38 protein-coding genes, 1 tRNA gene and 2 pseudogenes are annotated in these 44,499 nt (G+C 70.8%); 25 read left to right on the forward strand and 16 right to left on the reverse strand.

What is annotated here, in order from left to right:
* Window positions 1-338 precede the first annotated feature (338 nt).
* The 3 genes from B1L11_RS14890 (at window position 339) to B1L11_RS14900 (ending at window position 4,174) form a co-directional block, all read left to right on the forward strand.
* Window positions 339-1,166, forward strand: a complete 828-nt coding sequence (locus B1L11_RS14890) for a cyanophycinase (RefSeq protein WP_079315022.1) — start codon at window positions 339-341, stop codon at window positions 1,164-1,166.
* 44 nt (window positions 1,167-1,210) lie between these two features.
* A complete protein-coding gene (cphA, locus tag B1L11_RS14895) occupies window positions 1,211-3,943 on the forward strand; it encodes a cyanophycin synthetase (RefSeq protein WP_079315023.1) in 2,733 nt (910 codons plus the stop codon).
* 157 nt (window positions 3,944-4,100) lie between these two features.
* Window positions 4,101-4,174 (forward strand) — tRNA-Phe (locus tag B1L11_RS14900).
* A gap of 181 nt (window positions 4,175-4,355) precedes the next feature.
* On the opposite strand, the gene B1L11_RS14905 is transcribed toward B1L11_RS14900, so the two are convergent.
* Entirely contained in the window at window positions 4,356-4,943 is a 588-nt protein-coding gene (locus tag B1L11_RS14905) for a TetR/AcrR family transcriptional regulator (protein ID WP_079315024.1), read from the reverse strand.
* Between the two features lie 89 nt (window positions 4,944-5,032).
* Between B1L11_RS14905 and B1L11_RS14910 the strand changes: the two genes are divergently transcribed.
* Complete coding sequence (locus B1L11_RS14910; RefSeq protein WP_079315025.1) at window positions 5,033-5,938, forward strand: alpha/beta fold hydrolase; 906 nt, start codon at window positions 5,033-5,035, stop codon at window positions 5,936-5,938.
* 296 nt (window positions 5,939-6,234) lie between these two features.
* A complete protein-coding gene (locus B1L11_RS14915) occupies window positions 6,235-7,656 on the forward strand; it encodes an MFS transporter (RefSeq protein ID WP_079315026.1) in 1,422 nt (473 codons plus the stop codon).
* 105 nt (window positions 7,657-7,761) lie between these two features.
* On the opposite strand, the gene B1L11_RS14920 is transcribed toward B1L11_RS14915, so the two are convergent.
* On the reverse strand, window positions 7,762-9,297 hold the full coding sequence (locus tag B1L11_RS14920; protein ID WP_079315027.1) for a S8 family serine peptidase: 1,536 nt from the start codon (window positions 9,295-9,297) through the stop codon (window positions 7,762-7,764).
* 284 nt (window positions 9,298-9,581) lie between these two features.
* Between B1L11_RS14920 and B1L11_RS14925 the strand changes: the two genes are divergently transcribed.
* Window positions 9,582-10,370, forward strand: a complete 789-nt coding sequence (locus B1L11_RS14925; RefSeq protein ID WP_143737277.1) for a hypothetical protein — start codon at window positions 9,582-9,584, stop codon at window positions 10,368-10,370.
* Window positions 10,371-10,962: 592 nt separating this feature from the next.
* Here the strand turns inward: B1L11_RS14925 and B1L11_RS50830 are convergent.
* The 3 genes and pseudogenes from B1L11_RS50830 to B1L11_RS14940 form a co-directional block, all read right to left on the reverse strand.
* Window positions 10,963-11,292 (reverse strand): cell wall metabolism sensor histidine kinase WalK, encoded by a 330-nt coding sequence (locus tag B1L11_RS50830; RefSeq protein ID WP_256862553.1) that lies wholly within the window; start codon window positions 11,290-11,292, stop codon window positions 10,963-10,965.
* 235 nt (window positions 11,293-11,527) lie between these two features.
* A pseudogene (locus B1L11_RS53995) lies at window positions 11,528-12,451 on the reverse strand (HAMP domain-containing protein); the annotation flags it as partial.
* Window positions 12,448-13,139, reverse strand: a pseudogene (locus tag B1L11_RS14940) (response regulator). The pseudogenes B1L11_RS14940 and B1L11_RS53995, both read right to left, overlap by 4 nt.
* A 183-nt stretch (window positions 13,140-13,322) precedes the next feature.
* Here B1L11_RS14940 and B1L11_RS14945 point away from each other — a divergent pair.
* From B1L11_RS14945 to B1L11_RS14955, 3 genes are all read left to right on the forward strand, one after another.
* Window positions 13,323-13,676, forward strand: coding sequence for a hypothetical protein (locus tag B1L11_RS14945; protein WP_143737278.1), 354 nt, complete (start codon window positions 13,323-13,325; stop codon window positions 13,674-13,676).
* Window positions 13,677-13,832: 156 nt separating this feature from the next.
* Entirely contained in the window at window positions 13,833-14,321 is a 489-nt protein-coding gene (locus tag B1L11_RS14950) for a class F sortase (RefSeq protein WP_079315031.1), read from the forward strand.
* A 38-nt stretch (window positions 14,322-14,359) separates the two neighbouring features.
* Window positions 14,360-14,893 (forward strand): GNAT family N-acetyltransferase, encoded by a 534-nt coding sequence (locus B1L11_RS14955; protein ID WP_079315032.1) that lies wholly within the window; start codon window positions 14,360-14,362, stop codon window positions 14,891-14,893.
* A gap of 45 nt (window positions 14,894-14,938) precedes the next feature.
* Here the strand turns inward: B1L11_RS14955 and B1L11_RS14960 are convergent, their stop codons facing one another.
* Window positions 14,939-15,142: a cold-shock protein gene (locus tag B1L11_RS14960; RefSeq protein WP_079315033.1), complete on the reverse strand. Its 204-nt coding sequence runs from the start codon at window positions 15,140-15,142 to the stop codon at window positions 14,939-14,941.
* A gap of 596 nt (window positions 15,143-15,738) precedes the next feature.
* On the opposite strand from B1L11_RS14960, the gene B1L11_RS14965 reads away from it, so the two are divergent.
* The gene (locus B1L11_RS14965; RefSeq protein ID WP_079315034.1) at window positions 15,739-16,065 is read left to right on the forward strand and encodes a hypothetical protein; all 327 of its coding nucleotides are present in this window, start codon (window positions 15,739-15,741) and stop codon (window positions 16,063-16,065) included.
* A gap of 55 nt (window positions 16,066-16,120) precedes the next feature.
* Here B1L11_RS14965 and B1L11_RS14970 read toward each other — a convergent pair whose 3' ends face one another.
* The 3 genes from B1L11_RS14970 to B1L11_RS14980 are packed head-to-tail and all read right to left on the reverse strand — an operon-like array spanning window position 16,121 to window position 19,496.
* Complete coding sequence (locus B1L11_RS14970) at window positions 16,121-17,491, reverse strand: glutathionylspermidine synthase family protein (protein ID WP_079315035.1); 1,371 nt, start codon at window positions 17,489-17,491, stop codon at window positions 16,121-16,123.
* Window positions 17,488-18,774, reverse strand: coding sequence for an ATP-grasp domain-containing protein (locus B1L11_RS14975; RefSeq protein ID WP_079315036.1), 1,287 nt, complete (start codon window positions 18,772-18,774; stop codon window positions 17,488-17,490). Before B1L11_RS14975 ends, B1L11_RS14970 begins: the two co-directional genes overlap by 4 nt.
* Window positions 18,771-19,496, reverse strand: coding sequence for a bifunctional 2-polyprenyl-6-hydroxyphenol methylase/3-demethylubiquinol 3-O-methyltransferase UbiG (locus B1L11_RS14980; protein WP_239109110.1), 726 nt, complete (start codon window positions 19,494-19,496; stop codon window positions 18,771-18,773). Before B1L11_RS14980 ends, B1L11_RS14975 begins: the two co-directional genes overlap by 4 nt.
* Window positions 19,497-19,624: 128 nt before the next feature.
* Between B1L11_RS14980 and B1L11_RS14985 the strand changes: the two genes are divergently transcribed.
* On the forward strand, window positions 19,625-21,013 hold the full coding sequence (locus B1L11_RS14985; RefSeq protein WP_256862550.1) for an MFS transporter: 1,389 nt from the start codon (window positions 19,625-19,627) through the stop codon (window positions 21,011-21,013).
* A gap of 20 nt (window positions 21,014-21,033) precedes the next feature.
* Here B1L11_RS14985 and B1L11_RS14990 read toward each other — a convergent pair whose 3' ends face one another.
* Window positions 21,034-21,993, reverse strand: coding sequence for a helix-turn-helix transcriptional regulator (locus tag B1L11_RS14990; protein WP_143737279.1), 960 nt, complete (start codon window positions 21,991-21,993; stop codon window positions 21,034-21,036).
* 481 nt (window positions 21,994-22,474) lie between these two features.
* On the opposite strand from B1L11_RS14990, the gene B1L11_RS14995 reads away from it, so the two are divergent.
* The 12 genes from B1L11_RS14995 (at window position 22,475) to B1L11_RS15050 (ending at window position 36,516) form a co-directional block, all read left to right on the forward strand.
* Complete coding sequence (locus B1L11_RS14995; RefSeq protein WP_079315038.1) at window positions 22,475-23,587, forward strand: N-acetylneuraminate synthase family protein; 1,113 nt, start codon at window positions 22,475-22,477, stop codon at window positions 23,585-23,587.
* Entirely contained in the window at window positions 23,574-24,374 is an 801-nt protein-coding gene (locus tag B1L11_RS15000) for an SDR family oxidoreductase (protein ID WP_079315039.1), read from the forward strand. Before B1L11_RS14995 ends, B1L11_RS15000 begins: the two co-directional genes overlap by 14 nt.
* 90 nt (window positions 24,375-24,464) lie before the next feature.
* A complete protein-coding gene (locus B1L11_RS15005; protein WP_079315040.1) occupies window positions 24,465-26,426 on the forward strand; it encodes a transketolase C-terminal domain-containing protein in 1,962 nt (653 codons plus the stop codon).
* A 13-nt stretch (window positions 26,427-26,439) separates the two neighbouring features.
* Window positions 26,440-27,114, forward strand: a complete 675-nt coding sequence (locus B1L11_RS15010) for an RraA family protein (RefSeq protein ID WP_079315041.1) — start codon at window positions 26,440-26,442, stop codon at window positions 27,112-27,114.
* Window positions 27,114-28,046 carry a dTDP-4-dehydrorhamnose reductase gene (gene rfbD, locus B1L11_RS15015; protein ID WP_218671131.1) on the forward strand — a complete coding sequence of 311 codons (933 nt, stop codon included), beginning with the start codon at window positions 27,114-27,116 and terminating at the stop codon, window positions 28,044-28,046. Before B1L11_RS15010 ends, rfbD begins: the two co-directional genes overlap by 1 nt.
* Window positions 28,043-29,443, forward strand: coding sequence for a D-arabinono-1,4-lactone oxidase (locus B1L11_RS15020; protein ID WP_079315042.1), 1,401 nt, complete (start codon window positions 28,043-28,045; stop codon window positions 29,441-29,443). The genes rfbD and B1L11_RS15020 overlap by 4 nt, the downstream gene beginning before the upstream one ends.
* Complete coding sequence (locus B1L11_RS15025) at window positions 29,440-30,126, forward strand: HAD family phosphatase (RefSeq protein ID WP_218671132.1); 687 nt, start codon at window positions 29,440-29,442, stop codon at window positions 30,124-30,126. Before B1L11_RS15020 ends, B1L11_RS15025 begins: the two co-directional genes overlap by 4 nt.
* Window positions 30,123-31,124, forward strand: coding sequence for a branched-chain amino acid transaminase (locus tag B1L11_RS15030; RefSeq protein ID WP_079315044.1), 1,002 nt, complete (start codon window positions 30,123-30,125; stop codon window positions 31,122-31,124). Before B1L11_RS15025 ends, B1L11_RS15030 begins: the two co-directional genes overlap by 4 nt.
* 18 nt (window positions 31,125-31,142) lie before the next feature.
* On the forward strand, window positions 31,143-32,126 hold the full coding sequence (locus tag B1L11_RS15035) for a quinone oxidoreductase (protein ID WP_079315045.1): 984 nt from the start codon (window positions 31,143-31,145) through the stop codon (window positions 32,124-32,126).
* A gap of 2 nt (window positions 32,127-32,128) precedes the next feature.
* Window positions 32,129-32,965, forward strand: coding sequence for an aldo/keto reductase (locus tag B1L11_RS15040; protein WP_256862551.1), 837 nt, complete (start codon window positions 32,129-32,131; stop codon window positions 32,963-32,965).
* Between the two features lie 495 nt (window positions 32,966-33,460).
* Window positions 33,461-35,590, forward strand: a complete 2,130-nt coding sequence (locus tag B1L11_RS15045) for a prolyl oligopeptidase family serine peptidase (protein ID WP_079315046.1) — start codon at window positions 33,461-33,463, stop codon at window positions 35,588-35,590.
* Window positions 35,591-35,631: 41 nt separating this feature from the next.
* Window positions 35,632-36,516 carry a hypothetical protein gene (locus B1L11_RS15050; RefSeq protein ID WP_143737280.1) on the forward strand — a complete coding sequence of 295 codons (885 nt, stop codon included), beginning with the start codon at window positions 35,632-35,634 and terminating at the stop codon, window positions 36,514-36,516.
* Window positions 36,517-36,537: 21 nt separating this feature from the next.
* Here the strand turns inward: B1L11_RS15050 and B1L11_RS15055 are convergent, their stop codons facing one another.
* The 3 genes from B1L11_RS15055 to B1L11_RS15065 all read right to left on the reverse strand — a co-directional run bounded on the left by B1L11_RS15055 (window position 36,538) and on the right by B1L11_RS15065 (window position 40,608).
* The gene (locus B1L11_RS15055) at window positions 36,538-37,641 is read right to left on the reverse strand and encodes a WxL protein peptidoglycan domain-containing protein (RefSeq protein WP_218671133.1); all 1,104 of its coding nucleotides are present in this window, start codon (window positions 37,639-37,641) and stop codon (window positions 36,538-36,540) included.
* Between the two features lie 73 nt (window positions 37,642-37,714).
* Window positions 37,715-39,244 carry a metallophosphoesterase family protein gene (locus B1L11_RS15060; protein WP_079315048.1) on the reverse strand — a complete coding sequence of 510 codons (1,530 nt, stop codon included), beginning with the start codon at window positions 39,242-39,244 and terminating at the stop codon, window positions 37,715-37,717.
* Window positions 39,245-39,375: 131 nt separating this feature from the next.
* A complete protein-coding gene (locus B1L11_RS15065; protein ID WP_079315049.1) occupies window positions 39,376-40,608 on the reverse strand; it encodes a HupE/UreJ family protein in 1,233 nt (410 codons plus the stop codon).
* A gap of 175 nt (window positions 40,609-40,783) precedes the next feature.
* Between B1L11_RS15065 and B1L11_RS15070 the strand changes: the two genes are divergently transcribed.
* Window positions 40,784-41,455 (forward strand): hypothetical protein, encoded by a 672-nt coding sequence (locus B1L11_RS15070; RefSeq protein WP_079315050.1) that lies wholly within the window; start codon window positions 40,784-40,786, stop codon window positions 41,453-41,455.
* Between the two features lie 44 nt (window positions 41,456-41,499).
* Here the strand turns inward: B1L11_RS15070 and B1L11_RS15075 are convergent, their stop codons facing one another.
* The 3 genes from B1L11_RS15075 to B1L11_RS15085 all read right to left on the reverse strand — a co-directional run bounded on the left by B1L11_RS15075 (window position 41,500) and on the right by B1L11_RS15085 (window position 43,518).
* Window positions 41,500-42,126, reverse strand: coding sequence for a class I SAM-dependent methyltransferase (locus B1L11_RS15075; protein WP_079315051.1), 627 nt, complete (start codon window positions 42,124-42,126; stop codon window positions 41,500-41,502).
* Window positions 42,127-42,192: 66 nt separating this feature from the next.
* Window positions 42,193-43,053 (reverse strand): hypothetical protein, encoded by an 861-nt coding sequence (locus B1L11_RS15080; protein ID WP_143737282.1) that lies wholly within the window; start codon window positions 43,051-43,053, stop codon window positions 42,193-42,195.
* A gap of 195 nt (window positions 43,054-43,248) precedes the next feature.
* Window positions 43,249-43,518 carry a transposase gene (locus tag B1L11_RS15085; RefSeq protein WP_079315053.1) on the reverse strand — a complete coding sequence of 90 codons (270 nt, stop codon included), beginning with the start codon at window positions 43,516-43,518 and terminating at the stop codon, window positions 43,249-43,251.
* Window positions 43,519-43,691: 173 nt separating this feature from the next.
* On the opposite strand from B1L11_RS15085, the gene B1L11_RS15090 reads away from it, so the two are divergent.
* Window positions 43,692-44,087, forward strand: a complete 396-nt coding sequence (locus B1L11_RS15090; protein ID WP_143737283.1) for a DUF6294 family protein — start codon at window positions 43,692-43,694, stop codon at window positions 44,085-44,087.
* The last annotated feature ends 412 nt before the right edge of the window (window positions 44,088-44,499 follow it).

Genomic DNA, 44,499 nt, shown 5'->3' on the forward strand with positions numbered 1-44,499 from the left:
CGACCACGCCATGGCAAGACCAATTCCGATCTTCGGGAGTGGCCTTTGGGATGCCTGCTGTACAGCCGCAGTGTCGGGTCTGAGGGCGCCCGAGAGCAACTGACCAGGTTCCGCCGCGGATCCTTAGCCCGCCGAGAAGAGCGTGATGGGCTGCATCGACTCGTCGACGAGCCACGGGTGCCGCACAAGCCAACCGGGGCGCGGCCGGCACGTCCGCGGCGCCCTGCGCTCCGAGTAACGCGAGCACCCGCGCTCCCAAACCGGCCCATACATGGCCGAACTAGTTGCTCTCGGATGATATTCGACGCCTAAGGGTAACAACTGGTCGAGGAGGGAGCATGGACGCGGACGAAGGGCGTAAGCCTGGTGATCCGGGCCGCCTGCTTGTCATCGGGGGCGCCGAGTGCCGCGGTTCCGGCCTGCTCGAGCGGTTCGTGGAGCTGTCCGGCGGCGAGGCGGCCCGGATCGTGCTGGTCACTACGGCCACCGGGGCGCCCGAGGAGGTGCACGCCGACTACGAGCGGGTGTTCCGCAAGCTCGGCGTGGACCACACCAGGGAACTGCGGCTGCGCGGGCGCTCCGACGCCGACGGCGACAACGCGGCCAAGCTCCTCGACGACGCCACAGGCGTGTTCTTCTCCGGCGGCGACCAGTCGCGGCTGCGGGCCCTGGTCGGCTCGCGGGCCAACGAGATCCTGCGCGAGCGGCTGCGCGCAGGCGGCGCGGTCATCGCCGGGACCAGCGCCGGCGCCACCGCCATGGGCCGCACGATGATCCTCGGCGGCGAGGGCCCCGGCGTGTCCGCCGCCACGGTCCGCACCGGCCCGGGGCTCGGCCTGCTCCCGAGGGCGCTCATCATCGACATGCACTTCAGCGAGCGCGGCCGGCTCCCCCGGCTGCTCAGCGCCATGGCGCTCGACCTGGAGTACCTGGGCGTCGGCATCGGCGAGAACACCGGGATCCTGGTCGACGGCACCCGCTTCGAGGTGCTCGGCGCCGGCGTGGCCACGGTGGCCGACGGGCGGAACGCCACGGTCATCCACGCCGCCGGGGACGAAGACCCGATCACCCTGTTCGGCGTCCGGCTGCACCTGCTGCCCGCCGGGTGCGTCTTCGACATCGCGACCGGCGAGGCCACCATCGGGCCCGCGCACGACCGGTACTGATCACCGCCAGCCCGATCATCCGCCCAACCCTTGGGGAGTGTCACGTGCGTCTCGACGACCTGCGTCACCTGAGCGGACCCAACTCATTCAGCACCCGGCCGGTCACCGTCGCGCGGCTCGAGCTCGAGGAGCTGACCGGCCGGAACACCACCGAGTACCCGGGCTTCGCCGGGCGGCTGACCGCGGCCCTGCCCGGGTTGGCCGAACACCACTGCGCGGCCGGGCGTCCGGGCGGGTTCCTGGAGGCGATGGCCCGGGGCACCTACTTCGGCCACGTAACCGAGCACGTGACGCTGGAGCTGTCCAGCCTGGTGGGCCGCGACGTGTATCTGGGCCGGACCATGTGGGCCGGCGCCGACGGCCGCTACGACGTGATGACCGAGTGCCCGCAGGACGAGCCCGCGCAGTCCTCGGTGCCGGCCGAGCTGCTGGAACTGGCCATCACCACGGTCAAGCACATTCTCCTTGAGCGCATCCCCGACCTGCCGCTCGAACTGGCCAGGATCGCTCGGGTCGTGGAGCGGGAGCGCCTCGGCGTGAGCACGGCCGCGCTCGCGGGCGCGGCCCGCCGCCGGGGGATACCGGTCCGCCGGGTCGGCCAGCTGAGCATGCTGCGGCTCGGATACGGGCGCTATCGCCGGCTGGTGTGCGCCGCGCTGACCGAGCAGACGTCGGTGATCGGTGTGGACATCGCGGCCGACAAGATGCTGGCCAAGCAGCTGCTGACCGACGCGGGCATCCCGGTGCCCGATGGGGTGGTGGCCTGGAGCGCGGCCGACGCCGCCGGGGCGCTGGGCCGGCTCGGCGGGCCGGTCGTGATCAAACCGCTCCACGGCAACCACGGTGCCAACGTGACCGTCGGCGTGACCACCGCCGCGGCCGCGGCCGCCGCATACGCTCAGGCGGCGGCCGACGGCGAGGGCGCGATCGTGGAGAGGTTCGTGCCCGGCACCGACTACCGGGTGCTGGTGGTCGACGGCCAGGTGGTGGCCGCGGCCGAGCTGCGGCCGGCCTCGGTGACCGGCGATGGTGTCTCTGACATCACCCAACTCGTCGACATGGTGAATGCCGACCCGCGCCGGGGCGAGGGCCACTCCCGAGAGCTGACCAAGATCAAACTGGACGAGCACGCGCTCGCGCACCTGGAGGCCCAGGACCTGGGCCCGGCGTCGGTCCCGGCCCGCGGCCAGTTCGTGACCCTGCGCCGGAACGCGAACCTGTCCACCGGCGGAACCAGCCGCGACGTGACCGACCTGGTGCACGAGGACGTGGCCGACATGTGCCGCCGGGCCGCGGCCGTGGTCGGCCTGGACGTCTGCGGCATCGACGTGCGGCTGGCCGACATCGCGGCACCGATACGGTGCGGCGGGGCCGGTCACGGCGGGGCCGAGCCTGGCGCGGTGATCGAGGTCAACGCGTGCCCGGGGCTGCGGATGCACCTGTCCCCGGCCGAGGGGGCGCCGCGGGACGTGGCCGGCGCGGTGATCGACAGCCTGTACCCGCCCGGCGCCCCATCTCGGGTCCCGGTCGTCGCGGTCACCGGGACCAACGGGAAGACCACGACGGTCCGCATGATCGGCCACATCCTGAGCAAGGCCGGGATGCGGGTGGGGATGTCCACCACGGACGGGGTCTACTCCGGCGGCCGGCTGGTCTACGACACCGACGCCTCGGGCCCGCGGTCCGCGGACATGGTGCTCGACGACACCAGCATCGAGGCCGCGGTGCTGGAGACGGCGCGCGGCGGGATCATCCGCGGTGGGCTCGGCTACGACCAGGCCGACGTGGCCGTGGTCACCAACATCACCGCCGACCACCTGGGCGCGGACGGCGTGGAGGATCTCGACGAGCTGGTCGAGGTGAAGGCGCTGGTCGCCGAGGAGGTTCGCGAGGGCGGGACCGTGGTGCTGAACGCCGACGACCCATTGGTCGCCGCGCTCGCCGACCGGCCGCGGGTGCGCAGGAACGCGTCCGTGATCAGGTATTTCAGCCTGGTGAACGGCAACCCGCTCATCGAACGGCACCGGCAGGCGGGCGGCCTGGCGTACGAGCTTCGCAACGGCGAGCTGGTCGAGTTCGATGCGGACCGGGATCGGGCGCTGCTCAGCGTGGCCGAGCTGCCCGGCGCGTTCGGCGGGCTCGCCCCGCACGTGATCGCGAACGCGCTGGCCGCGGTGGCGGCCTGCCGCGGGCTCGGGGTCAGCGCCAAGGACATCCGGCGCGCGCTGGGCACGTTCACGCCGGGCGAGTCGAACCCGGGGCGCGGCAACGTCTACCTGGCCGGCGGCGGCCCGGTGATATTGGACTACGGCCACAACGCCGCCGCGCTCGACGCGACCGGCCGCATGATCAGCGACGTCTGGGGCGGCGAGCCCGTGGCCGCGATCACGCTGCCCGGCGACCGCCGCGACGATCTGGTGGCCCGCTCGGCCGAGGCCGTCGCCGCGTGGTTCGGCCGGGTCGTCGTCTACGAGGACGCCGACAAGCGCGGTCGCCGCCCCGGTGAGATGACCGGCCTGATCATGGCGACCATGCGCCGGGCCCGGCCCGGCATCGGCCTCGCCACCGCCGAAGGACCGCAGGCCGCCCTGCGTATCGCGGTCACGATGGCCGCCGGCCACCCGGTCCTGTTCGTCTACGAGAAGCTGGCCATGGCCCGCCAGGCCCTCGATGCCCTGAACGCCCGCCCCTGGCCCGCCGGCGCAGTCCCGCCCGCACCCGCCGACGCCGGTCCCGCCTGCTCCTTCCGTCGAGACGCCGCAATCACGGATGACTAAAAGCCCCCTCCGGGGGATGAAGGCGAAGGGGTGAGCTGCCGAGGATTCTCGGAACGCTTCGAGCCTGTGCCGCCGACTACAGGACGTGGGGCTGACGACAACGTTGGCCACCACGAGCACACCGCGGCAGCCGTCCACAGCCTTCTGGCCTCGTGTCGGTCGAGCGGAGCAGGGCGGCCGGTCTGCCTGAAAAGCGGAAGGTCGGCAGTTCGACCCTGCCCCTGACCACCATCATTGAACAGCCCAAACGCCCCGAGCCGATCACGGCCGGGGCGTTTTGGTGTTCTCTGACGGCAACGGCGGCGGACGCTCAGGTCCTGCCGTCAGGCTCAATGCATCAGCGCATGCTTGAGGCCGGGCTGGATTTCGCGGAACGATGCGAAGAGATCTTGCGCTTGGCGCCACGGCGTTATCAGCCACAGAAAATGCGGTCCAGGTGGCGGTCCACGGCGTCGAGGACTGTCTCTTCGGTGTAGTGGCCAATCAGGGTCGGGTTGACCAGCCCCTGAGTGATGGCGAACAGGATCACGGCTTCTCGCTCGGGAACCAAATCCGCCGGAGCCTCGCCGTTCTGCTGAGCGCGCCGGATCTGCTCCGCGAAGAAGACGGCATGGTAGGGGTAGCCCTCGCGCAGGGTCGCGGCGTACACCGGTTCGACCGCCGACCGGGCGAGGAACGCCAGAGCGATCCGGGCCTCAGTGCGCCGCTCGTCGTCCAGGGGCAGCATCTCGATGATCGCGCTACGGATGAGATCACGTGGTGAGCGGGGATCAAGGCACGCGTTGACCCGCTGGTAGATGCGCTCGTGCACGTGGATCAGTGCGAAGATCATCATCTGATCCTTGGTGGCGAAGTAGTGCTGGATCCTGCCCATGGACACCCCGGCCTCCGCCGCCACGTGTCGCAGGCTGACGCCTTCCAGTCCCTCGCGATCAACGATTCGTAGCAGCGCGTCGGCTATCTGCCTGCGCCGAGCCTGATGATCCACCTGTTTGGGCATGCCAGTCCAATTTTCCAATGCAGTCGCATTGAAAACTTCCCGTCCCGCTTTTACGATGCAACTGCATTGTATCCCCTTGAAGGAGGAGCATGCCTATCCAGACGACGCGCCATAACGCGGTGGAGATCGCCTACGAGACGTTCGGGTCGCCGGATGGCGAACCGCTACTACTGATCATGGGTACGGCCATGCAGATGGTGATGTGGCCCGACGACCTGTGCGCCATGCTGGCCGAACGCGGGTTCGCCGTGGCCAGGTTCGACAACCGCGACGCCGGCCTGTCGACTCACTTTTCTGAGGCTGGGCGGCCGGGCCTGGCCAAGGACTGGTTCAGGGGCGGCAGAGCGGCGGCGTACCGGCTGGAGGACATGTCCGACGACGCCCTCGCGGTGATGGACGCGCTCGGGTGGAGCAACGCGCATGTCTTCGGGGCGTCGCTGGGCGGCGTCATCGCCCAGCTCACCGTGATCCGGAGCCCTGAGAGGGTGCGCACCCTCACCGTCTCCTCCAGCTACGCCGGCTGGAAGCGCGGCAGGGTGAACATGTGGACCGTGCTCAGGCTGATGCTCAGCCAGAGCCTCAAGAGGTACCCTCCCGAGCGGGAGGGAGCGGTCCAGCGCGTCGTCGACGCGATGCGCATCCTCGGGTCCCCCGGCTACCCGCTCGACGAGGCATGGTGGCGTCACGCTGCACGGGTGTCCTACGAGCGCGACGCCAGCCCCTCGGGCGGAGAGATGCGCCAGTCTGCCGCGGCTGCGGCAACCGGTGACTTGCTGCCTCGGCTGGCCACGATAGACGTGCCCACCCTGGTCATCCACGGCGAGGACGATCCGATGATCCGGCCGCGCTCCGCGAAGGAGATCGCCGCCGCCATCCCCGGAGCCCGCCTCGTCCTCTATCCGGGCATGGGGCACAACCTCCCACGCGAACTCTGGCCCGCCATCATCGACGAGCTCTGCACTCTGACTGGCCGTACGCAGCCGGCCACCGACTGAAACGCGGGGTGCTCCCCTTGGGCTCGACCAGGTCGAGCACGCCACGTGCCCAGTCGACCCACAGCGCCCCCTGCATCACAACGACCGCTCCGCCCAGCGCCTCGTCGCAGAGCCGGCGGCACCTCTCCTCGTCGCCGGCGAGGGCCGCCGGATAGGCCAGGACGCCACCCGCGCGCCGCACGCCTCGGGCGGCTCCGTTCGGGCGCATCGCACGGGCTTCATGACCTCATGCGTAATCGCCGTGATGCCGTACCCGCCGCGAAGCTGAGCGTGGAACGGCGCGAGCAGGAGGAGAAATGACGACCATAACGTCACCGCGGTCGACACCGGTTGCGGCGAACGGCAGCAGCGCCGGCTGGGGAAGCCTGCTGGTGCTCCTCACCGGTGTCTTCATCACCACCCTCGACTTCTTCATCGTCAACGTCGCGATCCCCGCGACACAGCGCGAGCTGAACGCGAGCCCGTCGGCGATCCAGTTCATCGTCGCCGGATTCGGCATCGCCCTGGCCTCCGGGCTCGTCCTCGGCGGGCGGTTGGGTGACCTGTACGGGCGTCGGCGGCTCTTCTCGATCGGCCTGGCCGTCTTCACCCTGGCCTCGGCCGCCTGCGGCGAGGCCCCGAGCGCCGGGTTCCTCGTCGGCGCCCGGGTCGTCCAGGGCGCCGGGGCGGCTCTGCTGATGCCGCAGGTCCTCGCCATCATCAACACCCTCTACACCGGCGCGCACCGGACCAAAGCGTTCAACGCCTACGGCATGGCCCTCGGCTTCGGCGGCGTGTTCGGGCAGCTCATCGGCGGCGCGCTCATCAGGGCCGACATCGCCGGGCTCGGCTGGCGCAGCATCTTCCTGATCAATGTCCCGGTGGGCGCGGTCACTCTGCTGCTGACCCGGCGGCTGATCCCCGAATCACGGGCCACCGGGGCCCGTCTGGACCTGACCGGCGCCGCGCTGGTCTGCCTGGGCCTGGTGGCCATCGTGTACCCGCTCGTGCAGGGCCAGCAGCAGGGCTGGCCGGCATGGACGTGGCTCTGCCTGGCCGCCGCCGTCGCCCTTCTGGCCGCCTTCGCCCTGCACCAGCGCCGGACGGCGGCGCCCCTGATCGACCCGGCGCTGTTCCGGCACCGCTCGTTCTCCGCCGGTGTGGTCGTCAGCCTGATCTATTCGATGACGACGGGCTCGTTCTTCCTGGTCCTGGCGCTCTACCTACAGGAGGGCCGCGGCCTGGACGCTCTCGGTTCCGGCCTGATCTTCCTTCCCCTTGGCCTCGGCTACTTCGTCTCCTCGGCCCTGTCCGGACGGATCGCGGCCCGGCTCGGCCGCCAGGTCGTCACCTTGGGAGCCCTGGTCGTCGCACTCGGGTACGCGGCTCTGGCCGAGACGGCCTCGGCTCTGGACACCGGGCGTCCCGTCGCGTGGGTCATCCCGGGCCTGCTCGTCGCCGGCGCGGGAATGGGCTTGATCATGGCTCCGCTGCCCGCGATCGTCCTGGCGGGGACCGATCCCCGGCACGCCGCCGCGGCCTCGGGCGTCCTGAGCACGGCTCAGCAGGCGGGCGGCGCGATCGGTGTGGCCCTGGTCGGGATGGTCTTCTACGGCGCCCTTGGCGCTCCCACGCCGGCTCACTACCCGCACGCCTTCGCTCTCGGCCTGGCTCTCCTGGTCGGTCTGGCCGCCGCCGTCGTCGCGCTGGTCCAGGCGCTGCCCCGCACCGCCCGCTGACCCGGGGCCGAGCCCGCGAAGTCGAGAGAAGAGGGGCTGGGCCTGCACCGTCATGACGGTGCAGGCCCAGCAGGGTGGTGTCACTCAGGTGACGCCAGGGTCAGTTCACTTGACGACTGCGAGGGCGTCGACGACACCGGCGCCGAAGAAGCTGTTGTCGTCGACGGTGCCGGTGCAGGCCGCGGTGTTCTGCGGGCACGGCTTGGGTACGGCCCGCGCCTTGAGCTCGCTGATCATTGTGGCCGGCGACCAGGACGGGTGCGCCGACTTCATCTGCGCCATGACGCCGGCGACGTGCGGGCTCGCCATGGACGTGCCGCTCTTGGTGCCGTAGCCGTCGGCTCCCGTCCGGGTGTTCCAGGTCGTCGAGTAGATCGACGAGCCGGGAGCCGCGACGTCGATCTTGCCGAGGCCGTAGTTGGAGAAGGACGACCGGACGCTGTCCAGCGTGGTGCCCACGCGCTGCAGGGATGCGACCGTCACGACATCGTCGAGCTCGGCCGGGATGTCGTTGCAGTGGCTGTTGATCGTACGCACGGTCGGCGCCGGCGCGTCGTTGGGGCTGCCCTTGTCCACGGTCTTGTTGGCCATGTCGTAGTTGGAGTTGCCCGCCGCGGCGACGTTGACGACGCCCTGCGCGGTGGCCCACTCCACGGCGCGCCGGACGGCCTCCTTGCTGGCGGCCTGGTCGGGCTGGTCGTCACACCAGAACTCGAACGGGTCGACATAGTAGGAGTTGTTCGTGACGTCCATGTGCTTCAGGCCCGCCCACATGAAGCCGCAGACGGCGTACTCCGGGTAGATGAAGCCGTCGTCGTTGACGACCTTGACGGAGGCCATGCGCACGTTCGGCGCGACACCGACGACGCCGATGTTGTTGCGGGCGGCGGCGATGGTGCCGGCGACGTGCGTACCGTGGTCGCTCGTCGTCGGGCGCCAAGCCAACGGCGTCTGGTCCGGACGGCCGGCGTTGCTGCAGTTGACCGAGTTCGCGACGTCGATGTTGGCCTTGAGGTCCGGGTGCGTCGGCGAGATGCCGCTGTCGAGCACCCCGACGAGGACGTTGCGGTTGCCGTCGGAGATCGCCTGCGCCTGCGGGGCCTTGATCATTTGCATGTCCCACTGGACGCCCTCGTTGGGGTCGAGGCTCTCGCCCGGCTGCGGGTCGGACGGGATGTCGCCGTTGTCCGGCTTCTTGGCGCCCTTCTTGTACCCGTTGGCACCGGGACCCCACGGCGGGGCCAGGTCGGCCGGCGTCCCCTCGGAGACCCCGGCCGTACGGGTGGCGCCGACGGAGGTGACCGCGTTGCCACCCTTGGCGGTGACGTTCGCGCGGAAGGCCGCGCGGTCGGAGTGGGCGACGACCACGCCGATCTCGGGCCAGGACTGGACGACGACACCTCCGGCGGCCTCGACCGCGCGCTCGACGAGACGAGTCTGGCCGGGGTTGGCGATTCGGGCGTTGACGACGTAGCTCATGAGCATCCCGTCGGGGATGTCCACGTTGACCGGTGTCGACGTCGGCTCATCGGTGGTGGCCGCACTGGCCGAGTCGGTCGCGCCTCCAAGGAAGGCGGCACCCACCATGGCGAACGCCGCGGCGGTGGCCGCGAGGCGTCGCTTGGGCAGGGCGTGCTGCATGCGTTGCTCCTTGAACGGTGAGGCCGCGGCATCATTGCCGCGGTCTGGCTGGCTCCGATTCCGAGAGTCCGAAATCGCCCCGAATCCAGCCTTTAGAGTTGGTTGGTGACCGTAACAGCTTGATCGTGAATTGTTCAAGAGTTCACCGCAGTCGGTAAGGCCGGCCGAGTCGACCTGCCGACCGGCGATTCAGCGCACAAGATGGTCATCTTCCGAATGGCGCTTCCATCCGAACGGGGCGGCGCGAGCATGAACCAGGGCGAGGGTGCTTACGTGGTGGAGGCATGAGACTGCGAATGATCCTGCTCATGGCGGTGACGGCGCTGACCGCGGCCTGTGGAGGAGTGGAACCGGACACGTCGGCGGCCGCGGCCGACGACGGGCCGGCGAAGCCGGTCGCCTTGTGGGGCGCGGAAGGCGGGTACGTGACCGCGACCATGAACGTGCTGCGTCCGCCCAGGGTGGTGCTGTACGACGACGGTTTGGTGATCGTCGACGCGAGCACGCAGATGACGCTCACCGATGCCGAGGCGGGCGAGGTGGTCGCGCGGATGGAGAGGTACCTGGGTGGGCAACCGCCGACCGCGAAGCCGAAGCCAGGCGCACCGTCGGTGACGGACGTGCCGGACACCGTCCTCGGCGTACGGAGGAAGGACGGAAAGATGCTGGAGGTCCGGGTCCCGGCCCTGGAACAGCTCGCGGCCTTCTACCCGAAGCAGTTGGTGGACGCGAAGAAGCTGATGGAGGGCCTGGCGACCCGGGCCGCCGCGGAGGGCGCCGACTATGTCGCCACCCGCGTCCGGGTGGTCGCCGAAGGGGCCGAGTCGGCGGAGGGCAGGCCGTCGCCCTGGCCCAAGGGCGTTCCGGAGCCTTCGGGCGCGGTGGATCCGGTCTGGCAGAAGGACATCGAGGGAGCGGCGGTGAGCGCGATCACCAAGGCGGTTCCCGCCGGGCAGAATTACGACCGGTCGCTCTTCAGGACCGGCTCGGGGGCGGTCTTCACGCTCTCCTGGCGCTACCTGCTGCCCCACGAGCAGTCGCCGGCCTCCCCGGCGCCGGATCGCAAGGGCTAGACGGTCTCCTGCGCACGCCTGCCGTACGGGCAGGCGTGGGCCGGCGGGGGACGCACCCCCTAGCCTCGGGGGAATTCCGAGCAGTGGAACGATTCCGTCCGGCTGATCCCGGGCTTCCGGAAGACGACGGTGACCGCGTCGGGATCGATGTTCTCCCGGGCCGCGACGGCGCCGGCAGCGGTGCAGGTGAGCTGGCCCAGCGACAGCTCGGGGCGGGGGACGTCGGTCGGCGCTTCCGCCGGGGTCGGCTTGGGCGGGGGGAGCGTGATGAGGACCCTCGCCCGGCCCGCGCTGACCTTCAGCGGCCCGTGCACGTCGGGGAGCAGGTCGGTACGCAGCCCTCGTTTGCGCTCGTCGGCGCTCGGCCCATCCATCAACAGGTCGAGAGTCTCCTTCAGTGTGAGCGGCGGGATGGGACGGGTCACGGCCCGGAGCCGCGCGCCCGACACGAAGTAGAGCCGGGTGCTCGGGCGGAACCCCACCGCGGGCTCGCCTCCGTCCCTGACGCCGGTCGGGGCGATGCCGCAACCTGCCGCCGTCGTGGACGTGATGACCACCGCGAGGGCGGCGGCCGCACGGCGGGTACGGAAGCTCACGGCTCGCGCCTCCCGATCGGCGAGGCGTCGCCGGGGCCGGTCTGGGACGGCCGCGGGTGGCGGGGCAGCGTGAGGGTGAACACCGCCCCGCCTTCCGGCGGATTCGCCACCTCGATCGTGCCGCCGTGGAGCCGGGCGTTCTCTCGGGCGATGGCGAGCCCGAGGCCGCTTCCGTCCGACCTGGTCCGCGCCTCGTCGGCCTTCGAGAAACGATCGAAGACATGCGGAAGGATCCGTGGGTCCACCCCGGCGCCCGCGTCCCGCACCTCGATGACGACGGTCTCGGGCCCGGCGCGGAGCCGTACGGTGACCGGGGGCGGCACCATGGCGGAGGGCGTTCCCCACGAGGTTCGCCATGATCACGTCGAACCGGCGCGGATCCAGCCGGATCCGCATGTCCGCGGGCAGATCGAGGCCCACCCGCCCGGCCCAGCCGCGGGTCCGCAGACAGGCGCGGATCGCGTCCGCCGCGTCGACGTCGTCCAGGACCAGCCTCGCCGCACCGGCGTCGAAGCGGGAGATCTCCATGAGGTCCTCGACGAGCCGCACCAGCCTGCCGACTTCGAGGTTCATCAGGCGGGCCGCCTTCTCGAGGTCGCCTTCCAGGTGGCCGGCCTCCTCCTCGAACACGTCGGCCATCGCGAGGATGGACGCCAGCGGGGTGCGCAGCTCGTGCGACACGTCGGCGACGAATCGGCGGGCCTGGACCTCCATGCTCCGCAGTTCCGAGACGTTCGCCTCCAGCGCTGCGGCCGTGGCGTTGAAGGTCTCGACCAGCCGCGCCAGCTCGTCACCGCCGGTCACCTTCAGGCGCGTGTCCAGCTCGCCCGCGCCGAGCCTGCGCGCGGCGCGGTCGAGGTCCCGGACCGGGCGCAGGACGCCGCGCGCCGCCACGAGGGCGAGCGCCACGGCGAGCAGCACGACGGGGATCGCCCCGTTCCGTGCGGCCGTGACCAGGAGCTCCTCCTCTCGCTGTTCCTTGGCGAGGGAGGCCACGAGGTACACCTCGACGCCCGAGGATTTGGCCTGCTTGCCGAGCATCACCGGCGTGCCGACCACGAGGTACGGCGTGCCGGACCTGACGACGCGCTGGGAGAAGAGGCGGTTGCGGTCGAGGACGGTACGGCGCAGCTCGGAAGTGATCGCTCCTGTGTCGTCGCCGGAGGCGACCAGCCCCCCGCCCCGATAGGCGGCGGCTCCGGTCGCATCGAGGAACGAGGGCGCGACGCCGTTGGCGAGCCGTTGCAGCGCCGGCCGGTCCGGCGGGTGCTGCATGTTCTCGGTGAGCGTCGCGACGCGCAGCCGGAACTCGTTGACGAGCGACCACTCCGTACGGGCCAGCATGAGGTCGCGCGCCTGGCGGTACACCAGCCCGGCGGCCGTCACGGCGCTGAGCACCGCGAGCAGCACACAGACGATCATCAGCCGTGGTCGCAGCCCGCGAACCCAGCCGGAGAGCCGGCCGTCCCGGGGACCTCGCCTCATAGAGGGCCGAACCGGTAACCGAACCCGCGCACCGTCTGGATGTACCGGGGCCTGGCGGGGACGTCCTCGATCTTCGCGCGCAGCTGCTGCACGCACGCGTCCACCAGCCGGGAGTCACCCAGGAAGTCGAGCTCCCAGACCGACTCCAGGAGTTGCTGACGGCTGAACACCTGGTTGTACGCCGCCGACAGTTCCAGCAGCAGCCGCAGCTCCGTCGGCGGCAGGGTGATCGGGACCCCGGCCTTGACCACGGTGAGGGCGCCCGGTCGATGGTCAGGTCGCCGTGGGTCTCCGGCCCGGCCGACGCGGGGGCCGCCGCCGCGGCGGGTCCTCCGCGCCGCAGCACCGCGCGGATCCGCGCCTCCAGCACGCGCGGCCGGACCGGCTTGACCACGTAGTCGTCGGCACCCGCCTCCAGGCCGCTGACCACGTCGAGGTCGTCGCCGCGGGCGGTGAGCATGACGATCGGCGTGGGCCCTCCCGCGCGGATGCGGCGGCACACCTCGAATCCGTCGAGCCCGGGAAGCATCAGATCGAGCACGACGATGTCGGCGGGGGCGGCGGACATGCGTCGAAGGCCTTCCTCGCCGGTCCGCGCGACCTCGACGTCGTGCCCGCTCCGGCCCAATGACAGACGCAGGCTCTCCCGTACGGAGTGGTCGTCCTCGATCAGCATCACCCGGGCCACCGTTCAAGTATCCGGCATGTCCGTTTTCCTTCCTGCGAATGCCGACATCCATTACATGCTCATGACATTCCGATCATGGCTGGCGGACATTCCCCTGCCAGCATCGAGGCCATTCCCAGATCGGTGACCTGCGGCGCGCCTGGTGGGACACCCTCCCGCCATGCCGCCGCGCAAGGAGGAAGCATGCGATTGATCCGTACCGCGCTGGCCGCCTCGGCGCTCGGCATCGCCGTACTGACCGTGCCCGTGAGCCCCGCCATGGCCGACGCCCGGCCGGTGGCCGCCGCGCCCTCGCCTGTCGCGAAGTCCCCGTCGGAGGCGCCGAAGCCCGTGCCGTCGGCCGCGCCGGCGCCGCCGAGCGAGGAGGGTCAGGCCCCGGCCGAGCGCCCGCGGACCGTACCGCGAGGCGCCCCGGAGACCGGTGGCGGCCCCTCGGACACCGCGACCGTGCTGGTCCCGGCGGGTGCCGCCCTTCTCGCCGCGGGGGCCGGGATGGGTGTGCTGGCACTGCGCCGGAGGTCGCGCGCGGGTGCCTGACATACCGGCTGCGAGGACGGACCGCGGCCGTCGCGTCCTGGGCGTGGCGGCGGCCGCCGTCGCCCTGACCGGCGCCGTGTTCGTTGGCCGCGGAGTCCTGCCTGCGGACGGGCCTCCGGTCCCGCCACCCGCGGCGCCCGGGCAGCGGCGGCCGCCGTGGCGGAGCGGATCTCCTCTTCGGGCGGCCGTGTGCTCGGGCCGTCCGAGCCGCGCAGCCTGGACATCCCGAAGATCGGCGTACACGTGTCGCTGGGCCGGCTCGGGCTCAATCCTGACGGCACGGTGCAGGTCCCGCCGGTGGACCACCCCGAGGAGGCCGGCTGGTACGCGCACGGAGCGACCCCCGGCGAGCGCGGGGCGGCGGTCATCCTCGGCCACGTCGACGGCGCGGGCCGCAAGGGAGTCTTCTACGACCTCGGGCGCATGAGACCCGGAGACATCGTCAAGGTCGGCCGTGCGGACGGCTCGGTGGCCAGGTTCGTGGTCGAGTCGGTGGAGAGGGTGCCGAAGAAGCGGTTCCCCACCCGTCGCGTGTACGGCCCACTGGACCACGCGGGCCTTCGCCTGGTGACGTGCGGCGGTGTGTTCGACCGCCGGAGCGGCCACTACACCGACAACGTCATCCTCTACGCCCGTCTCACCTAGGCCGGGCCGGCAGGAACCGGGGCGATACGATCCCGATCGTGGCAGTCTGGGGGCTTCGGCCGGCTTCGGCGGCGGACGTCGAGGCGGTGGCCGAGTTGCGGGCCGTGGTGCTGAGGCCGGATCTGGAGCGGCTCGGGCGGTACGACGAGCAGCGCGTACGGCAGCGGCTGCGGGACGGGTTCACGCCGGCGCACACCTGGGTGATCGAGGTGGCGGGTGCCTTGGCCGGCTGCGTGGCGCTGCGGCCGGTGAAGGACGCCTACTGGCTGGAGCACTTCTACCTGGACCCGGGCCTGCAGGGCAGGGGCATCGGTTCAGGCGTGCTGAGCGGGCTGCTGGACCGGTGCGACCGCGAAGACGCCGTGGTCCGGCTGAACGTGCTGCAGGGCAGTTCGGCCCGGCGACTGTACGAGCGGCACGGGTTCACGGTCGAGAGCGAGGACGAGGTGGACGTGTTCATGGTGCGCGACCCGGTCTTCGCCGCGAGCTCCTCGCTCACCTCAGATCGGCGGCGGCCGCATGACGAGGCCCCGGACTCCGTGAGGAGCCCGGGGCCGGATGCCGTCGGATGACGGGCCACATCTCAGTGCCCCGTCATCGGCGGGGTGAAGCGTTGCTTAGAGCGGGCGGACCTGCTCGGCCTGCGGGCCCTTGGCGCCCCGGCCCGCGGTGTACTCGACCCGCTGGTTCTCCTCCAGCGAACGGTAGCCGCCGGCGTCGATGGCCGAGTAGTGGACGAAGACGTCCGGAGTGCCGTCGTCGGGGGCGATGAAGCCGAAGCCCTTCTCGGCGTTGAACCACTTGACGGTTCCCTGAGCCATGATGCTTTTCCTTCGATGAGACGATCTCGAGAGCCACGGATGTGATCCTCGGGCTGCTGCGACCGACCGCCTTGGGAAAGCCTCGGCTCCGTACGGTAACGCCCGCTGTCATAAACTCAGCAAGCGCTTCAACGCATACTGGGACTTCGACACAACCTGTCTTCGACACTACACGCCGCGACGCCGTTCCCGCGCCACTCTCTCGCGAAACCCCCGTGCACGTCCTCTCGGGCTTGACGCAAGACGATCCGCGTTTCTTGATCAAATGGTTTCTCGTACTGGTGAACGAGTTCGGGAGGAACCATGCTGTCGGCGCGACGCCCCGTTCACCAGCCTGCCGGGGCCGTTCACCGGCGAACTGGACGGCGCCGGCCACACCATCAAGGGCCTGACCTCCACCACCGGGGGTCTGTTCGCCCAGATCTCCGGGCACGTCCACGACCTCGCGGTCCTCGACGCCACGGTGAACACCACCACCGCTCGCGCTGGCATCCTGGCGGGCAGCAGCACCGGCACCATCGAGCGCGTGTGGGTCTCCGGGTCCGTGACGGCGGGCTCGCGCGCGGGCGGTCTCGTCGGCGACTCGCTAGGGCATCGTGCGCGACGCCTACTCCACGGCGAACGTGCACGTGCGCACCACCGAGGCGGGCGGGGTGATCGGCGTGGCCCTGGCCGGCTCCACCACGGAGCGGGTCTTCTCCACGGGCGCCGTCATCGCGGACACCCGCAACGACGGCGGTGTGGCCGGCTACGGCTACACCGGCACCACCATCCGCGACTCGATCGCGCTCAACCCGACGGTCACCGCACCGTCCTGGGCCCATCGATTCCTGGGCAGGGTGCTGGCGAACAACGTCCCCGGCGGTCGGGGTGACCGTCACCCCGTGACGCACCGGCCGCGGAGGCCCCGGCCTCCGCGGTGACCGCGAACCCCATGGCGCGCGGCCCCGGCCCGCGGGCGCCATGCTCATCGCCGGGTCATGGCCGGATCAGGGAGCGGGGGGTGAGGAAGATCCCCGTGGTCCTGGCCGCCCCGCCGGCTCCCATGTTGATGACCGCGCCGCCGCCCGTGCGGCGTGCCCGGATGTGGGAACCGGCGTAGCCGTCGGGAGTGATGAACGCGTCCCAGGCCGCCACCCAGTCCTCGACGGCGCGGGTCTCGGGGTCGACGACCGGTTCGTGGCGGGGGACCACCCTCCGCTGGACGGTGTAGTCGCGCCGGACGCCCTCGGCGAGCGCCTCCCGCCATTCACGGTCGGACACCTCCCATCCGGCGATGATGCCGTCTCCTCCGTAGCCGGTGTGCGGCTTGAGGATGAGCTCCTCGCGGTGGGCGCGGCAGTAGTCGAGCAGGTCGACCGTCTCGCCGCCGGCCTCGGTCCGCCCGGTGGAGACGATCCGCGTCCAGGGCAGGATGCGATCGAGCAGCGCCTTCTCCTCCGGCGACAGCGCCTCCCGCGTACGGGCATCGGAGAGCAGGGCGAGACAGCCCTTGTTGAAGACCTGGCCGCTGCGCATGTTCGTCCACAGGACGGCCGTGCCGTCCTCGTGCGCCCGGAAGATCGGCTCGACCCTCTTCTCCCCGTCGGGGACGGCCACGATGTCCTCGTCGGTGAAGTAGCGGAGGACGACGTCGATCTTCCTGCCGTCGACGAAGAGCCGCCCGCCGTCGCTGCGGACCTGGCTCACCTCCGTCAGCAGGACCTCCAGCCCGAGCCGTCCGAGCATCTCCTGGAAGGAGCGGGCCAGGTGCAGATACTTGGGCAGTCCACCGTCCTCCTCGACGAAGGCCACGACCGGGTCGGCGCCGCCGGTGACCGGCTCCGCGGCTCTGCGCAGCGCCTGCGCCACGCGCTCTCCGGTGTGGACGTAGCCGAGCCGGTGCTCCTCGGCGAACGCGCGGAACGCGTCGGTCTCGAGGAGGAGCCGGGAGATCTCGGCGCGGTCGGTGCCGCCGAGCGCGCTGTCGATGTTGAACTCGAGGAGCTTGAAGGAGTCGCCGTCGTGGTAGAGATCGGCGCGGCCGTACAGGTCGGGAGGGCCGGGGACGCGCTGGATCAGGGCGGCCCTGCGCCTGCTGATCCCCAGTGCCTCGCAGTAGCGGCCCAGGTCGCCGTCGAAGAGCCGGGCGGGAAGGCCGACCAGCAGGTCGAACAGGCCGATCAGGTCGGCGGCGCAGTCCCTCATGCGCGCCTCGTCGATGAAGAAGGGCCGCGGCAGGAGCCGGTCGCCGCACGACAGGTCGAACATCCGGGGGAAGCGGCGGCGTGCCTCGGCCATGACGTGCAGGAGCTTGTCGTCTCCCGACAGGCACCGGTCGTTGTAGTCGCGGGTCACCGGATCGGTCATGGGGCACCGTCCCGGCCGGCGGGTGCGGTGTCCAGCCGGACCGTCTTGGTGAGCTCGGCGAAGACGCCGTCGAGCTGGTCGACCTCGTCGACGGTGAAGATGAGGTGGCCGTGCCCCTGGAAGGTCTGGGGAGGGACCTTCAGATACTCGCCGATCTCCCGGTAGATCTCGAACTCGTCGATCCGGGGGTCGGCCGCCGCCTCCTCGACCCCGTGGACGGCGGTCAGCACGCCCGGCTGCTCGGGGAAGATGTTCCAGAAGCCGACCGGCCGCGGCGCCGTGGCGGGTTCGAGACGCGGCTCGCCTCCCAGGGCCTGCTCCAGCGCCGCTTCGACCAGGTCGATGCCGAGGCTGAGCTGCACCGAGCGGTAGATGGGGCCGCCGCCCATCCGGGCCGCCGCCTCGAGGAGCACCGGCTCCCTCTCGTCCCGCAACCGGAACTCGACGTGGGTGGGGCCGATCTCGATGCCCATCGCCCGGTGGACGGCGGCGGTGGCGTCGGTGATCGTACGGACGAGGTCCGCCGGCAGCCGCGTCGGCGTGCAGGCGTAGACCTCCTCGAACGTCGGCCCGGTCGGGAGCGGCTTGTCGTGGATCGCCACCACCCGCGTTTCCCCACGGTGGACGAGGGACTCGATGCAGATCTCCGTGCCCGGGACGAACTCCTCCACCAGCAGCGCGCCGCCGTACTCCTCGTGCGCGGCCCTGTAGAGGGGGTCCTGGTCGGAGGCGTCCCACGACTCGGCCCGCAGGAACTCGAAGTGCTCGGCGAGCTCCGCGTCGTCGGCGACGCACCTGACGTACATGCTGCCGGTGCCGATGACGGGTTTGAGGATGAGGGGATAGCCGAACCGCCCGGCCAGCTCCCGGGCCTCCGGCAGCGAGCGGGCCAGGCCGTAGCGGGGCTGGAGGACGCCGCCGGCCGCGGCCACGGCCTCCCGCATCGCGTACTTGTCACGCGCGATGTGCGCGGTGTGCTCGCTCACGTAGGGCAGGCCGAGCTCGGCGGCGATCCTCGCGGCGGCGGGCACCAGCCGCTCCGAGAACGTCACCACCGCACGGATCGGCTCGGACTCCTCGTCCCGAAGCCGCACCGCGGCGGCCAGCGTGTCCCCGAGGACCGAGGTGTCCACCGTGACGACCCGGTCGGCGTGCTCCGACTCCCACGACGGGTTCTTCATCAGCAGCAGCACACGCTGGCCGTGCTCGCGGCCGAAGGCGTGCACCCGCGCCAGATGCCGGCGCCGGCTCAGGTTCTTCCCGTGTACGACGAGGATGCTCATGCTCCCTGCCCTCCGGGGACGGGCCGGGCACGCACCCAGCTCCGGTCGGGATCGAGGAACCGGTCGATCCGGAAGCCGGCGGTCGCCAGCTCGGCGCTCAGCCGTTCGTCGCTCATGGGCCGGGTGAGGAACGAATGGGTCCAGGAGGCGTCCCCCCACAGGTAGTCCACGGTGAGGGCGACCGTTCCCGGCTCCGGCCGTTCCACCGTCCGGATGCGTGAGGTGAACCCGGCGGGGTCGGTCCGCTCGGTGGGCCGCACCGTCTCGTGCCATCCCGGCTTGTGGCGTTCCAGGATGAGGCAGCCGTCGTCGCGCACGTGGGACCGGCAGGTCCGCAGGAAGGCGCGCATCAGGTCGTCGTCGGGGATGTCGATGAGGAACGAGATCATCACCACGGCGTCGAACCGGCGGCCGAGGTTCAGGTCCTGGATCGGGGCGCAGACCGTCTCGGCTCCCCTGATGCGCGCGAGCATGTCGGGCGACTCGTCGACGGCCACGATCTCGTGCCCGAGGTCCCTCAGGGGATGGGTCACGCGGCCGGCCCCGGCGCCGAGTTCGAGCACGCTCGCCTTCTCGCCGATGGCCTCGTGGATCAGCTCGGGCTCACCGCGAGCCCGCAGCCGCGCGTAGAACTCCACGGCGCATCCGTCGGGCGTGATCGCGCCGGGACCCTCCCCTCGCATGAACGACAGTTTCGGCATGGCTCCCAGCGAAACCAGCACCGCGACCAGGGTCAAGGTCCATCCCGGGTGCCGCAACCGGTCATGCCGGTAGTGGACACCGCGCATCCCGTCACATCGCCCGGCTTCCGTGCGATGCTCGATCCCACCCACCGTTGAGGAGAGCGGACGTGTCGAGCGCATCTTCATCCTCCGGACAGGATGGCGTCGCCCCTCTCGCCGACGGCCCCGCGCCGCAGCCGCCGTCGAACCCCGCAGGAGGTTCCGGCCGCGCGGAGGGCTCCCGGCGAGGCGGGCAGGCGCCCGCGGCGCCGGATGTCACCGCGGGATCCGGCGCGGCCGGCGGGCTGTTCGGCCACCGCGACTTCCGGCTCGCCTTCGCCGCGGCGGCCGTGAGCAAGCTCGGCACCCAGATCAGCTACCTGGCCGTGCCGTTGCTCGCGGTGACGACGCTGCACGCCTCCCCGGGCGAACTGGGCGTGCTGAACGCGCTGAGCACGATCGCGTTCCTGCTGATCGGCCTGCCCGCCGGTGCATGGGTGGACCGCACCCGGCAGCGCCGGCTGCAGATAGTCACCGACCTCGTCCGCGCCGCGCTGTTGCTGTCGGTGCCGCTGGCCTGGTGGGCCGGCGCGCTGACCCTGTGGCAGTTGTACGTCGTCGTGCTGTTCACCGGCGTCGCGACCGTGTTCTTCGACGTCGCCAACCAGAGTTTCCTGCCGCACCTGGTGGGCCGCGACCGGCTGGCCGAGGCCAACGCGCGGCTGGTGAGCCTCGACGCGGCCAACCAGGTCGCCGGCCGTAGCCTGGGCGGCTATCTGGTGCAACTGCTCACCGCCCCGCTGGCCATCGCGCTGGACGCGATCACATACGTGTGGTCGGCGGTGTGCCTGATCCTCATCCGCACCAGCGATCCCGTCCCGGCGCGTCGTCCCGGCCGAAGGCTCTACCAGGAGATCGGCGAGGGGCTGCGCTTCGTGTTCGGCGACCGGCTGCTGAACCCCCTCGTGCTGGAGGCGGGGCTCACGAACTTCGCGATCCAGGTGTACGTGACCATGCTGCCGGTGCTGTTCGTCCGCGAGCTGGGGCTCTCCGAGGGCGCACTCGGGTTCTTCCTGGCCCTGGGCGGAGTCGGGGTCTTCCTCGGGTCGATGCTGGCCCGTCCGCTGAGCGCTCGCCTCGGCGACGCGCGGGTGATGTGGGTGATGGGCCCGCTGATCGCGCCGGCCGGGTTCCTGGTCCCCCTGGCCGACCACGGGCCCGGTGTGTGGCTCGCGGGCGCGGCCTGGCTGGTCATCACAGCCAAGGCGGGCGTCGACAACGTGCTGAAGGTCAGCTTCCGCCAGCGGATCACGCCGGACCACCTGCTGGGACGGATGAACGCGACATTCCGCTTCCTCATGTTCGGCGCCCTGGCCCTCGGCGCGCTGCTGGCCGGCGCCCTGGGCGAGCTGGCAGGCGTACGGGCGGCGATGTGGGCGGGGTCGGCCGTGCTCGCCGCGGGCTGGCTGCGCCTGTTCTTCTCACCGCTGCGTTCCATGCGCGAACTGCCGGCCTGACCGGGGCGCCGTCCGTCACCTCAGATGTCGCCGGTCTCCGAGGCGGGGACGGGACCTCCGTTCAGGCCCTGCTGCGCCACGAGATATCCGGCCTGGAAGCGGCTGGTGGCGCCGAGCTCGTCGGTGATCTCCTTGATGTAGCGGCGGCAGGTCCGGGTGGACATGCCCATCCGCTTGGCGATGGCCTCGTCCTTGAGCCCGTCGGCCATCAGCTGCAGGATCCGCCGGCGCAGCTCCTCGGTCGTCGTCTGCGTCTCCACCATGGAGGCCTCGAACGGCCGGGCCGACTGCCAGAGGTTCTCGAAGATCCGGTAGAGGAAGTCCACCATCACCGGATCCGTGATGAACGCGGCGCCGGGAACCTCGTCGGCCACCCGGCGTTTGGCCACCACGGCCGTCTCCCGGTCGAAGATCATCATCCGCTCGAACGTCTCGACCGTGGTGCGGATCTCGGCGCCCTTCTCCGTGACCTGGTGCACGTAGGAACGCGTGGCCAGGCTGCTGCGCGCGGTGTGCTGGTAGATGCCGCGCAGCCGTATCCCGCGGGAGAGCATCTCCAGGCTCTCCTCGGTCACCCCTCGCAGCGTCTGGGGATCCCGGCCGCCGCCCGGCTGCATGCTGACGAACTCCGTGGAGCACTCCCGCATCAGCAGGGCGAGCTCGTTCCGTACCTCGACGGGGTCGTCGAGGCAGGTCAACGGCGGGCTGCCGTGACTGCGTCTGCGGTGCTCCCGATACAGCGGCATCAGGCTGCGCAACTGGGTCTGCAGCTCGGACAGCTCCTGCTGCCGCCGTCGGATCTCGCGTTCCAGCGGGACCGAGGAGAGTGCCTCCGCCACCTCGGGATCCGTGGGGATCAGCGCGTCGCCCGCCCAGTTGAGGGTGAGCAGGCGGAGGGACAGGAGGCGGTCGAGCACCTGGTCGTGCTCGGTGCTCGCCAGGGCCCTGGCCTCCGCCAGAGGCAGCGCGCCACGATGCACCGCCGCCGTGTACACCTTTATGGCAATGTCCCCGAGGCCTGTTTCCTGCCGACCTGAATGGGGCTCCTCGATTAACTCGTGCGCGGCCGTCAACTCGCCGAACCTCCCCCGTGATGCGCAACCCCGATCGCGGGCCACTTCCGGTTAACTCGGACTGGTCAAGCTTGGGCAGACATCTTGTTGCCATACAAGTTTAGGACACAGGGGGCATCTCGCTCTCGGGCGATTCGAATGGCAGTCTGTTGTCGTCCGCAGAACGACGGTCCGCTGTTATCGAAGGCACCATCGCAATGTCCTCATCGCATGAGCTGCGAATAGTGCATCGTCTGCCGGAAACCGCCAGTCGTTGCGAAGGAGCTCCCCGCTCCGGGGACGCCGGTTGGGACTGAACGGAACCCGGAAGCCAACACCCATCGCAGCCTTCACCGTCCGCTCCCCATAAGGGACGACCCTGCCCAAAACCCGGTTGGAAGGTACACCCATGCGCGAACTGCACATCGCAGGCCGCCGGATCGCCGACGACACCGAGGCCTACGTGATCGCTGAGATCGGGCACAACCACGGCGGCAGTCTGGAACGCGCCCGAGATCTGTTTCGCCGCGCGGCGGAAAACGGAGCACACGCCGCCAAGCTGCAGAAACGAGAGAACAAGACGCTCTTTACGCGCGCCATGTATGACCAGCCCTACACCGGCCGCAACAGTTATGGGCCGACCTACGGCGCGCACCGGGAGGCGTTGGAGTTCGGCCGCGACGATTACGCGGCACTGACCGAACTCGCGGCGGAGGTCGGCATCGACTTCTTTTCCACCGCCTTCGACATGCCCAGTGTCGACTTCCTCATGGATTTCGACCCGCCGGCGATAAAGATCGCCTCCGCGGATCTGACCAACACCCCATTGCTCGCCTACGCCGCGAAGACCGGGAAGCCGCTGATCGTCAGCACCGGCGGGGGCACGATGGACGACGTCCGCCGGGCCTGCGACACGGTGCTGCCGCTCAACCCGAACCTGGCGTTGCTGCAGTGCACGGCCGTCTATCCGGCCGCTCCCGCCGACCTGAACCTCGCCGTCATCGGCACGTTCCGCGCCGAATACCCCGACGTGGTCGTGGGCTTCTCCGGCCACGACCTCGGCCCGGACGCCAGCTTCATCGCCTACGCGCTCGGGGCGCGGGTCATCGAGAAGCACTTCACGCTGGACCAGAGCCTGCCGGGCACCGACCACGCGTTCTCCCTCGACCCCGACCAGCTCGTTCAGCTGACCCGGGGCCTGAAGCGCACCGCCGAGTCGATCGGCTCGCCGATCAAGACCCGTAGCGACGCCGAGGCGTCGGCTGTGATCAAGATGGGCAAGAAGCTCGTGGCGAGGCACGACCTGCGCCCGGGGCACGTCCTCACGGAGAACGACATCGCCATCAAGTCTCCCGGCGACGGCCTCAAGCCGTACGAGCTGGAACGCGTGCTGGGGATGACCCTCACCGTCGCGCTGTCGGCCGACGACGCCATCCGCTGGGAGCACCTGGTGGGACCCGGGCTGCGCGTCGACGAGCGCCGACCCGTGACGACGGGAGCCGCGGCGGATGCCCGGCGCTGACCTGGCGGGCTCGGTCGCGGTCGTCACCGGCGCGAGCGGCCGTCTGGGCACGCTGTGGTGCGCCACGCTGCTGGACGCCGGAGCCGACGTGATGGCGCTGGACCTGGTCGAGCCGGGCGAGGACGGGCTCGGGCCGCGCACCGCCGGGGCCGCCCGCTACCTGCCCTTCACCGCCGACGTCACCGACCGCCGCTCGCTGGAGCACGCACTGGACGCGTGCCTGGACCGGCTCGGGCCGCCGACGATCCTGGTGAACAACGCCGGCATCGACAGCCCGCCGACGAGAGACCAGGGAAGCTGGCTGTTCGGCGACATCCCCGAGGAACTGTCGGCGATAGTCCTGGATGTCAACGCCCTCGGCGTGCTGCGGGTCTGCCAGGTCTTCGGCAGCCACATGGCGCAGCGCAGGACCGGGACGATCGTCAACATCGGCTCACTGTACGGCGGCCTCGCGCCCTATCCCCCGCTCTACGACCACCTGGACCTGGACCCGCCGTTCCTGAAGCCGCCGGCCTACGGCATGTCGAAGGCGGGCGTGGCCGCGCTGACCCGGTATCTCGCCGCGCTGTGGGGGCCCAAGGGCGTCCGGGTCAACACGCTTTCGCCGGGCGGCGTACTCGGCGACCAGGACCCGCAGTTCAAGAAGAAGTTCAGCGGCCGGGTGCCACTCGGGCGGATGGCCTACCCGGAGGACCTCACCGGCCCCCTGCTGTTCCTCGTCTCCGACATGAGCAGGTACGTGACCGGCCAGGAGATGCTGGTCGACGGCGGCTACAGCTGCTGGTGACCCCGTAACCCTCGCTTCCCGGTCTGCCGCGGCCGGATCAGGACGGCCGCCGGACCGCCGACTCCCGCACGACGCTTCCGCGGAGGGCGCATGTCCATGCAACTGTGCAGGGTCGATGTCGCGGATTTCGATCGCGTCCTCACCCAGATCAACGATCCGTACGAACGGTGCCGGGCCTTCTCGGCGCTCACCCGCGTCAACGTGCTCTACATGATCATGCGGGCCGGTTCCGGCCACCTCGGCTCCAGCTTCAGCGCCGCCGACATCGTCAGCCACCTGCTGCTGTCGGAGCTCGACGAGCCTTTCACCCCGGACGGGGACGTCTACTTCTCCTCGAAGGGACACGACGCACCCGGCCTGTACGCGGCCCTCATCGGCCTGCGATGCCTCCCCGAGGATCTGCTGCACCGGTTGCGCCGGCTCGGCGGGCTCCCCGGGCACCCCGACGTCCACACCCCCCACATGGCGTTCAACACCGGTTCCCTCGGCATGGGCATCTCCAAGGCCAAGGGGCTGATCCTGGCGGACCGGCTGCTCGGCCGCAGCCGGCGGGTCTTCGTCCTGACCGGGGACGGCGAACTGCAGGAAGGGCAGAACTGGGAGGCCCTCGCGAGCGCCGCACACCGGGGGATGGGCGAGCTCACCGTGATCGTCGATCACAACAAGCTGCAGTCCGACACCTGGGTCTCCGAGGTCAACGACCTCGGCGACCTGGAAGCGAAGTTCAGTGCGTTCGGCTGGGGCGCGCTGCGCTGCGACGGCCACGACTTCCGGGACCTGGAGGCGGCTCTGCGCAAACGCGCCGAGAGCTTCCCGGGGCAGCCGGCCGTCGTCATCGCGGACACGGTGAAGGGCGCCGGCTGCGCCACCTTCGCGGCCACGTCCATGCGGCCGGGCGAGTGGCGCTACCGCTTCCACAGCGGGGCGCCCTCCCCGGAGGACTACCGCACGGCCCACGAGGAACTGGTCGCGGAGGCCGACGCGGTGCTCCGCCGCAACGGCCTCGGCCCGCTGCGGGTCGTGGCGGAGGGCCCGCTGCCGGAGCGGCGGGCCGGCGACCGCCCGAGGCTGTTCCAGGTGTACGGCGAGGCCCTCGCCGGCCGGGCCCGCGCGGACCGGCGGATCGTCGCGCTCGACGCGGACCTCGTGCTCGACACCGGACTGATCCCCTTCTCCCGGGAGCACGCCGACCGGTTCTTCGAGTTCGGCATCGCCGAGCAGGACATGGTGTCGGCCGCGGGCGGGCTCGCGGCGGGCGGGCTGGTGCCGTTCGTCAACTCCTTCTCCTGCTTCCTGCACGCCCGGCCGAACGAGCAGATCTACAACAACGCCACCGAGGGCCGGAAGGTGATCTACGTGGGGGCGCTCGCCGGTCTGCTGCCGGCCGGGCCGGGCCACTCGCACCAGGCCGTGCGAGACGTGGCGGCGCTGTCCGCGGTGCCCGGGCTGCGCGTGCTGCAACCGGCCAACGCGGCGGAGGTGGAGGCCGCCCTCGACCACTGTCTCGCCACCGATCGGAGCGTCTACCTGCGCCTGGAGAGCGTCCCGGTGCCCGACGAGGTCGCCGCCCTGCCCGCCGGGCCTCTCGTGCCCGGCCGTGGACGGGTCGTCCGGCAGGGGGGACGGGTCGTCGTCATCGGCGCCGGGCCCACGGTGCTCGGCCAGGTGCTGGGCGCCTGCGAACTCCTGGCCCCCGAGGGGCTGGATCCGACCGTGGTGAACCTGCCGTGGCTCAACGAGGTGGACCCGGAGTGGCTGACCGGGCTGCTCCGCGAGGCCGATCACGTGATCGTGGTGGAGAACCACTACCGCCGGGGCGGTCAGGCCGACACCGTCGCCCGCGCGCTTCTCGCGGCGCCGCCGCCCCACCGGCCGTCGTTCCACGGCATCGGCCTGACGGAGATCCCCCGGTGCGGCGCCGACGACGAGGCGCTCGGCGCCCACGGCCTGGACGCGGCGTCTCTGGCCGCGGCCATCCGGGACGTGACCACCGGCGACCTGACCACCCGGGACGTGGCCACCCGGGACCTGACCATCCCCACCCGCGACTGATGGGAGACCGCGAATGAAGACCGTCTACAACGACGTCCGGCGTCCGCCCGCGGAACTCGTGCAGGGGTTCCGCCAGGTGCTCGCCGAATACAGCCCGAGTTGCCTGGTGACGGACGCCCGCAAGCGCATGGGGGCGATCGGCGGGCTGCTGCCGGTCAAGCCGCACCACAAGATCGCGGGACCGGCGCTGACCGTGAACCTGTCCATCGACGATCTCGTGGACTGCATGCCGCTACTGACCCGGGCGCAGCCCGGCGACGTCATCGTGGTCGCCTGTCACGAAACGAGGCGGACCGCCATGTGGGGCGGGCTGATGTCGACGTTGTCGCAGAAGGCGGGCATCGAGGCGGGCATCGTCGACGGCGCCATCCGCGACGTGGACGAGATCCGCGACCTGGACTTCCCCGTCTGGTACCGCAGCACCGTGCCCCGGCCCTCGCCGAGCGCGGCGCACGATCGGACCGAGCCGGTGCAGTTCAACGTGCCGGTCGTGATCGACGGGCAGATCATCCATCCGGGGGACATCGTCGTGGCCGACGAGAACGGGATCGCCGTGGTCCCGGCCGCCGAGGCCGCCGATGTCCTGGAAGGGACCCGGATGGCGATCGGCAAGGAGAAGCTGATCCGCGAGAAGATCAACTCCGGCGCCTCCCTGCAGGAACTCCTCGCCGAGTTCGGACACCTGTGATGCGCGTGGACGGAGAACGGCAGGCCCGGCGGGTGACGCCGGGCCGCGGGATGAGGATCTACCTGACCGGCGCCGACGGGATGCTCGGGCGGGCGCTCACCGCCGTGCTCCGCGACGACCCCCGCACCTCCGGCTGGACGGTGCGGGGAGTCTCGCTGCCCGACTTCGACATCGCCGACGCCGAGGCTCTGGACAAGTCGGTCGACGACTTCCGGCCGGACGTGGTCGTGCACACGGCGGCCAACGCCGTCGTCGACGACTGCGAGAGCGACCCCGCGGCCGCGCTCCGCGTGAACACGCGCGGGACGCGCAACGTCGCGGAGGCGTGCCGCCGGACCGGCAGCCGGCTCGTCTACATCTCCAGCGACTACGTCTTCGACGGCGAGGACCCGCCGCGCGGCGGGTACCGGGAGCCCGACCTGCCCAACCCGCTCAGCGTGTACGGCATCACCAAACTGGCGGGGGAGCGGATCAGCCTGCTCGTCCCCGGCTCGCTGAGCGTCCGCACCTCCTGGCTGTTCGGCGGGACGGACCCCCGCCTGGACAACGTGCTGGCGATGGGCCGCGCCGCCGCGCGAGGCGACCGGCCGCGGCTCATCGACGACCAGTTCAGCGCCCCCACCTACACGGCCGACCTGGCCGAGGCGCTGGTGTTCCTGCTCACCCGTGAGCGGCCCGTCGAGGGCGTCGTCCACGTCGCCAACCGGGGATCGGCCAGCTGGTACGAGGTCGGCAGGGAGCTTGCGGCCATCGCGCGGGACAGCGGCAGGACCTGGCCGGAGCCCGAACGGGTCTCCATGGACGCGTGCGGTTTCCGGGGCGGCCGTCCCCGTGATTCGACGTTGAACACCGACCTGCTGGCCGGCCTCGGTCACACGATGCCGACCTGGCAGGACGCGCTGCGGAGGTTCTTCGAGGAGGCGCTCACATGACACGCGGGCGACTGCGTCTGTCGTCGGGGGCCGGCTGGCGTTCGTGGTCGGGCACGGTCCGCTGCGCTCCCCGCCACCACACGGCGCCGACGAGCGAGGAACAGATCGCCGACCTGGTGCGGGCGGCGGTCGGACACGGACTGGGCATCCGGCCGGTCGGCACCGGGCACTCGTTCAACTCCCTGGCGACGACCGACGGGCTGCTGCTCGACCTGCGCCGGTATGCGGGCATCGTCGAGATCGACCCCGAGGCGATGTGCGTCACCGTGCGGGCGGGCACGCGAATCGGCGACCTGGCCGCGAGCCTGCATCGCGCCGGGCTGGCCCTGCCCAACATCGGCACGCTGGCCGACCAGACCGTGGCCGGGGCCATCTCCACCGGCAACCACGGCACCGGCCTGCTCCACCCACCGCTCTCGGGAGAGGTGCTGCGGCTGCGGTTGGTCACGGCGGACGGGCGCACGCTCGCTCTCGACCGCGACAGCGATCCTGAACTCTTCCGCTGCGCGCGCACCGGCCTCGGCGCCCTGGGCGTGGTGTCGACGGTGACCCTGCGCTGCGTGCCGGCCTTCAACCTGCGCGTGCGGGAGCGCGCCATGGCGTTCGAGGAACTGGTGGAGGACTTCGGGCGGCTCGTCGCCGACGCCGACCGTCCCTCGTTCACCTGGCGTCCCTGGCAGGACACCGTGACGGCGCGCGAACTCAGCGTCACCCACGAGCCGCCGACCCCGGGGGCGTACGGCAACCGGTACGCCGCCACCATGCAGGAGATCCGATGCGGCCTCGTCGGCCAGGCGGGCCGGGTCTTCCCCTCCGCCGTTCCCGGGCTGACCCGGTGGCTCGACGGCAGGCCGGGGGCGCCCAGGCCGTTCGTCGACGCCGCGCATCGGGTGCTCACCTTTCCCCAGCCGGTGCGGTTCATCGCCCTCGAACACGCCCTGCCGCTGGAGCACGTGCCGGCCGCGCTGCGGGAGCTGCGCGGGGTTCTGCGCCGGGGCGGGTTCTACTCGCCCTATTCGCTGCTGGTGCGGGTCGGCGCCGGCGACGACGCCCCGCTCAGCCCCGCGTACGGCCGCAGGACGGGGTACGTCAATCTCACCGTCCCCCGTACGGCCGGACAGCTGGAACTCCTGCGCACCACCGAGTATGTGCTGCGCGAGCTGGACGCCCGCCCGCACTGGGGCAAGGCCCACACCGCCACCGCCGAACTGCTCGCGCCCCGCTATCCGGAGTGGGACCTGTTCCAACGGATCCGGCAGCAGGTCGACCCGGCCGGGGTGTTCACCAACGACCACGTCGCCCGGGTGCTCGGCCCCGTCCGCGCCACGGCGGCCTCGTCCGCCCGGCTTCCCGGGGAGCAGGCGGGCTCGCGGACCAGGGGAGAGGCCTCGTGGTGACGGGACCGCGTGCCGTCCTGTTCGACTTCGACGGCCTCATCTGCGACACCGAGCACGCCGCGTTCACCTCCTGGCGGGATCTGTACGCCTCCTTCGGGCTGGAGTTCCCGCCGGAGGTGTGGAGCCGGTTGATGGGCAGGCCCGACGGCGAGAGGACCGGCCTGGCGGATCTGGCCCGCCGCCTGGGCCGTCCGGTGAGCCGCGCCGTCCGCGAGGACCGGCGCCGGCGCAAACGGGAACTGTGCGACCGGGAGCCGCTGCGGCCGGGGGTCGCGGCCGTGCTCGACGAGGCGGCCCGCCTGGGCCTGGCCACCGCCGTGGTGTCGAGTTCGGCGCGCGCCTGGGTCGAGCACCACCTCGGCCGGCTCGGGATCGAGACCCGGTTCACCGAACTGGTCACGGGGGAGCAGGTCGATCGGCACAAGCCGGCTCCTGACCTCTACGTGCTGGCCCTGCGGCGGCTCGGGCTGTCCGCGGCGGAGGCCCTCGCCTTCGAGGACTCCGCCACCGGGGTCCGGGCGGCCCGGGCCGCCGGCGTGCGCTGCGTCGGCGTGCCGAACGCGGTCGGCTGCGCCGGCGACCTGACCCTGGCCGGCGCGGACACGGTGGTCCCCGACCTCACCAAGCTCGACCTGGGCCTGCTCGGAACCGGAGCGGGCCTCGAGAGGAAGGCGGCGTCATGAGCGTCGAGGCGGCACGGCAGCATCGCGGTCCCCGCTCCTCCGCTCCCCTGGGCGATCCGGAGTTCGGCAATCCCGAGTGGATCTGGCGGAACGGCTCGCTGATCCCGTGGGCCGACGCCCGCGTACACGTGAACGCGGTCGGCCACGCCTCCGTCTCGGCCGTGTTCGAGGGCGTCAAGGCATACCTGTCGGCCGACGGCACCCGGCTCCTGGCCTTCCGGCTGGACGACCATCTCGACCGCCTCGCGCGGTCGGCGAGGATCTGCCGGCTCGACCTGCCGTACACGCGGGAGCGGCTCCGGGCGGCCGTGCTCGATCTGTTGCGCATCAACGGCTATGCGGAGGACGTCTACATCCGGCCGTGGGTCTTCCCGTCCGGGGTGATCCGCGAGCAGATGGTCCCGGCGGGCACCAGGTGCGACGTGGTGGTCGACACCTGGCCGTTCCGCAGCGGGCTGTCCGGCGGCGACTCCTGCCGGGCCACGGTGAGCTCGTGGATCCGGGTCGGGGACGCCTCCGCGCCGCCCAGGGCCAAGGCGTTCTCGAACTACCACAACGGCCGGCTGGCCCTCATCGAGGCGCGGGAGAACGGATACGACTGGCCGATCATGCTGAACGAGCGGTTCAAGGTGAGTGAGGGCCCGGCGGCCTGCGTCGCGATCGTCCGCGACGGCACGATCATCACCCCGTCGCTCACCAGCGGGCTGCTGGAGAGCATCACCAGGGACACCGTGCTGGCCCTCGCCGCGGGCATGGGCATCCCGGTGCAGGAGCGCGAGGTGGACCGGAGCGAGCTGTATCTCGCCGACGAGATCTTCTTCATGGGCACGGCCTGGGAGATCCTCCCGGTCACCAGCGTCGACCGCCTGAGCGTCGGCGCCGGCCGGGTCGGCCCGATCGCCTCCCTGCTGCGGACGGAGTACGACCGGCTGGTCAGAGGACGGGCGGATCATCACGGGGAATGGCTCACCGAACTGCCGCTGCCGGGTGGAGAGTGACGAGGAGACGGCACAGCGATGCGGGCGATCGTCATGCGGGCCGCCGGAGGCCCGGAGGTCCTGCGCCTGGAGACGGTACGCGATCCCGATCCCGGTCCCGGCGAGGCGCTCGTCGAGGTGACCGCGGCCGGCGTGAACTTCATCGACGTCTACCAGCGGTCGGGCCGGTATGCGACGCCGCTGCCGCACACGCCCGGCATGGAGGGCGCCGGCGTGGTGAGGCGGGTCGGCGCCGGGGTCACCGGGGTCCGCGCGGGCGACCGCGTCGCCTGGGTGAACGTCCCGGGCGCCTACGCCGAACTGGCCGTGATCCCGGCCGACCGGCTGGTCCCGGTCCCGCCCGGCGTCCCGGCGCGGACCGCGGCCGCCGTACTGCTCCAGGGCATGACCGCGCACTACCTCCTCCACGACACCTATCGGGTGCGGCCGGGCGACACGGTGCTGGTCCACGCGGCCGCGGGCGGCATGGGCCTGCTGCTCGTCCGGTGGGCCACGTTGCTCGGCGCCCGGGTGATCGGCACGGTCTCCACGCAGCGGAAGGAGGAGATCGCGCGTTCGGCCGGCGCGGCGGAGATCATTCGCTACGATCGCTGCGAGGTAGCCGCCCGTGTGCGCGACCTGACCCGCGGCCGGGGGGTCGCGGCCGTGTACGACGGGGTGGGCGCACCGACGTTCGAGGCGAGCCTTGCCGCGTTGCGTCCCCGGGGGGTGCTGGCCCTGTTCGGCCAGTCGGGCGGTCCGGTCCCTCCGGTGGATCCGCAGCGGCTCAACGCCGCGGGCTCGGTGTTCCTCACGCGGCCCAACCTGGAACACCACATCGCCCATCGAAGCGAACTGCTCGCCCGCGCGGCCGCCGTCTTCGACAGAGTGGTCGCAGGAGATCTGGAGGTGCGCGTCACCTCCGTCCGGCCATTGGCCGAGGCGGCGCAGGCCCACGCCGACCTGGAGGAGCGTCGCTCGACGGGCAAGCTCCTGCTGACCACGGAGGAAGGAAGGTACTGACAGTGGAGACCACGATCACCATCGGGGGCGATCTTCGCGTCGGCCGTCTCGGCTTCGGGGCGATGCGCATCACCGGGCCCGACGTGTGGGGCCCGCCCGACGACGTCCCCGCCGCGCTCGCGCTCGTGCGGCGCGCGGTGGAGCTCGGCATCACCTTCATCGACACGGCCGACTCGTACGGCCCGGGGACCAGCGAGGAGCTCCTCGCGGAGGCGCTGCACCCCTATCCGGAGGGCCTCGTCATCGCGACGAAGTCGGGCCAGAGCCGCCCGTCGCGGAAGGAGTGGCTGCCGCTGGGCCGCCCGGAGTACCTCCGCCAGCAGGTCGAGCTGAGCCTTCGCCGGCTCCGCATGGACTGCCTGGAGCTGTTCCAGCTGCACCGCATCGACCCCAAGGTGCCCTTCGACGACCAGATCGGCGCCATGAAGCAGCTTCAGGACGAGGGGAAGATCCGGCACTTCGGGCTCTCCCAGGTGTCGGTGGCGGAGATCGAGGCCGCGCGCAAGCAGATCGAGGTCGTCAGCGTGCAGAACCTCTACAACCTCACCGAGCGCGGCGACGACCCGGTCATCGACTACTGCGAGCGGGAGGGCATCGCCTTCATTCCGTGGCTGCCCATCGCCAGAGGCGCGCACGCCTCCGCCGCCGGTCCGCTCGCCGAGGTCGCCGCGGAGCTGGGCGCCACCCCGGCGCAGGTGTCCCTGGCGTGGCTGCTGCACCGGTCCCCGGTCGTGCTGCCGATCCCCGGGACCAGCTCGATCGAGCATCTGGAGGAGAACACGGCGGCCGCCGGGCTCAGGCTGACCGACGAGCAGTTCAAGCGGCTCTCGGACCTGTGACCACGGGTTCCCGGGCGGCGCGGGAAACGGGCCCGGACACCGGGTTCCCGGCCTCGCGCCGCCGCCGGGCGGGCAGGAATCTATCTCGCGCAGGCGTCGAATTACCTGTGCGCCAATAAATCTTCACGCTTGTTCCGGTGGGCCTTCTTTTCTTGCGCCGATTTTCGGCCGGAAGCGTAGCCGATATGCCCGGACAGTCCTCCGGGGTCCGCGGGTGTCCCGTGGCGGGAGCGACCGGTGTTTATCGATCGCAGGCGCGGGGACGGTCGTCGTCGTAATTGCCTATTCCGGGCAAATCGACGGATCCAGGAGGCTGACATGACTGGATACCTGCCGTATCGCGATTCCACTCCCGCCGCCCGTATCGGGGGCGTACGCGGCTGGCAGGCGGACATTCTCCGCGGCGAGTCGTAGCTGAGTGAATCGAGGTACTGCGGCGCGTAAGGCCGCAGTGCCTCGACCTTTCACAGGCGGGCGACGTATCGGGGGACGTCCATGGCGCGATTGTTCTACCCCGCCGCACGGCGCGGCGACGTGGTGGAGGATCTGTTCGGAAATCCCGTGCCCGATCCCTATCGCTGGCTGGAAGACGGCGACGACCCGCGTGTGCGGGACTGGGCCGCGGCCCAGGATCGTCTCTTCCGGGCGTGCCGCGACGAATGGCGGGAGAGGGAGGCCTGGGCGTCTCTGGTCGACCAGATGTCGTCCTTCGGCGTGTCGGAGCCTCCGATGGTGCGCGGCGCGGTCATGTTCCTCACCGAGCAGCACCGCGGGGACGAACAGCGGCGCCTGCTCGTCGTCGACGCCCAGGGAAACAGACGAGTGCTGGTCGATCCGGTGGAGACCGACCCGTCCGGCCACACCGGGCTGTACGCCTGGTGGCCGTCCCGCGAGGGCGAACGCGTGGCCGTCCAGATGGAGGTCGCCGAGCAGCCCGGCAGCGACATCGTGGTGCTCGACGTCCGTACCGGCGAGGTGATGGACGGGCCGTTGCCCCGTGCCCGCAACACCTCGCTCGCCTGGCTGCCAGGAGGCGACGCGTTCTATTACGTCAGCCGGGTCCCCGACGAGGAACTGGCCCCCGGAGACATGCGTCTGCACCGGCGGGTGCGGCTGCATCGGGTCGGTACGCCCTGGCAGGCCGACGCCGTCGTGTTCGGCGGGGAGGAGGCCCCCGACCACTATTACGGGCTCACCGTCAGCGCCGACGGCCGTCATCTGGCGATCACCGCGACGGCCGGCCCCGCCCCGCGAAACGACGTGTACGTGGCCGAACTCGTCGATCCACAAGCCCCGCGTTTCGTCAGGATCGTGGACGCGGACGCCGTCCGCGCGCGGGTCCTCCCACGCTTCCTCGCCGATGGCCGCCTGCTGCTGGTCACCGACCACCAGGCGCCGTGCGGTCGCATCTGTGTGGCGGACCGGCACGACACCGACCCGGCGGCCTGGCGCACGCTGGTGGCCGAGGATCCGCGGGCTCCCCTGGACGAGTGCGTGGTCCTGGACGGCCTGGCGCTCGCGCGGCCCCTCCTGCTGGTGGCGCGTGCCCGCCACGGCACCTCCGTCCTGACGCTGCACGACCTGGCCAGTGGCCGGCCGCTCGCCGATGTGCCTCTTCCCGGCGCGGGCGTCGTGTCGTCCCTGCGCGCGAGCGTCCCTCACGGGCATCAGGTGTGGTTCGGCTACTGCGACGCGGCCACGCCCCCGGCCGTCTATCGGTACGACGTCGTACGGGGGAGGACGGAACGGGAAACCGGCGCCGTGACGGCCGGGCACACCCCGAAGATCCGCAGCCGCCGCGTTCGCTACCGCGCCGGTGACGGCACCGAGATAGCGCTGTTCCTGTTCACCGCAGAAGAGGCGGACCATCGGGGCCCGCGCCCCACCCTGCTGTACGGCTACGGCAGCTTCGGCATGCCGATGCGCCCGTGGTTCTTCCCCCTGGCGGCCGCATGGGTCGGCGCCGGAGGCACCTACGCGGTCGCCTGCGTACGCGGAGGCGGCGAAGAGGGTCAGCACTGGCACGACGCCGGCCGCGGGCCGCACAAACACCGCGCGGTCGGCGACTTCAACGACGCCGCGGCCTGGCTCATCGCCACCGGCCGGACCACCCGCGACCAGCTGGCGATCTACGGTCAGTCCGCCGGCGGGCTGCTGGTCACCGCCGCCGCCACCCGGCGGCCGGACCTGTACGCCGCGGTCGTCGCCGAAGGCCCGCTCTGCGACATGGTGCGCTACGAACGGTTCGGCCTGGGCTGCACATGGACGGACGAGTTCGGCAGCGCGTCCCGGCCCGAGCAACTCCGATGGCTGCTCGGATACTCGCCCTACCACAACGTCACGCCCGGAGTCGCCTATCCCGCGTTCCTGCTCACCGGCGCGGTGACCGATCTGCAGACCGGAGAGGCCCACGTGACCAAGATGTGCGCGGCCCTCCAGCACGCGACCAGCAGCGACCGGCCGATCCTCATGCGCAGGGAACCCGACACCGCCCACGCCGCCTCGCCCGCGAGCAAGGAACGCGCCCTGGCCGCGGACATCCTGGCCTTCGCCGGCGAACACACCGGCCTGTCATCGAAGAAGACGGCCACGCCTCTTCCCGAGACCGCCCCGGAACCGCTCTGAAAGCCGGCGTGCCACAGGCGGGATCCTGACAAGATCGCAACATGCTGCGATTGGTCATGACATTGCTGGCCGTGGTGCCGCTCCTTGGCGGCGGTCGCCTTCTGACCGGACCGCGCACATTCGAAGAGCACGCCGCACAGGCCGTGGAGACCTGGCGGACCAGCGGTGCCGCGGAGATCTGGCGCGACGGTTTCGTCCCTGTCGGCGACCTGACCGTGATGCCGCCGGAGGTGCGCGAGCAGATCGAGCATGACGAGGAATACGGCTGGGTCGTGGCCGGCCCGCTCCCCGCCTCGCCGGGCGCTGGGCAGGTCCGCTGGGACGACGGGTCCGCGATGCGGGTCCCCGTGATCGGGCCGGCAGAGGCGTTGCAGGCGGTGTCTCCCTGGCCGGAAGAGTGGATCTGGCCTGACCGGCACACGTACCCCGACGGGGAGGCGTACAAGCTGACCGGTGCGGAGTTCACGACGATACGGCTGGAGACCGTTCGCGGCATGGCCACCGTGCCCGCGTGGCGGCTGCACTTCTCCAACCTGCCCGGCCCGATCGACCGCGTCGCGGCCGATCAGGAGGCGCTCGACACCGTGAAACGCGCCGTCGGCAGGCACGACCCAGGCGACGAGCAGATCATGGACGTCGAGGCGCGCGGCGAACGCCGGCTGCTGGTGAGGTACGAGTACGGGACCTGCAACGGTGAGCCGCTCGATGTCGTCCTACGGGTCAGCGAGCAGCCGGACGTGGTGGTCCTGGGGCTCGACGTCCCCTCCCAGGGCGACGGCCTGTGCGCGGGCACCGGCATGGGCGGCCAGGGCGTCGTCGGGCTCGACAGGCCGCTGGGCGATCGTGTGGTGCTGGACGCGATGAGCGGACTTCCCGTCCTGTGTCTTCGCCGTGCGCCGGACGCGTGCGGTTCCAGGAACACGTGACATCACCAGCGACCCGCCGGTTCATCCCTGCGCGAGCGGTGTGCCGAGTCCCTCGTGGAGCGTGGTCTTCCGGCGGCGCCGGAAGACCAGAGCCGCGACGACGAGCCCGCAGAGGACGGCGAGGACAAGCAGCAGCGCCCACGGGATGGTCCACGCGTGCGCGGTGCTCTCGACGGCGGCGAGCGGGGCGACCGAGCCCGCCGCGTCGGTGAGCAGCGGGACGAGCGTGACGGTCCCCGTCAGCCGCAGCGCGGGCGTCACTCCGTGCACCGGTACGGAGACCTTCCAGGTGTCGCCCGGCAGCAGTTGGGGCGAGTCGTCGATGTGTCCCGCGCGGGCGTCCCAGCGCCCGAAGGGGCCGGACAGGGACACCGCCTGACGAGCGGTGAGAATGCTGTTGCCGTCGTTGCGGATCGTGTAGGTGACGGTGGCGTCGCCCGTGCCGAGCGGATTGGGCGTGCCGGAATAGCGCACCTCCAGGTCCCGCACGGAAAGGCTCGGCTTGAGCTCTCCGCCCACGCGCAGGCGGATCCGGATGCCGAGACGCCGCCCGTCCGGTCCGCCGGGCACGGCCGGCGAGGTGACGATGCCGCCCATGTACTCGCCGGGCGCGGCGTCGTCGGGAAGCGCCACCGTGAACGGCACCTCGGCCGACTCTCCTGGCCGGACCGTCACGCCGGGCCGGTCCGGGTGGACCCACGCACCCACCCCGGTCGACTTCGCGTCCTGGCCGAGCAGGTCGAGCCGGCCCTGCCCGGTGGTGAACGCGTCCGCGGCGTACACGCTCAGGCGGAGCGGCGTCGTGCCGTGGTTGGCGACCACGAGACCGTCCTCGATCCGCCCGCCCGGGTCCAGGGTGTAGCTGTAGTTCCGCCGGTCGGACCCGAAGTCGCCGGAGGCCGTCGCGACCGTCCAGGTGACCTCGCCGTCCGCTGCCGCGGCGGGGCCCGTCCCCGCTCCGATCAGCCGAACGCGGCGAGAAGCGCCACGACGACGCCCGGGCGAGGGAGCCTGCTGCGGTTGTCGTGCGCGGTCTTGGCGGGTGCATCTGCATGGTCCTCGGGTGGTCGTGGAAGCGGCGGCGTGGACGACGTGCCGTGGGGTGGGCGCCCGACGGGTGCCCACCCCACGCGCCCACGTCATCGGGGAGCGGGGCCGGATCGGCTCGTCGTGAGGAACCCCGCTTCCCTGCGGTCGTCTACTGGAGCCAGTCGGACTCGGACGCGGCCTGCTTGTCCTCGCCGGCCTTGCCCTCGTTCGTGTGGATCACGACCTTGTCGACGGTGGAACCGACCGGCTGGGCCGCGCCGGCGCCGCTGTCCGGGCCGCACCAGGACTCCTGGCCCAGCTCCACCGCGGCGTTGGGGGCGGCGCAGGTGCCGCTGCGGAGGTTCTCGACGACGAGCTTGTTCCCGCGCACCTGGACCCGCACGTACGTACGGACGTGCTCCTGGTTCTCGACCGAGTTGGCCCAGTGGCTCTTGGGGTTCAGCGGGTCGGGACCGTAGTTCGGGTCCTTGGTCGTGTCCGGAGCGGTGAGGTCGTAGTACTTCGAACCCGAGGCCGAGTTCGCCGTCACGTAGATGACGCCGCCCGGGCCCTTGGACACCTCGGTGGCACCGGGCTGCTCGTCCTTGTTCGCCTTCTGGCCGTTCTTGATCACGTAGCTGCGGGAGTAGCTGTGGTCGTGACCCTGCAGGACCAGGTCGACGCCGAGCTTCGAGAAGGCCGTCGGGAAGTCCTGACGGCGCACCTTGTTGTCGCTGTCGTTCGCGTGGCTGGCCGGCGAGTAGATCGCGTGGTGGTAGATGAGCACCGTGTGCTTGGCGCCGGCGCCGTGCTTGTTGACGACATCGGTGATGTAGGCGATGTGCGCGGCGTCGGAGCCACTGGCGTACGCGTTGCTGTTGATGTCGATGAACAGGATGTTCTTGTACGTGAACCAGTAGTCGCCGCCCGACCTGGTCGTCGCGCTGCCGTTGTAGTACGGCGCGGAACGGTCGGTGTTCGGCGTCCAGAAGTGCTGCTCGTACGCCTTGCCGCCGACGTCGTGGTTGCCGATGGTGGCGGCCCAGGGATACTGGCGCAGCTTGTCGGACGCGAGGAACGCGTTCCACTGCGTCTCGGTGTTGGCCGACTCGACCTGGTCGCCGCCGGAGACCAGCAGTTCGGCCTTCGGGTTGGCGGCGAGGGCGACGTTCAGGGTGTCCTCCCACCCGGCGCCGTCCTTCGCCACGTTGCCGGACGAGCCGATCTGCGGGTCGCCGAAGAACAGGAAGTCGAGGTTGTTGCCGTTGAAGTCCTGGGTCGTGAACGAGTACGCCGGGGACCAGTTGCCCTCGGCGCCGACCCGGTAGGAGTACGCGGTGTTCTGCCTCAGGCTGTCGATCGTGGCGTGCGCGTTGTAGCCGCCGTTGACGACGTTCGCGGTGACCGTGGCCGGGAAGGTGACGGCGTTCGCGGGGAACCGGCCGTCGACGACCTTGGACGTCGGCGCGACCTGGACCACCTGCGCGGTGCCGGTCGAGGAGTACCAGGACACGACGCGCTGCGTCTCGTCGGCGCCCACGCCGAGGACGATGCCGGTGAGCGTCGCGCTGTCGGCGTGGGCCGCGGTCGCCAGACCGCCGCCGAACACGGCGCCGGCGCTGAGGGCCACCGCGGTGGCGCTCATGGCCACCCGGCGCAGGACGAGCCCGGGGCCCTGAGTCCCCTTGTCGAGCTTCATTGCTTTCCATCCATTTGGGGGTATTGGAGTGGTTTGCACGATTTCGGCATCCGGTGTCGCGGAGATGAACGTGGAGCAGGCGGACCGTTGCGCTTGCCGGAAGTTGTGGCGTGATCTCGGATTCCGTGATCTCAGATTCCGAGAACGCGTTGCACGAACCACACCAGGCCCATCGCGGACACGCCCGCCGCGATCGCCCCGGTCGTCCACAGCCCCGCGATCGGCCGGCGGTGACGCAGCAGGGCGAGCAGCGGGAAGACGGCGACGATGATCGTCAGCTGGACGACCTCGATGCCCACGTTGAAGACGAGCAGCGACCACAGCAGCGTCCACGACCAGGCATGGTCGATGCCCAGTGCCGCGGCGAAGCCGAGACCGTGCACGAGGCCGAAGCAGAAGACCACCGCGAGCCGCGTCCAGCCCGCGCGGTCCAGGCCGAGGCGGCCGTGACCGGCCGTCTCCAGATCTGTGGCGTGCGACCGCCGTCGCCAGATCCGCCACAGGTGCCAGCCCGCGACGACCGCGATCGAGAGGGCGATGACGGGCTCGACGAACGACGCGGGCGCCTCCACGAGGCCGAGGGCGGCGAGGACGAAGGTCACCGAGTGGGCCAGTGTGAAGGTCGTCGCCGCCAGCACGATCTCGCGCAGGCGGCGTGACCCCGCGATGAGCGCCAGCAGGAACAGGATGTGGTCGAGCCCGCCGAGCAGGTGCTCGGCTCCGAGCCGGAAGAACTCCCAGAACCGCTCGAACCAGGACTGCTGCGTGGAGAACGACCGATGCTGAGCGTCGAGGGCGGTGCTTCCGGACTTCAGGTCGAGGTCGTAGGTGACGATCGTCTTGCTGTCGCGCACGTACCCCTCGGAGCCGGAGAACAGCGCGCTGCGCACCTCGTGCGCTCCGGCGGACTCCGGGCACCGGTAGTCGAGGGTCAGCCGCGCGTACGGGACGCCCTCGCGTCGCCCGATCGTGAAGCCGCCGTCCCTGACCGGGGTGCACGCCTTGCCCCCTGTGGTGACGCCGAAGCGTTCGGTGACGTACGCGACGACCGAGCCGGCGTGTGCGTCGAGCGCGGCGGCCTGCCGTGCCGCGTCACCGGCCTCGAACGCCGCGGTGCCCGCTCGGAAGAGCGGGTCGTCCTTCTCGTAGTCGGCGGCGGAGACGACGAGCAGGTCGTACTCCAGTTGGAGTTCGGTGCGGACGTGCCCGGTCTGGGGCGAGACGAGGTTGACGTAAACCGTCGAGGTGAACCCGTGGGCGAGGGCGGGCAGGGCACCCAGCGAAGCGGAGAGGGCACTGAACGGGACGGCCACGGCTGCGGCGGCGATGACAGCACAGACACGACGCCGAGCGGCGGGGGACATATGACTCCTTTTCGGCTTTGGCGTACGAAATCTGCTCGATTGAGATGAACGAGCGGTATCTCGTACGAGAACCGTCGAGGAACCACGCCCGGCGGAGACGGCCTCGGCGCCGAAAGCCGCAGATCATGCGGTAGGAAATAGGCGCACTTCCCGGCGCCCCCGAAGGACGATCCCCATGCGCTCTCGGCTTCTGCCTGCCTGCACACTGGCCGCGGCAGTCGCGACCGCCCTGCTGGCCGGCGGATGCGGCTCCGGCGACGACTGGTCCCGGCCGCACGCGAAGCCCACCGCCGTCGGCACCCCCGGCCCGGGCTTCTTCCCGGCCGCCTCCCCCGCCCCTGAGTCGACGATCACGCCCAGGCCCGGCTCCTGGAACGGGGTCCGCCCGCCGGAGGGCTACCGCGTGGTGCTGCTCACCGCGGGAGAGGACCGCCAGACCACGACGCTGGTGAGCGCGGTGACGGCGTGGGCCGAGGAGGAGCGGGTCAGCCTCAGGACCCTCAGGGCCACGCGGCCGGACCAGTTCGTCCCGACGATCGGCAAAGCGATCGGCATGAAGCCCGACCTCATCGTCAGCGCCGGCGACGACCTCGTCGACCCCCTGGCCCTGGTCACTCCCAACCACCTCGACCAGCAGTTCCTCGTTGTCGGCGCGGAGCTGGCCGAGCCCACGGAGAACGTCACCGCCGCCGACTGGACCGGTGCGTCGTTCCGCGGCGAGGGGCTCGGCATGTCCTCGGCGTACGATCCGGCCAGCTTCACCCCGGAGCGCGCCGGGCGCGCCGTCCGGGCGGGTGCCGCCGCCGTGCTCAACGGCATGACCGGCATCGTCCTCTGGCTCGACTAGCGCGCATCCTCAGCAGCCGTGGCCGCCGGCGGCCGTACGTCGGGTCATGGCCGGACGGCCAGCACCCGGAAGCCGATCCCGCGTGTCGTCCGCGTCACCGAGTCGATCGTGAAACCGGCCTGCTCCAGATAGGGCCGGGGATCGCGGGTGAGGTAGTCGGCTTCGAACCGCACGAACAGCGGTTCCAACAGCCGCATCCCGGCCCGGATGACCGGGTTGCTCGACGGCCCGTGCTCGGCCAGCACGAACCGCCCGCCCGGTTTGAGCACGCGGTAGGCCTCGCGTGCCGCGGCCAGTGGATCCGGGATGGTGCACATCGTGAACGTGGACAGCACCGTGTCGGCGACGCCGTCGGGCAGGTCCAGGCGCTGCACGTCACCCTGCCGCAGCTCCACCCGCTCGCCGAGGCCGGCCTGCGCCACCCGCCGTCGCGCGAGTTCCAGCATGGGCCCGGACAGCTCGATCCCGACGACCGTGGTGCCGGCGTCGTACAGGGGGAGGTTGAGCCCGGTGCCGACCGCGATCTCCACGACGTGACCGCGCGCCTGCCCGACGGCCCACTCCCGGCTGCCCGGGAACAGGCGGCGCTCCCAGGCCAGCATCTGGCTGTCGTACCGATCCGCCATCCGGTCGAACACCCGGCGTACGTCGGCGTCCGTGGTAGCCCGCATCCCACGACCTTTCACGATGGGGGTCTCCGCGAATCGTTCCACGGCATGGGCCCCATTCGGGAGGGCCTATTCGGCGACGGCTCTGTCATCCGGGTGAATCACCAGTGGGATTCCGAAGTTCGGCTGCCGGTTCGCCGGCAGGTCGTTGAATTCCACGATGGCGGACGCCGGCGGGGCCGTGATCTTCACGTTCGCGTGCCACCGGTATCGGGTGTCCACCACGTTCCGGTGAATCCTGCTTACCCACTCGCCGTCGCGGGTGTAGTCCTCCTGCTTCGAGGAGTACCGCGTGATCAGGCGGACGGGCAACCCGGCCTTGTCGACGAACAACCTGAACGAAACCGTGTGATTTTCCGGATTGAAAGCACCCGGCTCGCTGTACAGGTTCCTCATCTTGAGGATGCCGCGATACTCGCCGGAGCGAGGGGAAGAGGCCTTCGAGATCACGAACCTGAGCCTCGCCGGGCTGAGGACGTCGACGAGCTGGGCGCCGCGCTGGCCGTAGTCCTGCCAGGACGCGTTGTCCTTGCCGAACGTGACCCAGGTCTTGCCTTCCGGCATCGGACCCCACTGGAAACCCTGGACGTAGGTATAGGGGCCCACGTTGACCGCGCGCAGGGGAGCGCGCATCGCTTCCAGTTCTTCAGGGGGCAGGGTGGCCCGGAGATCGGGGGTGATCACCTCCCGAGAGGTGAGGTCGTAGCCGACCACTCCGGACTTTCCGAACCCGATCCTGCCGGTGGTCCGGCTGATGTAGGTGTGCTTGTCACCCGAAATGACTGTCCGGGCGGTCTCGGAAACCAGAACCCCTCGCCCCGCCGCGAACTGCTGCCGGAGAGCTTGAACCGGGTCGGCGGATGAAGCGGCATGAGCGGCGCCGGCGCCGGTGAACAGCGCGGCGAGCATACCGAACAGAACGGCAAGCACATTGAGGCGCCTCATATCGCTCCCTGATTCGCGGCACGTGACGGAAATCCTGCCGCCTTCGAATCACGGAGTGATCTCGAAGGTGGGCGATTTTCGCTGAGCTCTTTCCACCGTGACGGCAAGTGGCAGCCTCTTGGAACGTGTTTGAGAAGGGCTACTCCGCTGGATGAGCGAGGGTGATGCGCTGCTGACGAGTTACGGCGCTTCCTCGCGCGAGGCGGCGGACCATGCCGCTGATCGCGGCCATCGGATCATGGCCTCGGCCGTGGCCGGCCGGCGCTCGTAGTCGCGGGCCAGGCGGCGCTGGCTGGTCAGCCAGGCCGGCGACCGTTCGACGACCCACCGCCGCTCGATCACCGCGAATCCGATCTGCCCGGGGGCCTTGCGGACGATGTGCGGCACGGTCCGCAGCAAGCGCTGGTTCCAGTGCACCGGCATCCCGGCGAAGTCGGCGTCGGCGAACACCTTAAAGGAGCGTGCGAAAGCGCTGATCAAGCGATTTGCAACCCAGTGGCCGTATCAGTGATGTGTAAGACCACCGTGCTCCACCTGATCAAAGACCGTCAGCTATCAACAGCTGCCAACGAAAGGAAAGCGCCGTGAAAAGCATCCGAAGGGTAGCAAGTGTGGCCGCGAGCATGGGTGCCCTCACCCTCGCCCTGACGCTCCCCACCACCGGGACAGCCAACGCGTCCACCTCCGATCAGGTGACGTTCACCTGGAGGGGTTACCTCACCGCGGGCTCATGCACGATCGAACCCGGCGCCAAATGGACTCTGTACTCGGACGGCACGGCGCGCCTGGACGCCACGGTCTTCAGTCTTGACGACAACGACGCCTGGCTGATGTGGGCGCATCTGCTGGACGGGCGCAAGGCCGTGCTCGGCGACATACGGGTGTACCGAAGCAGCAGCACCAAATTCGTCAAGAACCTGCCCAGCCATACGCGAAGCTACCGATGGATCGCCTGGGGCCAGTTCGACCCCTCCCTGTTCGACCTCGTCGAGCACATGTCACTGAGCAAGCACTGCTGAGGCCGCCCTCGCAGTGGCCGCACTCGCGGCCGCCGGACTCCCCGTCTCCGTTCCGGGCTCCTCCGCCGCGCGACGACGACAAGCCCGGCGCGGGAGGCAGTTACGGCGGTGAGATACGCAGACCGTTATCGACCCTTCTCAAACACGCTCTTAGCGCGCTCGCGCACGCCCGTGGTCCGCGCGTTGTCCTGTTGCGGGATCGTCAATCGGTCCGGGTGCGGAGGCTCCGCCGCACCGGGACTACTCCGTGCCGTCCGCCGGCAGGCGCTCGGGCAGCCCGAGGCGCGGGAACCGGTCGTCGTGGAACGTGATGATCTCGGTGATCGCCCCGCCGGTGACGCGCAGGACGTCGATGGTCAGCGGCAGGTACGCGCCCTCCTGCTTTCGCCACTGGTAGAAGGCGACGGCGGGC

This window comes from Microbispora sp. GKU 823 (assembly GCF_002027145.1).
GTDB classification, from domain to species: domain Bacteria; phylum Actinomycetota; class Actinomycetes; order Streptosporangiales; family Streptosporangiaceae; genus Microbispora; species Microbispora siamensis.

What these genes read in the sequence shown, in the direction of transcription:
- B1L11_RS14890 (WP_079315022.1), top strand. Translation starts at nt 339, where the DNA reads ATGGACGCGGACGAAGGGCGTAAGCCTGGTGATCCGGGCCGCCTGCTT.
- B1L11_RS14905 (WP_079315024.1), bottom strand. Translation starts at nt 4,943, where the DNA reads ATGCCCAAACAGGTGGATCATCAGGCTCGGCGCAGGCAGATAGCCGAC.
- B1L11_RS14910 (WP_079315025.1), top strand. Translation starts at nt 5,033, where the DNA reads ATGCCTATCCAGACGACGCGCCATAACGCGGTGGAGATCGCCTACGAG.
- B1L11_RS14915 (WP_079315026.1), top strand. Translation starts at nt 6,235, where the DNA reads ATGACGACCATAACGTCACCGCGGTCGACACCGGTTGCGGCGAACGGC.
- B1L11_RS14920 (WP_079315027.1), bottom strand. Translation starts at nt 9,297, where the DNA reads ATGCAGCACGCCCTGCCCAAGCGACGCCTCGCGGCCACCGCCGCGGCG.
- B1L11_RS14925 (WP_143737277.1), top strand. Translation starts at nt 9,582, where the DNA reads ATGAGACTGCGAATGATCCTGCTCATGGCGGTGACGGCGCTGACCGCG.
- B1L11_RS50830 (WP_256862553.1), bottom strand. Translation starts at nt 11,292, where the DNA reads ATGGTGCCGCCCCCGGTCACCGTACGGCTCCGCGCCGGGCCCGAGACC.
- B1L11_RS14945 (WP_143737278.1), top strand. Translation starts at nt 13,323, where the DNA reads ATGCGATTGATCCGTACCGCGCTGGCCGCCTCGGCGCTCGGCATCGCC.
- B1L11_RS14960 (WP_079315033.1), bottom strand. Translation starts at nt 15,142, where the DNA reads ATGGCTCAGGGAACCGTCAAGTGGTTCAACGCCGAGAAGGGCTTCGGC.
- B1L11_RS14970 (WP_079315035.1), bottom strand. Translation starts at nt 17,491, where the DNA reads ATGACCGATCCGGTGACCCGCGACTACAACGACCGGTGCCTGTCGGGA.
- B1L11_RS14975 (WP_079315036.1), bottom strand. Translation starts at nt 18,774, where the DNA reads ATGAGCATCCTCGTCGTACACGGGAAGAACCTGAGCCGGCGCCGGCAT.
- B1L11_RS14995 (WP_079315038.1), top strand. Translation starts at nt 22,475, where the DNA reads ATGCGCGAACTGCACATCGCAGGCCGCCGGATCGCCGACGACACCGAG.
- B1L11_RS15000 (WP_079315039.1), top strand. Translation starts at nt 23,574, where the DNA reads ATGCCCGGCGCTGACCTGGCGGGCTCGGTCGCGGTCGTCACCGGCGCG.
- B1L11_RS15005 (WP_079315040.1), top strand. Translation starts at nt 24,465, where the DNA reads ATGTCCATGCAACTGTGCAGGGTCGATGTCGCGGATTTCGATCGCGTC.
- B1L11_RS15010 (WP_079315041.1), top strand. Translation starts at nt 26,440, where the DNA reads ATGAAGACCGTCTACAACGACGTCCGGCGTCCGCCCGCGGAACTCGTG.
- rfbD (WP_218671131.1), top strand. Translation starts at nt 27,114, where the DNA reads ATGCGCGTGGACGGAGAACGGCAGGCCCGGCGGGTGACGCCGGGCCGC.
- B1L11_RS15020 (WP_079315042.1), top strand. Translation starts at nt 28,043, where the DNA reads ATGACACGCGGGCGACTGCGTCTGTCGTCGGGGGCCGGCTGGCGTTCG.
- B1L11_RS15030 (WP_079315044.1), top strand. Translation starts at nt 30,123, where the DNA reads ATGAGCGTCGAGGCGGCACGGCAGCATCGCGGTCCCCGCTCCTCCGCT.
- B1L11_RS15035 (WP_079315045.1), top strand. Translation starts at nt 31,143, where the DNA reads ATGCGGGCGATCGTCATGCGGGCCGCCGGAGGCCCGGAGGTCCTGCGC.
- B1L11_RS15045 (WP_079315046.1), top strand. Translation starts at nt 33,461, where the DNA reads ATGGCGCGATTGTTCTACCCCGCCGCACGGCGCGGCGACGTGGTGGAG.
- B1L11_RS15050 (WP_143737280.1), top strand. Translation starts at nt 35,632, where the DNA reads ATGCTGCGATTGGTCATGACATTGCTGGCCGTGGTGCCGCTCCTTGGC.
- B1L11_RS15060 (WP_079315048.1), bottom strand. Translation starts at nt 39,244, where the DNA reads ATGAAGCTCGACAAGGGGACTCAGGGCCCCGGGCTCGTCCTGCGCCGG.
- B1L11_RS15065 (WP_079315049.1), bottom strand. Translation starts at nt 40,608, where the DNA reads ATGTCCCCCGCCGCTCGGCGTCGTGTCTGTGCTGTCATCGCCGCCGCA.
- B1L11_RS15070 (WP_079315050.1), top strand. Translation starts at nt 40,784, where the DNA reads ATGCGCTCTCGGCTTCTGCCTGCCTGCACACTGGCCGCGGCAGTCGCG.
- B1L11_RS15075 (WP_079315051.1), bottom strand. Translation starts at nt 42,126, where the DNA reads ATGCGGGCTACCACGGACGCCGACGTACGCCGGGTGTTCGACCGGATG.
- B1L11_RS15090 (WP_143737283.1), top strand. Translation starts at nt 43,692, where the DNA reads ATGGGTGCCCTCACCCTCGCCCTGACGCTCCCCACCACCGGGACAGCC.